This is a genomic window from Pseudoduganella sp. R-32 (assembly GCF_049913245.1).
Lineage (GTDB): Bacteria > Pseudomonadota > Gammaproteobacteria > Burkholderiales > Burkholderiaceae_D > Rugamonas.
The window spans coordinates 5434767-5490818 of the sequence record NZ_CP183987.1; the positions used below are offsets into that span (position 1 = coordinate 5434767).

The window sequence follows — 56052 nt, forward strand, 5'->3', positions numbered from 1 at the left end:
GCCTTGGCGGCGGCGCGTGCCTTGTCGATCACGTTCTTCATTTCGTGCGGCGACAGGAACTGGCCCTTCTTGATGTTCACCGGCAGGCCGGATTCGGCGCAGGCGGTGATGAAGTCGGTCTGGCGGCACAGGAAGGCCGGGGTCTGGATCACGTCGACCACGGACGACACGGCGGCGATTTCTTCCACGGTGTGCACGTCGGTCAACACCGGCACTTCCAGCTCGCGCTTCACGTCGCCCAGGATTTCCAGCCCCTTTTCCATGCCCGGACCGCGGTACGAGGTACCGGAGGTGCGGTTGGCCTTGTCGAAGGACGACTTGTAGATGAACGGGATGCCCAGTTCAGCAGTCATTTCCTTCAGCGCGCCGGCGGTGTCGAACGCCATCTGGCGCGACTCGATCACGCAGGTGCCGGCGATCAGGAAGAATGGTTTGTCCAGGCCTACATCGAATCCACACAGCTTCATGCGACGTTCTCCTTGGTTTCGACTGCCTTCAGGGCCGGCTTGCCTGCGGCGGCTTTATGCGCCAGGGCTGCCTTGATGAAGGAGGTGAACAGCGGGTGGCCGTCACGCGGGGTCGATTTGAATTCAGGGTGGTACTGCACGCCCATATACCATGGGTGGGCGTTGGCACCAGTGCGCGGCAGTTCCATGATCTCGCACAGGTTCTCGTTCGGGGTGCGCGCTGCCACCACCAGGCCGGCTTCTTCAACACGGGCCAGGTAATGGTTGTTCGCTTCGTAGCGGTGACGGTGACGCTCGGTCACCACGCTGCCGTAGATCTCGGAGGCCAGGGTGCCCGGCTTCACTTCGCAGGTCTGCGCGCCCAGGCGCATGGTGCCGCCCAGGTCGGAATTGGCGTCGCGCTTTTCGATCTTGCCGTCTTCGTTCTGCCATTCGTCGATCAGGGCCACCAGCGGCTGCTCGGTGTCCGGCTCGAACTCGGTGGAGTTGGCTTTGGTGAAGCCGGCCATATGGCGCGCGTATTCGATCAGCGCTACCTGCATGCCCAGGCAGATGCCCAGGTAAGGCACTTTGGATTCACGGGCGAACTGCGCCGCCTTGATCTTGCCTTCCACGCCGCGCTTGCCGAAGCCGCCCGGCACCAGGATCGCGTCGAACTTGGCCAGCTCGGCGACGCCCTTGGTCTCGATCTCTTCCGAGTCGATGTACTCGATGTTCACGCGAGACTCGGTGTGCAGGCCGGCGTGGCGCAGCGCTTCGGTCAGCGACTTGTAGGATTCGGTCAGTTCGACGTACTTGCCCACCATGCCGATCGACACTTCCGCCTTCGGATTTTCCAGGTTGTGGATCAGCTTTGCCCACATGGACAGGTCGGCCGGCGCCGGGTTCAGGTCCAGCGCCTCGCAGATGATCGCATCCAGGCCCTGGTCGTGCAGCATCTGCGGCACTTTGTAGATGGTGTCCACGTCCCATACCGAGATCACGGCGCGTTCTTCGATGTTCGAGAACAGCGAGATCTTCGCCACTTCGTCTTCCGGAATCTTGCGGTCGGCGCGGCACAGCAGCGCGTTCGGAGAGATACCGATTTCGCGCAGCTTCTGTACCGAGTGCTGGGTAGGCTTGGTTTTCAGTTCGCCTGCCGATGCGATGTACGGCACCAGGGTCAGGTGAACGAAAGCGGAATTCTTGCGGCCGGCGCGCAGCGACAGCTGGCGGGCGGCTTCCAGGAATGGCAGCGATTCGATATCGCCGACGGTGCCGCCGATTTCGCACAGGGCGACATCGTAGCCTTCCGCGCCACGGCGGATGTAATCCTGAATTTCATTGGTGATGTGCGGGATCACCTGCACGGTCTTGCCCAGGTACTCGCCGCGGCGTTCCTTGCGGATCACCGATTCGTAGATCTGGCCGGTGGTGAAGTTGTTCACCTTGCGCATGCGAGTCGAGATGAAACGCTCGTAGTGACCGAGGTCCAGGTCAGTCTCAGCACCATCATCGGTAACGAATACTTCACCGTGCTGCATTGGGCTCATGGTGCCTGGGTCCACGTTGATGTACGGGTCCAGCTTGAGCATGGTGACTTTGAGGCCACGCGATTCGAGGATCGCGGCGAGGGAGGCGGCGGCAATCCCTTTACCAAGGGACGACACAACGCCACCAGTGACGAAGACAAATTTGGTCATTGCGAGATCGGCGCCGGGGAGGCGCGCAGCGGGAAATTGAAATTATAGCCTATTTTGACCCCGAATGCGTGCGGCACCGAACAGACCCTGGCCCCACCGGGAAGCAACAATATCTTTATTTCAACAGGAGGCCACCATGAGTCTGGATCGCGACGAATATGGCAATTATGTCGACACTGGCCACCAGGGTCCGGGTCCCCGCCTGATGGGCGCGGACACCCTGATCGGCGACCATGTCCATAACCTGCAGAATGAACACCTGGGCACGGTCAAGGAGATCATGCTCGACATGCAAACCGGGCATATCGCCTATGTGGTGATGGCGTCCGGCGGCGTGCTGGGCATCGGGGAAAAGCTGTTTGCGGTGCCGTTCGAAGCGCTGTCGCTCGACACCTCCAACCACCGCATGACGCTGAATATCGAGAAGGAGCGCATCGAACAGGCGCCCGGCTTCGATAAGAACCATTGGCCGGACATGGCCAACCAGACCTGGGCGACTGAGCTGCACAACTTCTACGGCACCAGCAGCACGACCAGCGGCCCGAGTCATCTGGACCAGAGCTCCCGCTAAAGCTCCAGCCGCATCGGGACAAACCTGATGCCATGCATTTCCGCCACCGGGCCGGTAGCCGTGAAGCCCAGGTGGCGGTACATGGCTTCGGCAAAGGTCGAGGAATTGACGGTGAAGTTGCCAGGGTTGCCGCGCGCCAGCGCACCGTCGCGCGCTAGCTCCCACAGGCGCTTGCCCACGCCCCGCCCGTGCCACGGCGCCCCTACATAAAGGCTGAACAGGTGCGAGTTATCGCGCACAGCGACCACGCCGGCCAGCACGTCACCGTCGAAAGCCAGCTGGTAGCGGTAGTTCTCGTCTTGCAGGTTGCGGCGGATGATATCCGGCGACAGCGATACCAGGAATTCTTCCGCCCCGCTGCCATCGGCTTCAATGGTCAGGTAGGGCTGCAGCGACAGGATCAGCACACTGATCGCCGATGCATCATCGGCCAATGCTGGCCGAATCTCAAACTCCCGGGACAATGTTCTCTCCTTCCACCAGCACGTAGCGGCCGTCACCGAATTTGTAGCGCGCCATTCCGGTGACGTCCTTGCGCTTGCGCACCGCAGTTTCCGGTGCGTTTTCCGGCTTATCCTCCTCGTGTCCGCTAAAGCGCACGACCAGGTCGTCATAAGCCGAGCCTTCGCGCTTTTCGAACTGCCATTTTCCGACGACCGACCAGCAATGCGTCCGGTCCTCTCCGCAGTCGCCGTCATTGTTGGAGAACATTGATACGCCATTGTCGGTGAGGTCGTGCATGGAGCCGTCGCTCAAGTCGAAAATGGACAGGGAGCCGATCTCGTTGCCCATCCATACCCCGCCGTGCATCACGATAAATCCGGGTTTCCCCACGCCCAGGGTTACCCACTGGACTTCGTCAAAGCGCCCGCTTGAACCAAGCGCCGCAATGTTTTCATGCCGCGCGTCGACCTGCCACTTGTCGCCATCTTTGCGCAACACGTAGGCGCTGAGCAGACCGGGCGAGCTGTGACCAGTCATCACCTCGCCATCATCGCCCAGCAATTCCGCATTTGCCACGACAACTACCCGCCCCTCCGGCAATTCCTGCATGGCGACCGGTTGCAGCAGGTACTTGCCCGTTTCGTTGCGCTGCTCAGGATCGGGCATATCGACTTCCATATAAGCCACTTGCTCGTTCCGACCGCCGTATACGACGCGCAGCAATTCCATCATACGCAGGACTTTCGGGTCGACCGGCTTTTTCTCCTCCGCCACCACTTGAGAGGCCTGTGCAGGCGCGGGTTCGGGCGCCGCCTGGAGCGCCTCTTTTTTGGCGCAGGCAGCGAGAATCAGCGCTGCGCAGAACAATGCCAGCTTATTCAACATCAGATGCTTCCGCAGGATTTTCGCCGCTGGCGAGGAGCATGCCCTTCTCGCTCAGGGAATAGCGCGCAGTTGATTTGACCTTGCGCTGGTCGCGCGGCCCGAGGGCGGCGATGTATTCTTCATAAGACGGCTCGGCTCCGGCAGCGTTTGCCTGCGCGTCGGCCTTTTGCCTGGCCTCTTCCGAACGTAGTTCGTCTACGCCTGTGAAGGCAATTTCCAGATCCGCAAAGGCCTGCCCCTGCTTCTGCACCAGGCGCCATTCTCCGCTGATATTCCAGCAATGCGGGCGTTCGCCTTCGCAGTCGCCGTCATTGTCCGAGTGGACGAGGATTTGCTTGCTGGCCAGGGTGCGCATGTCTTTCGCTGTCAAGTCGAACAGCGCCAGCGAACTCACGGACTGGCCGCGATTGCCGCTTTGGCCGACGATTGCAAAACCAGGCTTGCCGGGCCCCAGCGTCACCCAAGTCAGTTCTCCGGCAAAACCATTGCTGCCCATGTCGGCGAGCGATTCGTGGCGCCGGGTGACACTCCATTTACCATCGAGCTTGTCCAGCAAGTAGGCGCTGATGGTCGCCTGCAGCGCCATATCGCGCATGCCCGGTTCAGGACTGTCGGGAGGAATTTCGCTGATGACCAAAGCCGCCTTGCCGCCCCCCAGGTCTTTAAAGCCCAGTATCTCGCGGCCGTTGACAAGCGCGGCATCGCCGAACACAGCACGCGACAAGGCTTTCTCAAGATCCTGTTCTTCGTTGGGAGCGGCCGCTGCCAGGTCTTTCGGGGCAGCCGGTTTGGTTTCCGGAATTCGCTGGCAAGCTGCCAGCAGGCATACAGCAAGAAGTGATATCAATTTTCCATTCATGCAAAAATTTTATCACCATCCGCCCACGCACATTGTCATCAAAACTCACTGGAAGTCGCGGCTGGCGGTTGGAAGGCGGCCTAGCAGGTGGGACAAGTCGACCAGGCGCCGCGCAACCAGGTGGCGCACGATGCCTTCCTGCTGCCACACGCCATATACGCCAAGCAGCGAAGAGCCCAGCACTTCGCGCCGGTATTTTTCCACCATATCGGGCCAGACGATCACGTTGACGTAGCCGGTTTCGTCCTCGATGGTGACGAACAGCACGCCCTTGGCAGTACCGGGCCGCTGGCGGCCAGTGACGATGCCGGCACCGCGCGCCAGCTGGTTGTTGCTGAAGGTGTTCAGCACCTCGGCCGGCAGGAAGCGCTTGGCCAGCAGCGCCGGGCGCAGCAGCGCCAGCGGATGGCGGCCCAGCGTCAAGCCTTGCGAACGGTAGTCGCCAAGGATTTCTTCGCCTTCGGTTGGCGGCACCAGTTGCGGAGTTTCCTCCTCCACTTCGGTCGGGCGCAGCAAATCCTTGTCCGGCACAGCGCCCGCCGCATCCCACAGCGCCTGGCGGCGATTGCCGGCCAGCGAGCGCAAGGCATTGCCGCCGGCCAGTACTTGCAGGTCGTGGCGATTGAGGTCGGCGCGCCGCGCCAGTTCAGTCACGCTGGCAAAAGGCTTGATCGCGCGCGTTTCTTCGATACGCAGCGCGGCTTCGACGCGCATGCCGCGCAGCAGTGCCATGCCGAGCCGCACCGCTGGCTGCGCCTCCCCTGCCTGCTCTTCCAGCGAAGATTCCCACCCGCTGCAAGTGATGTCGACCGGCCGCACCTCAATGCCATGGCGCTTTGCATCCTGCACCAGTTGCGAAGGCGAATAAAAGCCCATCGGCTGGCTGTTCAGCAGCGCACACAGGAAGGCGGCCGGTTCGTGGCACTTGATCCACGAGCTCACATACGTCAGCCATGCAAAGCTGGCTGCGTGCGATTCGGGGAAGCCGTATTCGCCGAAGCCTTGAATCTGCTGGCAGATCTGCAGGGCAAAGGCTTCGTCATAGCCACGATCCACCATGCCTGACACGATGCGCGTCTGGTATTTTTCCAGGCCGCCCTTGCGCTTCCACGCGGCCATCGAGCGCCGTAACTGATCCGCTTCGCCTGGCGTGAAACCGGCGGCATCGATCACCACCTGCATCACCTGCTCCTGGAAGATCGGAACGCCCAGCGTGCGGCCAAGCGCTTTCTCCAGTCCCGGCGGGTAATCAACCTTTGCCTTGCCCATGCGCCGCTGCAGATAAGGGTGCACCATGCCGCCCTGGATCGGGCCGGGTCGCACGATGGCTACTTCAATCACCAGGTCGTAGAACACTTGCGGTTTCAGGCGCGGCAGCATGCTCATCTGCGCCCGCGATTCGATCTGGAACACGCCAATGGTGTCGGCCTGGCAGATCATCTCGTAGGTCGCGCGGTCTTCGCGCGGCACATCCTGCATGGTGAAGATTTCACCTCGGCGCGCACTGACCAGGTCAAAGGCGCGGCGCAACGCGGACAGCATGCCCAGTGCCAGCACGTCCACTTTCAGCAGGCCCAGTTCTTCCAGGTCGTCCTTGTCCCACTGGATCACGCTACGCTCTTCCATGGCCGCGTTCTCGATCGGCACCAGCCGTGACAGCTTGTCCTGCGAGATGACGAAGCCGCCGACGTGCTGCGACAGGTGACGCGGGAAGCTGAGGAATTGCAGCGCCAGGTGGGCCCATTGGTGCGCCACCGGCGATTCCGGATCCAGCCCGCATTCGGCAAAGCGCTCCATCAGCTCGTGCTTGCGGTCAAACCAACGGTGCGACTTGGCGACCTTCTCGACAATTTCCAGGTCGACGCCGAGCGCCTTGCCGCTGTCGCGCAGCGCGCTCTTGGTGCGATAGCAAATGACTGTCGCGGCCAGCGCAGTGCGGTGACGGCCGTATTTGCGGTAGATGTACTGAATGACCTCTTCCCGCCGCTGGTGCTCGAAGTCGACGTCGATGTCGGGCGGCTCGTCGCGCTCGATCGACATGAAGCGCCCCACCACGCTGTTGCCCAGCGCAGGGTCGACTTCGGTAATTCCCAGGCAGTAGCAGACGGCCGAATTGGCAGCCGAGCCCCGTCCCTGGCACAGGATTTCCTGTGAGCGCGCATAGCGCACAATGTCGTACACCGTGAGGAAAAAGTACTCGTACTTCAGTTGCGCAGCCAGCGCCAGCTCTTCCTCGATCTGGTTTTGCACATTGGCCGGCACGCCGGCCGGATAGCGGCGGTGGGCACCGATATAGGTTTCCTGGCGCAGGAAGCTGGATGGCGTATGGCCAGGCGGAATCAGCTCATTCGGATATTCGTAGCGCAGCTCTTCCAGCGAGAACTTGCACATATCGGCAATGCGCATGGTCTCCTCCAGCGCCTCCGCCGGATAGACGTTGGCCAGCCGCAGCCGCGAGCGCAGATGCTGCTCGGCGTTCTGCCCCAGCTCATAACCGCACTCGCTGACCGGCTTGCCGAGCCGCACCGCCGTCAAGGTGTCGTGCAACGGCTTGCGCGAGCGCACATGCATGCACACGTGCCCGGCCGCGACCACCGGCAAGGCATGCTGCAGCGAGACTTCCTCGATCGCCGCGCCGTGCGCCTCGTCGAAGGCGCGGCCCAACATGGTCGTGGCGAGCCAGGTGCGCTCGCCAAAAGTGGCCGCCATCCAGGAAGCCTGCTGGTGCAGGCGCTCCACCTCGGCCGGGTATTCCGGCAGCAGGAGCAGCAGGCAATCCGGCAGGCCGCGCAAATGTTCGCGCTCCGGCGGCGGATTGGCGAAATCGTCCGGATGCAGTTCGTAGCTCCCCTTGTCGGCACGCATGCGGCCAAGGGTGATCATTTCCGAGAGATTGCCGTAGCCATTGCGGTTGGTGGCCAGCGCCAGCAGGGAGAGCGCGCGACTGCCATCGGCATGCGTCAGGTGGAAATGGGCGCCAATCAGCAGCTTCAGGCCGGCCTGCTTGGCCTCGCCATGCGCGCGTACCACGCCGGCCAGCGAACATTCGTCCGTGATGGCCAGCGCGCCATAGCCGAGTTTTACCGCGCGCTCCACCAGCTCTTCAGCATGGGAGGCGCCATGCAAGAATGAAAAATTTGTCAGGCAAAACAGCTCCGCATAGGCGGGCAGCCCGGCGCGTGATGACTGTATATCCATACAGTATTCTACACTGACTCCAGCCATCCGTGCCACCCGCCTCGCCGCCGTTTCCCTCACCGTCCCTCCCGGCGGCGCTATGGACTACGTAGGATCCGCAGCCGTGGCGTAGTTGCAACGTAAACTTGTCATTTGTGAACGCTGTACAAATGAAGTTCAGCTAGAATCAAAGGCAATTTTTCCCAGGAGCAAAAAATTGTCAAGTCCTTCGATTCTGCGTAAAGCCGTTCTGACCGCCCTGTATGGTGCGAGTGCCCTGTCTGCCCTGCCTGTGGCGGCACAAACCCGGGCCGATTCCGGCGACATGACCGTGGTCAATGTGGTCGGTTCGCGCCGCGCGACCAGTTCCCTGACCGATACCGTGGCGCCGGTCGATGTCATCTCCCTGACCAAGGCTTCCGAGCAAGGCGCGCAGTTCGACCTGGCACAGACCCTGACCTTCATTTCCCCATCGTTCAATTCGACCCGCCAGACCGGCGCGGACGGCGCCGACCTGGTGGACTCCGCAGCGCTGCGCGGCCTGAGCTCGGACCAGACCCTGGTGCTGGTGAACGGCAAGCGCCGCCACACCTCCTCCCTGGTCAACATCTTCGGCGCGCGCAACCGCGGCGCCACCGGTACCGACATGAACGCCATCCCCGTGATGGCGATCAAGGACGTGCAAGTGCTGCGCGACGGCGCCGCTGCCCAATACGGCTCCGACGCGATTGCCGGCGTGATGGACATCGGACTGAAAAAGAACGTGGGCTGCGAATCGGCGGTCGGCTACGGCCAGTACGGCGCCGGCGACGGCAAGAACTGGCTGGCATCGGCCTACTGCGGCTTCGCCGTGGCAGGCGGCACCGTCGGCATCACCGGCGAATACCTGGACCGCGGCCGCTCCAACCGCGCCGAGGACGGCAACCCGCGTACCATCGGCGATTCCAAGTCCAAGAACAAGACCGTCTACGTCAACGGCGAAATCCCGGCCGGCCCTGGCCGCGTCTACTTCACCGGCGGCGTACAGCAGCGCGACGCTTCCAGCGGCGCCTGGGCGCGCAACGGCACCGACGACATCCCGACCCGCAACTCCGCCGCCATGTACCCGAACGGCTTCGTCCCGTTCATCAACGGCGACCTGGACGACCGCTACGCCATCTTCGGCTACAAGCAGAAGGTCGGCGACTGGAATGCCGACCTGTCGCAAACCTACGGCTACAACCGCCTGAAGTACAACATCAGCAACACGCTGAACGCCTCCATCGCCAACCTGGACCTGCTGAACGGCGGCCAGGGCATCAGCCCAAGCTCCCTCAATGCCGGCGGCTTCTCCTTCCAGCAGTCGACTACCAATTTCGACATGAATCGCTACTTCGAAGGCCTGGTTGGCGAAGGCCTGAACGTGGCGTTCGGCGCCGAATACCGCGCCGAGAAATACAAGATCTTTGCCGGGGAACCTGGTTCCTACATCGATGCCGACGGCGTGGGCATCGGCGGCAATGCCGGCAGTCAGGGCTTCCCGGGCTTTCGTCCTGGCGACGCGACCGACGCCAAGCGCCATAGCAATGCCGCCTACATCGACCTGGAAGCGGACCTGACCCAGAAAGCCCGCCTGCAAGGCGCCCTGCGCTGGGAGAAGTACAGCGACTTCGGCTCCACCGTCACCGGCAAGATCGCCGGCAGCTACCGCGTCGCCGATCCGGTGCTGCTGCGTGCATCGGCATCGACCGGTTTCCGCGCACCATCGCTGCAACAGGCTTACTTCTCTTCGACCTACACCGACTTCGTGGGCGGCGTGCCAACCGATATCTCGATCACGCCGGCCGTGGGTCCGGTAGGCAAGGTGGCCGGCCTCGATCCCCTGAAGGAAGAGAAATCGCGCAGCTTCACCCTGGGCGCCACCTGGACGCCGAACTCGGACCTGTCGGTCACCGCCGACCTGTACCACATCAAGATCAAGGACCGCATCGTGCTGTCCGGCCAGTTCAACCAGGAGAACTACCCTGCCCTGGCGGACAGGCTGGCGACCATGGGCGTGGGCGCCGCGCAATTCTTCGTCAACTCGGTCGACACCAAGACCCAGGGCCTGGACCTGACCGCATCGCACAAGAGCACTGTGTTCGGCAACAAGCTGACCACCTTCCTGGCCGCCAACATCAGCAAGACCGAAGTGACCGACATCCATGCCCCGGCCGCGCTGCAAGGCTTTGAAGACGTGTTGCTGTCCGAACGCGAACGCCTGTTCCTGGAACAGGGCGGCCCGCGCCGCAAGGCCACCCTGGGCTTCGACTACGTGACCGGCGCGCTGGAGACCAACTTCAAGATCATCCACTTCGGCCCGCAGACCCTGGGTACCTGGAGCGGCACCGCAGCCGGCGTGCCGAACCAGAAATACGAAGCGAAGACTTCGGCCGACCTGGGCTTCACCTACGCCTTCAGCAAGAATGCCAAGCTCAGTTTCGGCGCCGCCAACATCTTCGACGTGCACCCGACGCCGCAAGATCCGAACGAAACCGACAACGGCTTCAAGTACGAGAGCGTGCAGTTCGGCCTGAACGGTGTCGCGTATTTCGCACGTCTGCACGTGAAGTTCTAAGCGTCACTACGGCCCAGCCCGTGTCACCTTGGGGGTGTGACCCCAAGGTGTGACACGGGCTCTTGCGTATGGTTTGATGTAGCGCAAAGACTGCCGCGGTCAGTTGATGCAATGTGGAATCACATTCCACTCGGAGGAGGTGCTATGGCTGCAATGACGATCCACCTGGCTGGCGACGTTATTTCTGCAATCGCCAAATGGGCGCCGATAGAGCATATGTCGGCGGAAGAATTCATCCTCAGCGCCGTTTCCGAAAAGTGCGCGAAAGCGACCGCACTGGAGGAAGTGGAGAGCTTCTGGCGCGACCTCGCCCTCCCCTTGCCCTCCCTACCTGTTCGAAATTAGGGCCAGCTCGGCGCCCATGTTCGCAATCGCCGCGCCAGTGTAGGTATCGGTAAAATAAGGATCGGCGAACAGCGTGCCTGCTTCTGCCTTGCCGCGCAAATGCGCGAGGATCTGCGCGCGCTGGCTGTTGTAGCGTTCTTCCGGCACATGGGCGTATTCGGCGCGGATGCCGCACGCATAGGCTTGGTACACCTCGGCTTCCTGGCCGAGGATGGCCAGGTCGACCGACAGCATGGTGTCTTTCAGCGGATGCGCAATCGCGCCGCCCTGGAAGTGGTCGGTGGCACGGACCAGCGTCGCCACTTCGTCGGCGCGCGCGGCGTCCGGCTCCAGGCCGCTGCCCAGCCACAGGCGTGCGCTGGCTTCTTCATTCGTGATGTCGCCGGCGCCGTGGGCATACACGGCGTCGTGGAACCAGAAGGCGGCTTTGACCAGTGCCACGTCGGCTGGCGCCGCGCCGGTATTGGCGGCCCAGGCGCGAATCTCCGCCAGGCCGTGCACCAGGTGGTCGAGGTTGTGGTAATGGCGGTCGGCGCCGCCGTAGGCCGACGCGCCGGTCACGCGGTCAAACCAGTCGGCAGAATGGGGGCGCTCGCGCCACAGGCTGTCCCACTCCTTGCGCAGCCAGGCCAGGATCCAGGCCTGGTACGCCGGCGCGGGGACGAATTTCTTCATGGTCCAGTTCCAGCCCACCGGGCCTTCCAGCGCCTTGACGAAGCTGGAGCTCACCGAACCCAGGTCGCGCGGCGGCATCACGAACAGCGTCTTGGCGCCGCCGATCACTTCCACATTGGTTTGCTGGATCAGGTTTTCGTAATCGAAATCGGCGGTGCTGCGAATGCCGCGGATCAGGTAGTCGACGCCGTTGCGCTTGGCCACGCGCGCCGTGTATTCGCTCTTGACGATCTGCACGCTGACATTGCCCCAGCCCCGCTCCGCGCAACTGGCCAGCACGATGGCCTTGCGTTCGTCGGCCGAGAATTTGGGCGCCTTGGTGGAGTTCTCGGACAGGAAGACGACCACTTCTTCCGCGAGTGAACGCGCTTCGCCAATGACCCACATATGGCCGTTGGTGATAGGGTCCAGAGTCCCCGAGAAACCGATCTTCTGCATGCCCTGCTCCGCTTGTCGAAAACGACATTCTAGCGCGGGGCAAACTCCACCGTCACTTTCAGGCCGCCAAGGCGCTCCGAGGCGTCCAGCGCCAGCTTCGCACCATGCCGTTCGGCGATGGCGCGGATGATGGCCAGGCCAAGTCCGCTGCCCTGCGCTTCGCTGCCCGGCACGCGGTAGAAGCGGTTGAACACGCGCTCGCGTTCTTCCGCTGCGATGCCGGGGCCGCTGTCTTCCACCACCAGCCGCGGCCCGGCGCCGCCATCCGCCCCCGCGCCCAGTACCGAGACGTCGACCGTGCCGCCGGCCGGCGTGTACTTGACCGCGTTGTCGACCAGGTTGCGCAGCAATATCACCAGCGCGTCGCCCTGCCCTTGCACCGTCGCCTCGTCGGCCTGCTCCAGCCCAAGGTCGATATTGCGCGCTTGCGCCGCGCCAGCCATGTCGCCCACCGCGCGCTTGGCCAGGTCGGTCAGGCTGACCGGCTCCAGCTTGGCGTCGGCCGCTTCGGTGCGCGCCAGCACCAGCAATTGCTCGACCAGGCGCGATGCCCGTTCCACGCCAGCGGACAGGCGGCCGATCGCCACGTCGCGCGCTTCGCTGCAGTCGGCGCGGGCCAGGCTGAGGATTTGCAGCTTGAGCGCGGCCAGCGGCGTGCGCAGCTCGTGCGCGGCGTCGGCCACGAAGTTCTGCTGCGCTTCGAAGGCTGTCTGTACGCGGGAGAACAACAGGTTCAGTTCCTGCACCAGCGGCCGCACCTCGTCGGGAAGGTCGGCATCGGACACTTCGGACAGGTCATCGGCCTTGCGCGAGGCCAGTTGCCGCTGCACGCGCGCCACCGGCGCCAGCGAACCGGAGACCACCCACCACACCACCAGCATCAGCACCGGCGCCATCAGCGCGATCGGCCCCACGGTGCGCAGCGCCAGCGTTCCCGCCATGCGCTTGCGCACCGCCAGGTCCTGGGCGATCTGGATGGTCTGGGTCGCGGTCTGCGCCGAGAACACGCGGTAAGTCGTGCCATTGGCGCGCACATTGGAGAAGCCCAGCACCGCGCGCTGCGGCAGTTCGGCGCGCGACAGCGAACGGAATACCTGGATGCCGTCCGGCGTCCACACCTGCACCACCATCTCGTCGTTGCCGGGATCGTTGGGGTCGCGGTTGCCGGTGGCCGCCATCGGCGCATTGGAGCGCAGCGACATGGCCATCTGCTGCATGTGGTAGTCGAAGATCTGGTCGGCGTCGTTCAGCGCGGAGCTGTAGGCGATCATCGCCTGCGCCACGGCCGCCATGGTGATCGCCGCCAGCAAGAACCATAGCAGGCGCCCACGCAGCGAGTGCGTGACGTTGACCTTCGGGACCGCCATCATCATGCTTTAGGCACCATGTAGCCGAGGCCGCGCACGTTCTGGATCAGTTCCGACCCGAGCTTCTTGCGCAAGCCGTGGATATACACTTCAACCGCATTGGAATTGACTTCGTCCTTCCAGCTGTACAGCTTTTCTTCCAGCTGGGCGCGCGACAGCACGATGCCGGGGCGCGCGATCAGCGCTTCCAGCACCGCCCATTCGCGGGCCGACAGGCTGACCGGCTGGCCGTTGGCAATCACTTCGCGCGTTTGCGGGTTGATCGACACGCCCTTGTGCTCGAACACCGGTTCGGCCCGGCCGGCCGCGCGGCGCAGCAAGGCGCGGATACGCGCCAGCAGCTCGTCCAGGTCGTAAGGCTTGAGCACATAGTCGTCGGCGCCGGCATCCAGGCCGGCAATGCGCTGCTCGACCGCGTCGCGCGCGGTAGCCACCAGCACCGGCGTCAGCTCCTTGCGCGCACGCATCGAGCGCAGGACTTCCAGCCCGTCCTTCTTCGGCAGGCCCAGGTCCAGCAGCACCAGGTCGTAGGTCTGGGTTTGCAGGGCCGTGTCGGCCATGGCGCCATCCTTGACCCAGTCGACGGCGTAGTGCTCTGCCCTGAGCAGGTCGAGCACTACCTCGCCGATCATCGTGTCATCTTCTACCAGAAGGAGGCGCATTGTCTTACCTTTCTTGTTTTGTTAGCCGAGGCGCACCGGGATAAAGATGCGGTCCTCGCCGCGCTGGATCAGCAGCGCTACGGATTTCGTCGATTTTGCCACGAGGTCGCGCACATCGTTGACAGAAGTGACAGGACGGCCATTCACCGACAGCAGCACGTCGCCCGGCTGCACGCCGGCGCTGGCAGCCGCGCCGCCGGCATCCTCGATCAGCAGGCCCGATGCCAGGCCCGATTCACGGCGTTCCAGCGGGTCGAGCTGGCGCAGCGACAGGCCGAGACGCAGCTTGGCGGCTGCTTCATCGTTCTGCACCGCCGCCACATTACGCTCGGAAGCATTGCCCAGCTTGCCTTCCAGCGTGATGGTCTTACCCTGGCGCCAGACCTCGAGCGCTACTTTATCACCTGGCATGGCCAGGCCCACCAACGCCGGCAGGTCGCCCGAGGCGATAATCTTCTGGCCATTCATCTTGCGGATCACGTCGCCCGCCTTCAGGCCGAGCTTGTCGGCCGGGCCGCCGCGCTCGACGTTCGACACCAGCGCGCCTTCCGGCGACTCCAGGTCGAAGGAATCGGCAAAGCCCTGGTTCACTTCCTGCACCATCACGCCCAGGCGCGCATGCACCACCTTGCCGGTCTTGACCACCTGGTCGCGCACGCGGGTCGCCACGTCGATCGGGATCGAGAAGGACAGGCCCTGGTAGCCGCCGCTCTGGCTGTAGATCTGCGAGTTAATGCCGATCACTTCGCCCTTGGTGTTGAACAGCGGGCCGCCCGAGTTGCCAGGGTTGATCGCTACGTCGGTCTGGATGAAGGGCACGTTGGAGTCGTCCGGCAGGGAGCGGCCCTTGGCGCTCACCACGCCGGCGGTCACCGTGTTTTCCAGGCCGAACGGGGAACCGATCGCCAGCACCCACTCGCCCACCTTCACGTCGGTGGAGCGGCCCAGCGGCACGACCGGCAGGTTCTTGGCCTCGATTTTCAGCACGGCCACGTCGGTTTTCGGGTCGGAACCCAGTACCTTGGCGCGGAATTCGCGGCGGTCGGTCAGCTTGACCGTCACCTCGCTGGCGTCGCGCACCACGTGGGCATTGGTCAGGATAATGCCGTCGGCGCTGACGATGAAACCGGAACCGACGCCGTGGGTCGGGCTGGGCGCGCCGCCACGGCCACGCTGGCCGGGAGACTGGAAGCGGCGGAAGAATTCGTAGAACGGATCGTTTTCAGCATCGTCGTCGCCACGGAACTGCGCCTTGGTGGTGCCGGTGGTGCTGATATTCACCACGGCCGGTCCATTGCGCGACGCGATCACGCTGAAGTCAGGCAGCGAGATCATCGGCGCGGGCACCGGTGCCGGCGCGCCCTGGGCAGCATTGGCCGGGACGGTGGCGGTGATGGCGGGTTGCGGCGAAGCGAAGGCCTGGCTCTGCTGGACAGCGATGGCTGCACCGGCACCGATAACACCGGCGGTGGCCAGGGCAAGGAACATGGTGGTGGCGTTGCGCATGATTAAACTCCTGAAGAAGATTGCTTTCTCAACGGCTCTAATATGCGGCATCAAACTTAGACGCGTCTTAATGCAAAAAAGGCCGGAAATCCGGCCTTTTCGGGGTGCTACGCGCGCTTAGGCGGCAGCTTTCTGCTCCAGGGCAGTGTGGTTGACGACGCCGTCGATCGCGATCTTGCGAGGCTTCAGTGCCTCGGGCACTTCACGCACCAGTTCGATGGTGAGCATGCCGTTGTCGAAGGAAGCGCCGGTCACCTTCACGTGGTTGGCGAGCTGGAAGCGCTGTTCGAAGTCGCGGAAGGCGATGCCACGGTGCAGGAAGGTCTTTTCCTGGCCGTCTTTCTGCTTGCGGCCAATCACCACAAGGGAATCGCGCTCGGAAGTAATGTCTATCTCGCTACGATCGAAGCCGGCCAGCGCCATCACGATTCGGTACTGGTCTTCCGACACCAGTTCGATATTGTACGGAGGGTAGCTGGGCTGGTCGCCGCGATGCGAGTCGTTCAGCATCTGGGCCAGGCGGTCAAAGCCGATAGCGGAACGATACAGTGGGGTCAGGTCAAAAGTACGCATTTTCATATCCTTTCAAGGTTAAGCGATATAAGGTCCGGCGGTCCCCGGCTGGGCAACCGCTGAATCCGATATAGGAGCCCCAAAAAGGATTTCAAGACCTTTTTTTCACGTTACGTTCCGAAACAATTTGACCACCCCTGCGTGCTAAACTCGCCCGTCACACTTTCCCCATTGAAATAAATGAAACTGTTTGCCAAGTCCGCTCTCGCCCTGCTGCTGGGCGCCGCCTTCAGCGCCCACGCCGGCCAGGCGATCCCTGCCCCGGCCGACCAGCCTTATCCAGGCACCATCGTAATGAAGGTCGATGCCTCGAATACCGCCCAGAATATCTACCGCATCCAGCAGACCATTCCCGCCAAGGCGGGCAAGATGACGCTGCTGTTCCCGCAGTGGGTGACGGCCCAGCATGGCCCGACCGGTGCGCTGAACCAGTTCGCCGGCTTCAAGGTAAGCGCCAACGGCAAGACCCTGGCCTGGCGCCGCGACAACGTGAACGTGTACGCTTTCCACATCGACGTGCCCGCAGGCGCCAAATCGATCGACGTGGAATACCAGCACCTGGCGCCGACCGAAAGCGCGCAGGGCCGCGCTTCGATCACGCCTGACATGCTGGGCATCCAGTGGCAGTCGCTGACCATGTACCCGGCCGGCTACGCCACCCGCCGCATCCCGATCCAGGCCACGCTGACGCTGCCGGCTGGTTGGCAATACGGCTCCGCGCTGGAAGAAGCGGAACGCAACGGCGATACCGTGACCTTCAAGGCCACCGACGTGGAAACGTTCGTCGACTCGCCGTTGTTCGCCGGCCGGCACTTCAAGCGCTTCGACCTGGACCCGGGCGCCAAGGTGCCGGTGCACCTGAACGTCGTCGCCGACAATGCGGATGCGCTGGATGCCAAGCCCGAGCAGATCGAACTGCACCGCAACCTGGTCAAGCAGGCCTACAAGGTATTTGGTTCCCAGCATTACAAGCACTACGACTTCCTGTTCGCGCTGAGCGACGAATTCGGCCGCGTCGGCCGCGAGCACCACCAGTCCAGCGAGAACGCGCTGAAGACCGACTACTTCACCGAATGGAACAAGAGCGAATCCGAACGCGGCCTGCTCCCGCATGAATTCACCCACTCCTGGAACGGCAAGTTCCGCCGTCCGAAAGGCCAGGACGTGCTGAACTTCAACCAGCCGCTGCAAAACGACCTGCTGTGGGTGTATGAGGGCCAGACCACCTACTACGGTGAAGTGCTGGCGGCACGTTCCGGCCTGATGAAGGCGGCCAGCATCAAGGACGTCATCGCTTCCACCGCCGCGCGCTACACCATCCAGAAGGGCCGGGAATGGCGTTCAGTGCAGGACACCACCTACGATCCGATCATCAACGCGCGCCGCCCCATCCCATGGTCGAACTACCAGCGCAGCGAGGACTACTACACCGAAGGCATGCTGATCTGGCTGGACGTGGATACCAAGATCCGCGAACTTTCTGGCGACAAGCGCTCGCTGGATGACTTCTCCACCAGGTTCTTCGGCGTGGAAGATGGCCGCGTGAACGCGCTGCACTACACTTTCGAAGACGTGGTCAAGGTGCTCAACAGCGTGCAGCCGCACGACTGGGCCACCTTCCTGCGCACCCGCATTGAAGACCTGGGCCCGGTGCCGATGGACGGCATCACCCGCGCCGGCTACAAGCTGGTATTCGCGGAAAAGCAGACCGAGTTCCTGAAGGCGGCGGAAGACCGCAGCAAGTCCGCCGATTTCACCTACTCGCTCGGCTTCAACGTCGGCAGCGAAGGCAAGATCGAAAGCATCCAGTGGGACGGCGTAGGCTTCAAGGCTGGCCTGTCCGGCAGCACCACCCTGCTGGCAGTCAATGGCCGGGCCTACAAGGCCGAGCTGCTGCGCAAGGCGATCACCGAGGCCAAGACCAGCAAGAAGCCGATCGAACTGCTGGTGAAACACGGCCAGCAATACAGCACCGTGGCGCTGGCCTACTACGAGGGCCTGAAGTATCCGCGCCTGGAACGCATTGAAGGCACGCCTGACCGACTGGAAGCCATCCTGGCGCCGCGACAGTAAGTCACCATGGTGCGGGCGCACTGCGGTGCGCCCGTTTTCCCTTGGCCGCGTTAGAGTGGTGGCCATCATGGTCACCGTCTACACATGGACTACGCCCAACGGGCGCAAGCCGCTGATACTGCTGGAAGAACTTGACCTGCCTTATGAGGTGGTGCCGGTCAACCTGCGCGAGCATGAACAGTTCGCCCCCGAATTCCTCGCCATTTCGCCCAACAACAAGATTCCCGCGTTGAAGGATGGCTCGCTCACGCTGTTCGAAAGCGGCGCGATCCTGACCTACCTCGCCGAAAAATACGATCGCTTTCTCGCTTCCGAGGGAACGCAACGCTACCGCACCTTGCAGTGGCTGCACTGGCAGGTTGGCGGCCTGGGCCCGATGCTGGGCCAACTGGGCTTCTTTGTGAAGGAAGGCATCGCGCTGCCGAAGGAACACTTCATCGCCGAGGCGGAGCGCTTGCTGAATGTGCTCGATCGCACCCTGGCCGGCAGCCCCTACGTGGCCGGCGATCACTACACGATTGCCGATATCGCCTGCTATCCCTGGACGGAAGCCGCCGCCTCCCACCTGGAACTGAACCTGTCCGGCAAGCCCGCCGTGCAGCGCTGGCTCGCCCAGGTCGGCGATCGCCCTGCCGTCAGGAAGGCGATGGCGTGGAAGCCTGGAAATCCTTGAGGTAGCGTGCGCTCCAGGCGGCAATCAGGCCCGCCACATACGCCGCATCCTCGCGAACGGTCAGCAGGTGGTCGGCCGTATCGAGCGAAATAAAGCTCTTGGGGTGTTTCGCTGCCGAGAAAATCTCCAGCGCATTGTTGATGCCGACCGTCGTATCGCCCGGCGCGTGCATGACGAGCAAAGCCTTGCGCATATTGGCGATCTTGTTGCGCAAGCTGTTCTCCGCCACGTCTTCCAGGAATTGCCGCTTGATGCGGAACGGCCGCCCGGCCAATTGCACCATGGCCTCGCCCTGCGCCGTGATCGCATCGACCTGGTCGCCGAACAAATGCGTGACGTGCACCGGGTCGCTCGGCGCGGCAATGGTGACCACGGCTTGCACCTCCGGCACGGTGCCGGCGAAAGCCAGCGTGGCAGCACCGCCCAGGCTATGCCCGATCAGGATGCGCGGCGCCTGGAATTCACGCCGGAGAAAGTCGGCAGCCGCCTGCAGGTCGGCCACATTGGAGGAGAAATTGGTGTTGGCAAAATCGCCTTCGCTGGCGCCCAGGCCGGTGAAGTCGAAGCGCAGCACGGCAATGCCATGTTCAGCCAGCGCCTGCGCAATGCGGCTGGCCGCGAAAACATCCTTGCCGCAGGTGAAGCAATGCGCAAACAGGGCGTAGGCACCTACGCCGTTTTCCGGAGCGTCAAGACGCGCCGCCAGCATTTGCCCCTCGGCGCCAGGGAATTCGAGTCGTTGTGCGTACATACGTCCCCCTTTCGCCAACCATGATACTTCAGGCGAACAGGCCATGCAGGTACCAGCACGTTTCCTCGGTGCCAGGCGTGCGTTCGCGGTAGACCCAGTAGTAGGCGTTGTCCTCGCCCTCGGCGATGAAATAGTCGCGAGTTTGCGTTTCGCTCCACCAGCCGGCCTCGATGCGTTCGGCGCTCGACACCATGCGCAGCGGCGAACAGTAGAACGGGCGATGGTCGCGCATCAGCAACTGGATCGGCTTGGGCAGCAGGAAGGCCGGGCGCGGCAAGGGGCGCGGCGGCATCTGGGCTGCCACGTCGGCCGGGCGTACCTTCTCGTGCAGCGGCACCCAGCGGTTGGCCACTTCGGGCCTGTAGTCGGCCTTGGGATATGGTTGCAGCACGTTTTCCGCACCGAGGCGAGCCACCAGCACTTCGAACAGGCGCTGACGCTCCTGCGGACTGCCGCCGGGATCGGGAAACAGCGAATCGCTGAGCGGCGCCATCGGCTCGACCTGGGCCGCTTCCAGCACCAGCCCGATCGCCGGTGCCGGCAGTTCCACCTTGGCCAGGCGTTCCTTCAGCAGGCGCACGATGTGTTCGTCGCGCCAGGTGGGTTCGGCCAGCACCACTTCCACCGGCGTCGGCGGGCAGGCTTCGCGGCCGCGTTCATGTTCCAGCAACAGGCGGATGCGCGAGACGGCGAACTGGTGGGCGCACAGCCAGCCGGTCAGCTGCTGCAGCAGGCGGCAGGCGCCGGCCAGCAGCAGGTCGGTGTTCTCGATGCGGCCGAACAGTTCCAGCTTGGCCTTGAAGCTGGGCGGCGCTGCCAGCCATTCGTGCATTTCAGGCGCCAGGCCCTGCGCGGCATCGAGCATGTCCAGCACTTCGATACCGCAGCGGCGCTGCAGGCCGGGGCGCGGCAGGCGCACCAGGTCGCCGATGCTGAGACAACCAATACCGTCCAGCCAGCGCTGGTGGCGCTGCAGCGGCGGCAGCAAGCCTACCGGCAGGCGATGCAGGCGGCGATGCAGGCTATCGAGCTTGAGCGCGCGGCCGCCGCCAGCACGTGCCAGCAGCCAGGCGCCGCGCGCGGTGGGCGCCACGCCCAGCACACCGCTGAAGCCGAGTTTTTGCAGGCTGCCGCGCACCAGGCGGCACAGGCGGCGGATGCCGCCGAACAGGCGCAGGCTGGCGCCCACGTCCAGCAGCAGGGTGGCGCCCTCGCCTTCCGCCACTTGCGGCGTGTATTGCAGCATGGCCATGGCGACTGCGTGCAGTGCTTCTTCTTCCTGCTGCGGGGCGCGTTCGTGCATCCGGACTTCCGGCGCCAGCATCAGGGCGCCGCTGCGGCGCATGCCGGGACGCACGCCCATCAGGTGGGCGCGGTAGGAAACCGCGAGCACGCTCTCCTGTTCCAGCACCACGCTGCACAGGTCATCCGACCAGTTCGGACAGAACACTTCGAGCGGTAGCCGGGGCAGGTAGAGGCCGATCCACAGGCGCATGACGTTGCAGCAGGGTTGGAGTTAAGGGCAGGAACAGTGGCGTGTCGCGCTGCGGTCCCCGGCGTTTGACGAATTCGATATTGATGCCTCCGGGAGCCGGCCGCAGCGCTAGCCGCAACGGCGCGGGGGAGGAGTCCTGGGCGGCGGCAATCGGCCGCAGCAGGAAGAACAGCGCTTCGCCGCACTGGGCAGCCAGGTGCAGGCGCCGCAGCGATTCGTTGCGGATGTGCTGTTGCCACAGCAGCACCGCGCCGCAACTGCCGCTGCGCAGGATCTGCTCGGCCGCCCACAGGCTGTCGGCGGCCTTGCCGGTGTTGCGGATCCACAGCAGTTGCTCTGGGGGCAACTCAAAACCCAGGGCTTGAGGTGCGTACGGGGGCTGCAGCAGGGCCGCCGGACGGTTCAGCCTGGCCAGGGTGGATTTCAATAGGCGCAATTCGCCAACACCAGGTTGTTGAAGCAACAACTCCGTCAGGACGCCCGTCGGCCAGCCGCCCCCGGGCAATTGGTGGGAGAGGACGGGAATGCCGGTATCCACACAGGACGTGGCTCCCTTGGTGAGCTGGGAGGCCAGCCAGAGGGCCGGGTGCAGGGGTTGGGGGTCAAAGAGCGCCATGCCGAACAATACTGTATATGCATACAGTATAATCCTACGAGCGCGAAGAGAAAACCTGTTTCAGCGTTTGGGCATCCAGCACGGCCTCGCTCCATTGGGCAAGCTGTTCCGGGCTGGCTTTGGCGAGGCGCTTCTGGACAGTTGGCGACAATGCCCCAAAGCGCCGATGCAACTGGCGCTCAAGCAAGTCAATCGCCCCCTCGCGCCGCCCTTCTTGCCGTCCTTTTTGCTGCCCCTCCCGTAGCCCTTCTTGCCTGCACAACTGAAACATGGGGCTAATCCATTCCACGTCACGCCTCCTTTCCAGCCGGACGATGTTGCGTCGCAGTCGCTCTTGCAGTTCAGGCGGCAATGCCATCAATCCGTCTACCACTTTAAACAAATTAATGATACGCCGCCTGCGCCACCCGCGTTCGTACAACAATCTGACGACACGCCATTTCTCCGCATAGCGCCGTTGCGGCATCCCGTGCGTCCGTTGAGCAAGAAGGTGAGCTGCAGCAACCCAGGCAAAGATGTTCCGCTCCAGCAGCAATTCATCGACCAACTCCGCGTAGCTCGACAACTTTGCCACCGCAAACCTGATGCCCATCTCAGTGCCAAGCACGCAATTATGGAATGCATCGGGGCGCCAACGCTTGCCAGCATCGGCCAGCAAAACCAGACTAGCGACAGGCAAGCCATACTCGTCAAACAAGCCGTAGTTGTAAGCCAGGATGCGCCGCGCAAGGTTCAAGTCGCGCTGCGCCTGCACTTCGACGTGGAGTAATACCTCACGCCCATTGTGCAGGAACACACTGACTAGCAAGTCAGCAATCAGGGTCCGTGACCGACCATCACGGCGGAACTGATTCAGTTCTTTATCGCGCAGGCGACGCGGCTGGCCCCAGTCAATTTCATCTGAAAGCTGTGGAAAAAAGAACGCCACGAAGTCCGCGAGGTCGCGCCTGAGTACGCTCTTCCATAGTGGGTCGAAAGTATCAGCCATCAAAACAGCCTATCCGCGCGCCGCTCCTTGGCATACCGGTTTGCGCAAGATATGGGCGGGTTAGCTAGCGGCTGATAGAATCGGCAATATTGCCAACTTAACTCACCGTCACCATGCAATTGATCGGCGCCCTCCTGTTTGCCTTTGCCTTGTTGCACACTTTCAGCGCGAAAGCGTTTGAACGTTTGTCGCACAAATTCCCGCGCCATGGCGGTTTGCTACACCTGCTGGGCGAAGTGGAAGTGGTGTTCGGCTTCTGGGCCATGGTGCTGCTGGTGGCGATGGCTTTCGTAGCCGGGCCGCAGAACGCCATCGCTTATGCAGAAACGCAGCAGTACACCGAGCCGCTGTTCGTGTTTGTGGTGATGGTGGTGGCGGCATCGCGGCCAGTGCTGGACTTCGTGCAGCGGCTGGTCAACACGCTGTCCGGCGGCCGTCCGCTGCTGCAGGCCTGGATGGGCCTTGCACTGGTACCTTTGGTTGGTTCGCTGATCACCGAACCGGCCGCAATGACACTCGCAGCCTTGATGCTGGCACCGCAAATCTTCCGCGATGGCGTACCGGAATGGCAGAAGTACGCCGCGCTCGGCGTGTTGTTCGTCAACGTCTCGATCGGTGGCACGCTGACCGCATATGCAGCGCCGCCTGTGCTGATGGTGGCGACAACGTGGCAATGGGATTCTGCCTTCATGGCCTCCCACTTCGGCTGGAAAGCCACGCTGGCAGTGCTGGTCAATGCCACTGCCGTCACCTGGCTGTTGCGCGAACACTTGCGCGTGCCGCGTGAAGCGCCTGCACCGAGTGCCCAGGCACACGCCCCGCTGTCGACCAGCATCATCCACCTGGCCTTCCTGGCTGCCGTGGTGCTGCTGGCGCATCATCCGGTCCTGTTCCTCGGCCTGTTCCTGTTCTTCCTCGGATTTACCGTGGCCTATCCGCAGCACCAGTCACCGCTGATCCTGAAAGAAGCCTTGCTGGTCGGCTTCTTCCTCGCCGGCCTGGTGGTGCTGGGCAGCATGCAGCAATGGTGGCTGCAACCAATTGTCGAAAGCCTGCAGCCACTGGCGCTCTTCTTCGGCGCGCTGGGCCTGACCGCCATCACCGACAATGCCGCCCTCACCTATCTCGGTTCGCTGATCGACGGCATCACGCCGCAAGCACAATACATGCTGATGGCTGGCGCCGTTGCCGGCGGCGGCCTGACCGTGATCGCCAACGCACCGAATCCGGCCGGCGTTGCATTGCTACGAAAAGGATTCCGTGATGAATCTATCGGTGCACTTGGCTTGCTGGCGGGAGCCCTTGCGCCGACTGCAATTGCTGCCATCGCGTTCTTCTTGTAGGACTACGCCGCGCTAGCGTAGCGCGCGCCTTGCACACGCGGCTTGGGCTATTCTGGCCTCACTCGATCACACTAATGAGGAGAGGCAGAATGAGCTATCTAGACCGCGACAAATTCGGCATCTATCGCGACCGTGACGATAACGATGGTCCAGGCCCACGCCTGATGGGCGCTGACACGCTGATGGGTGAAGACGTCTATAACCGCCAGGAAGAGGATCTTGGCGATATCAAGGAAATCATGCTCGACATGCAGACCGGCCAGATCGCTTATGCGGTGCTGTCCTTCGGCGGCGTGCTGGGCATGGGCGACAAGCTGTTTGCCGTGCCATGGCAGGCATTGCAGCTTGACACGGTGAACAAGCGCTTCGTGCTTGACTGCACCAAGGAAAAGCTGGAGAACGCGCCGGGCTTCGACAAGGACCGCTGGCCAGACATGGCAAGCCCCGAATTCGGCACGCAGATCCATAATTTCTACGGCACCACCGCCACCGGCATGCGCACCTCGACCGGCAGCGTGATGGGCGCTGGCACCAGCACCATGCAAAGCTCGACCGGCGGCAGCAGCTATAGCGGCGGTTCGACCGGCAGCGAAAGCGGCAGCAAAGGTAATTATTGATTGGCAGGATTTGACTGCTTTCTGTCAGTCAAATCCATCACCTTCCGCAGACAATCGGCTGCTGATCCAACAGCCGATTGCCTGCCATGCGTTTATTGCTTGCCCTTCTCCTGTTCGTACTGTCCTGCGCCCACGCCGGCGAGTTACCGGAATACCAGCCGCGCCCAGGCCACGAACGCCCCGTGATCGCCATCCTCGGCGACAGCGTATCGACTGAAATCACCGACTTCCTCCTGCCCTACGGCGTACTGCAACGCGCCGGTGTCGCGCAAGTACTCGCCGTCGCGGCCGAAGGGCCGTTGATCACCATGAATACCGGCCTGCGCGTGCAGGCCGACCTCGATACCAGCGCCTTCGATCAGCGCTATCCGGAAGGTGCCGACTACGTGATCGTACCTGCCATGCGGCGAGCACAGTTAGCGCCGATGCTGGCCTGGCTGCAGGCCCAGGCGGACAAGGGTGCCACCGTAGCCAGCATCTGCGATGGCGCGCTGGTGGTTGCCAACAGCGGCTTGCTGAACGGCCGGCGCGGCACCGCACATTGGGCCACCTACGAATATCGTCTCGAGAAATACCCTGGCACCGAATGGTTGCAGAACGTGCGCTACGTGGCCGATGGCAAGGTGATCTCCAGTGTCGGCATCAGCGCCGCCCAGCCGCTTTCGTTGGCCCTGGTGGAAGCCATTGCCGGCCGCGAAAAAGCCGCAGCCGTCGCCGCAGGCCTCGGCGTCGGCGACTGGAGCAGCCGCCATGACAGCGGCGTCTATGCCCCCAGGTTCGGCCACAACCTGTCCGTCTGGCTCACGCACTACACCGACCAGTGGCTGCATGGCGTGAACGACACCGGATTGCCACTGGCTGAAGGCTTCGACGAGATCGCCCTCGCCTATACCAGCGACGCCTACACCCGCACCCATCGCAGCCGCGTGCTGGCGGTCGGTGCCAGCGACGCGGCCGTGGCCAGCCGTCACGGCTTGAAAATATTGCCTGACCGCGTTGTTGGCGCCGCCGACGCGCCGGCTGTCATGCTGCCGGCTGCGGACAGCTCGCTCGACCGCGTACTGGCAAACATCGCTGACTCGTTTGGATCGCGCACCGCCCGGCGTGTTGCGCTGGAATTCGAATACCCCGGCTATCCGGTGAGGTAAACTGGCGGCATGCCGCCTCCTCGTTCCCGCCACGTCGTCCTGCTCGCATATGAAGGCATGAACCTGCTGGACCTTACCGGTCCGCTGCAGGCTTTCGCCAGCGCCGCCCGCCGCCACTCGGCCGGCGGACCGCCCTTGTATGAACTCATCGTCGCCTCCGCCGACGGCGGCCTGGTCACCAGCAGCGCCGGGCTGGCCTGCAGCACGGTCCCCATTTCCTCGCTTGAAACAACCGATATCGACACCTTGCTGGTGGCAGGCGGCTGCCCTGGGGACACCTACTTTGCCCCGCCGGTACTGGTGAACTGGATACGCCAGCGCGCTCCGTCCGTGCGGCGCCTGGCATCGGTCTGCACCGGCGCATTCATGCTGGCCGCTACCGGCTTGCTGGACGGGCGTCGCGTGGCAACGCATTGGGAGTGGGTCGGACGCCTGCGGCGCCAGCATCCCCTGGTACAGGTGGACGAGGACAAGATCTACATCCGCGACGGCCAGATATGGTCCTCGGCAGGCGTCAGCGCCGGCATCGACCTGGCGCTGGCATTGATCGAAGAAGACTACGGCCACCGCGTTGCCATCGAGACGGCCAGGCAAATGGTGGTGTTCATGAAGCGCGCCGGCGGCCAGTCTCAATTCAGCGCCCCCCTCTCAGCGCAAGCGCGGGAAGACGGCCGGTTTGCGGAACTGCATGCCTGGATGGGCGCCAACCTTCACGCAGACCTTTCGGTCGAACGCCTGGCGGAACAGGCAGCAATGAGCGCGCGCACCTTTGCGCGCGCTTATGTGGCGCAGACCGGCTCCACGCCGGCCGCCATGGTGGAATCCATGCGGCTGGAGGCGGCGCGGCGCGCGCTGGAAGACACAACGCAGCCGGTCAAGGCAATCGCCGCCGCTACCGGACACGGTAGCGAACAGAACCTGCGGCGCGTATTCCTGCGCCGCCTTGGCACCAGCCCGGGCGAGTATCGCAAGCGCTTCAGCGCTGCATCGACTCCCACACCTTCATCAGTCGCTTGACGGACACCGGCATGGGTGTCCGCAGCTCCTGAGCGAACAGCGATACGCGCAACTCTTCCAGCATCCAGCGGTACTCGACCAGTTTCGGGTCGGTGTTCTTGCCGGCCGACTTGTCGCGCATCAGGCGCTGGTAAGGCGCCGCGGCCTGGTTCCACTCGGCCATGGCCTTGGCGTCGCGCGCCGCATCGGCGCGCAGCTTTTCCAGGCGCACGTTCATCGCCTTCAGGTAGCGCGGGAAGTGCGACAGCTGCGAGAACTCGTTCTCGATCAGGAAGCGCTTGTGCACCAGGCCTTGCAGTTGCTGCTGCATGTCCTGCGCCACCTGCTGGTTGATGCCTTGCAGGCGCTTGGGCAGTCCGTGGTATTCGGTCAGCACTTGCGACACAAGACGGGCGATCTCGTTCACCAGCAATACGATGCGCGACTTGCCCTCGTCCTTGCGCTTGATGAAGCTCGCTTCGTCTACCGGCAGCGGGTCCTGCAGGCAGGCGATGTCGATGGCCTTGGCGATGATCTGGTCGCGCAGCTCTTCCTGCGTGCCCATGGACATGAACTGCATGCCCATCTGCTGCAGGTTGGGGATCGATTTCTCGACGAACTTGATCTGGTCGCGCATCTGCAGCATGAACAGGCGGCGCAGCCCGATGCGGTGAGTGCGCGCGGCGACGTTCGGGTCGTCGAACACTTCCAGGTCGCAGTGCGTGCCTTTGTCAACCAGCGCAGGGAAGCCGATCAGGCTTAGCTTTCCTTGCGTGATTTCCAGCAGCTCCGGCAACTCGCCAAAGCTCCAGGTGGTGATATTGGTGTGCTGCGAAGCCGGGCTTGGCGCGGCAGCAGATGGCACACTTGCAGGGGCCTTGGCCGGGCTTGCGCCGCGCGCAGCATCGGCTGCGATGCCGCCGTGCTTTGGCTTGGCGCTGCCGCCGCTGCCGATGCCGCCGCCCGCAAGTTGTGCGAGTTGCGCGGCGGAGGCAGGCGTGTTGCCGCCTTCCGCCATGCGCTGGAAGCTCTGGCGCGCCTGCAAGCCGTATTCCGCCTGCAGCGTGGCCAGGTTGCGTCCCATGTCGAGCTGGCGGCCATGCTCATCCACCACCTTGAAATTCATGAAGTGATGCGCCGGCAGTTGTTCCGGCTTGAAGTCGGAAGTCAGCACACTGATCGTGATCTGCTTGCGGATGTCGGCAATGATCGCGTCAATCAGGTCGCCGCGCGCGAACTCTGTGCGTTCGCAGAATTTCGCTGCGTAGTCCGGCAGCGGCACCATGTGGCGGCGCTGCTTTTGCGGCAGGGTCTTGAGCAGCAGGTGCACCTTCTCCTTCAGCATGCCCGGCACCAGCCATTCACAGCGCTCGCGCGAAAGCTGGTTCAGGGCATACAGCGGCACCGTGAGCGTGACGCCGTCGCGCGGCGTGCCCGGCTCGAAATGGTAGGAAAGCTGCATCTCCAGCCCGGCCGCCATCATCTTTTTCGGGAACAGGTCGGTCGTGATGCCGGCCGCTTCATGGCGCATCAAGTCGTCGCGGATCAGGTACAGCAGCTTCGGATTGTCGACGGAAGCATCCTTGTACCATTTCTCAAAACCGGCGCCGTTCACCACGTCGACGGGAATCTGCTCGTCGTAGAACGCCTCAATCAACTGGTCATCCACCAGCACGTCCTGGCGGCGCGACTTGTGTTCGAGGTTTTCGATTTCGCGCACCAGCTTGTGATTGTGTGCGAAGAACGGTGCACGGGTGTCGTAATCGCCACCGACCAGCGCATCACGGATGAAGATCTCGCGCGCTTCCACCGGATTCTTCTGCCCGTAGTTGATACGGCGCTGGCTGTAGACCACCAGGCCGTACAGGGTGGCCCGTTCAGATGCGGTGACCTGCGCGGGACGCTTCTCCCAGCGCGGCTCACCCCAGGACTTCTTCAGCAGGTGGCCGCCGATCTTCTCGATCCATTCCGGCTCGATGCGCGCCACGCAGCGCGCGTACAGGCGCGTGGTTTCCACCAGTTCGGCGGAGACAATCCACTTGCCCGGCTTCTTCGACAGGTGCGAACCCGGCCAGACGTGGAACCTGATGCCGCGCGCGCCAAGGTAGGCGCCGCCCTGTTCATCCTCGCCCTTGAAGCCGATATTGCCCAGCAGGCCGGTCAGCAGCGCCATATGCAGCTGGTCGTAGGTGGCCGGCAGCTCGTTGGTGCGCCAGCCCTGCTCTTTCACGATGGTGAGCAGTTGCGAGTGTACGTCGCGCCACTCGCGCAGGCGCAGCTGGTTCAGGAAGGTGGCGCGGCACGAATCCATCAACTGGCGATTGGACTTCTTGTGCTCGATGGCGTTCTCGAACCACTTCCAGATTTTCAGGTAGCTGAGGAACTCCGACTTTTCGTCGGCGAACTTCTTGTGCGCTTCGTCGGCAGCCTGCTGGTGCTCGACCGGACGGTCGCGCGGGTCCTGTACCGACAAGGCGGAAGCGACGATCAGCACTTCGGTCAGGCAGTGGTACTCCTGAGCGGCCAGGATCATGCGGCCCACGCGCGGGTCGAGCGGCAGCTTGGCCAGCTTGCGGCCCAGCGGGGTCAGGGCGTTGTCGTCGTCGACTGCGCCCAGTTCCTGCAGCAGTTGGTAGCCGTCTGCAATCGCGCGGCCCAGCGGCGGCTCGATGAAGGGGAAGCTCTCGACGTCCGTCAGGTGCAGGGACTTCATGCGCAGGATGACGGAGGCCAGCGAGGAGCGCAGGATTTCCGGGTCGGTGAACTTTGGGCGCTGCAGGAAGTCCTGCTCGTCGTACAGGCGGATACAGACGCCATCGGCCACGCGGCCGCAGCGGCCGGCCCGCTGGTTGGCCGCCGACTGCGCCACCGGCTCGATCTGCAGTTGCTCGACCTTGTTGCGGTAGCTGTAGCGCTTCACGCGCGCCAGGCCGGCGTCCACCACGTAGCGGATGCCCGGCACGGTCAGCGAGGTTTCAGCCACGTTGGTCGCCAGCACGATGCGGCGCGCGTTGGTGGTGCGGAACACGCGGTCCTGCTCTTCCACCGACAGGCGGGCAAACAGCGGCAGGATTTCCACGTGCGGCGGGTGGTGCTTGCGCAGTGCTTCGGCGGCGTCGCGGATTTCGCGTTCGCCGGGCAGGAACACCAGCACGTCGCCGCTGCCGATGCGGCAGACTTCATCGACGCCGTCGACAATGGCTTCCATCAGGTCGCGCTTGTCGCGCGCGGCGGCAGTGCGTGCGCCCTTGGCGTCGGCGCCTTGCTGCGCGCCGGGCGCCGCGACCTGGTCGCGCTCCACGGGGCGGTAGCGCACTTCCACGGCGTACAGGCGGCCGGAGACCTCGATCACCGGCACCGGCGGCTTGCCCTCCTGCGTGAAGTGGCGGGCGAAGCGTTCAGCGTCGATGGTTGCCGAGGTGATGATCACCTTCAGGTCCGGGCGGCGCGGCAGGATCTGCTTCAGGTAGCCAAGCAGGAAGTCGATGTTCAGGCTGCGTTCGTGGGCTTCGTCGATGATGATCGTGTCGTAAGCCTTCAGCAGCGGGTCGGTCTGGGTTTCGGCCAGCAGGATACCGTCGGTCATCAGCTTGACCGAGGCGCCCTTGCTCAGGGTATCGTTGAAGCGCACCTTGTAGCCGACGTGCTCGCCCAGCGGGGAGCCCAGTTCGACGGCAATGCGTTTCGCGGTGGACGAGGCGGCGATGCGGCGCGGCTGCGTGTGGCCGATCAGGCCTTTCTGGCCCCGCCCCAATTCCAGGCAGATCTTCGGCAGCTGGGTGGTTTTACCGGAGCCGGTTTCGCCGGAGACGATGACCACCTGATGCTTGGTCAGGGCTTCCGCGATTTCCGCGCGGCGGCCAGAAACCGGCAAGTCTTCGGGGAAGGTGATCGGCGGCAGCGGATTGCGGAACGCTGCCGCGGCCTCGCGGGCCGCGCGCTGTTCAGGAGTTTCGCGCTCGCGGCGTTCGCCACGGCGCTCCTCCGCGCCCTCTCCACGCTGCTGCGGACGTGGCGCCTCGCGGCGTCCTTCGGCCTGCGCCGGGCGTGCGCCTTCCTGGCGGCCTTCGCGACGCTGGGTAGCGCCAGCGGGCGGCTGCGCGGGCGCGCGGCGCGCCTGTTGGCCAGACTGGCTTGCCGGGCGGCGTTGTTCGCCTTGCGGCCGCTGGCCTGCTGGTTGCTGGAGAGGATTCTTCTTGCTTGCTTCAGACATCGTTTTTTACATAGATTGGGCGCGAAAACCGCGCAGCGCATTATAATGCGCGAATAATGGAAAACCCTATCCAATTCGTCTCCTGGCTGCGCTCCGTCGCCCCCTACGTCCATGCCTTCCGCGGCAAGACCTTCGTGGTCGCTTTCCCTGGTGAACTGGTTGCTGCTGGCGCCCTCCCGGTGCTGGCCCACGACCTGTCCCTGCTGCACGCGCTGGACATCAACGTCACCGTGGTTTACGGCTCGCGCCCCCAGGTCGCCGAGCAGCTCGCCCTGCGAAACGTGGAAGGCCGCTTCCACAACGGCGTGCGCATCACCGACACGGCCGCCATGGAATGCGCCAAGGAAGCAGCCGGCGAACTGCGCCTCGACATCGAGGCCGCCTTCAGCCAGGGCTTGCCGAATACGCCGATGTCGCATGCCGCGATCCGTATCATTTCCGGCAACTTCATCACCGCACGCCCGCTGGGCGTGATCGACGGCGTCGACTTCGAGCTGACCGGCCTGACCCGCAAGGTGGACGCGGAAACGATCCACTCCATCATGGGCTCGGACGGCGTGGTGCTGCTGTCCCCACTGGGCTTCTCCCCGACCGGCGAAACCTTCAACCTGACGATGGAAGACGTGGCCTGCACCGCCGCCATCGCCCTGCACGCCGACAAGCTGGTCTTCATCACCGAAACCGAGATGATGACCGACGCCGGCGGCACCGAAATCCGCGAGCTGTCCTCGCACCAGGCCGAAGCCGTGCTGCAGGCAGGCTTCCTGCCCGATGCCACCGCCTACTACCTGAAGCACTGCGTCAAGGCCTGCAACAACGGCGTCGAGCGTGCCCACATCGTGCCGTTCGCGATGGACGGCTCGGCCCTGCTCGAGCTGTTCACCCACGATGGCGTGGGCACCATGATCTCGCACGAGAACTTGGAGTCGCTGCGCCCGGCCACCATTGAAGACGTGGGCGGCATCATCAAGCTGATCGAACCGCTGGAAGCCGACGGCACCCTGGTCAAGCGCGGCCGCGAACTGATCGAACGCGAGATCGAGATGTTCTCGGTCATCGAGCACGACGGCGTGATCTTCGGCTGCGCAGCGCTGTACGTCTTCCCGGAAGAAAAAATGGCCGAAATGGCATGCCTGACTGTCAACCCTGACGTGCAAGCCCAGGGCGACGGCGAGCGTATTCTCAAACACATGGAAAACCGCGCCCGGGCGCAGGGCATCAGCAAGCTGTTCGTGCTGACCACCCGCACCGCGCACTGGTTCATCAAGCGCGGCTTTGCTCCCGCCACTGTCGACGCGCTGCCGAAAGACCGCCAGCGCCTCTACAACTGGCAGCGCAAGTCGCAAGTCTTGATCAAGACCTTATAATCGATTTTTTTAGGAGCACCGAAGATGGCACGTACCGTCCACTGCATCAAACTGAACAAGGAAGCCGAAGGCCTGGACTTCCCGCCTTATCCGGGCGAGCTGGGCAAGCGCATTTATGAATCCGTCTCCAAGGAAGCCTGGGCTGCCTGGATCAAGCACCAGACCATGCTGGTCAACGAAAACCGCCTGAACCTGGCGGACGTGCGCGCGCGCAAATACCTGGCAGCGCAAATGGAGAAACATTTCTTCGGCGAAGGCGCCGACCAGGCAGCCGGCTACGTGCCGCCTTCGGCCTGACATTAAATGGGGACATACCCCATTTATTCAGTTGCTAATTAAATGGGGTACGCCCCCATTTAATTTAGCGGCTTGCCACATCCCCATTCATCGGCTTGCACTGGCGCAGTTCGCAGCGCGCCATGAATACCTTGCCGTTGGCGCAAGACATCCGGTAAATCTCCACCGGGCCACGCTCAGTCACCAGCCCTGCCCCGCGACCGCCGCGGCATTCTTCCGCATTCGCCAGGCGCTCCACCGTTGCCGAGGAAATACCTGGGCGGAATTCCACCTTTTCCACCGGCACGCCATCGATCATCGATCGCTTGGCAATAGCTTCCGCCTCCAGCACAGATTTACGCTTCACAGGCGCCTGGGCCACCTGTTTTTTGGTTGCACAAGCACTCAGTACACCAGCAGCAAGCAATAGCAGGAACAGTCGTTTCATGGGTTCTTTCTAAGGGAAGAATCAGTATTTGACGGTGCGCACGCCGTCGGGAGTACCCAGCAGGCACACATTGGCGCCACGGGCAGCGAACAGGCCAACGGCGACCACGCCGACGATCTGGTTGATACGGGTTTCCAGCGCGACCGGATCGGTAATCGACATGCCTGCTACGTCGATGATATTGCCGCCATTGTCGGTCACGAAGATCTCGTCGGAACCGGCCTTGGTACGCACCTTCGGCTGGCCGCCCAGGGCCGCCAGCTGGCGCATCACCGCGTTACGGGCCATCGGCAGCACTTCCACCGGCAGCGGGAACTTGCCCAGCGTTTCTACCAGTTTGGAACCATCGGCGATGCAGACGAATTGCTTCGATACCGAGGCCACGATCTTTTCGCGGGTCAATGCCGCGCCGCCGCCTTTGATCATGTGGCCTGCCGCATTGATCTCGTCGGCGCCGTCAATGTACACCGCGATTTCCGAAACCTCGTTAAGATCGTAGACAGGAATGCCGTGACCGGCCAGGCGCGCTGCAGTCGCTTCCGACGAGGCAACAGCCCCCTTGATGCGGTGCTTGATCTTGCCCAGTTCATCAATGAAGAAATTCGCAGTGGAACCGGTGCCAACGCCGATGATTTCGCCGTCGATCACATACTCGATCGCCGAAATAGCAACAGCCTGTTTCAATTTGTCTTGCGTCATAGTTACAATGGATTCAATAAAGGTTGCCTATTTTATCCGAACTGCCAACTAAGCCGGGAAAAACGACATGAAGCCAAGTACCGTATTAATCGTGGATGACAGCCGCGTGTCGCGCATGCTGACGCGCCAGCACATCCAGGTGCGCCATGCCGACTGGGTGGTGGAAGAAGCCGCCAACGGCGACGAAGCGATCGCCAAGGCCCAGGGATTGCAGCCCGACCTGGTCTTGCTGGACGTGAACATGCCGGGCATGAATGGCGTTGATGCCGCCGCCGCGCTGCGTGCCATGCTGCCCAATGCCCACATTTCCTTGCTGACTGCCAATGTCCAGGCCGCAACCCGCCAGCGGGCGGAAGAAATCGGCGTGGGTTTCATGGAAAAACCGATTACCGCCGAGCGCATTGCGCAGCTGATTGCGCCGCTGGAAGCCTGACCATGGTCCGGCTCACCGAACTGGAGCACGACGCCCTCGTCGAGCTGTTCAATATTGGCGTCGGCCAGGCTGCTGCCGCCATGAGCGAGATCGTCAACGAAACGGTCACCATGTCGGTGCCTGCCATCAGCTTCCTCACCCGTGCCTCCGCCGCCAAATTGCTGGCCAGCCGCAGCACCGGCAACGGCCGCCTGTGCGGCATCAGCCAGCACTACAGCGGCGCCTTCGACACCGAAGCGATCCTGATGTTCCCGGAAGAGAAGAGCCAGGAAATCGTGCGCCTGATGGTGGGCGAAGCGATGCCGCTGGCTGAACTGTCGGCCATGGAACAGGAGGCGATGAGCGAGATCGGCAATATCCTGCTGAACAGCTGCGTCGGGTCGCTGGCCAACCTGCTCGGCCACGAGCTGCATGGCTCGCTGCCGGATTACCACCTCGGCTACGGCGAAGAGATCCTGGCGCTGGCCGGCAGCGGCGAAACCGCGGTGCTGATGCTGCATATCGAATTTGTCATCGAGCGCCAGCAGATTGCCGGGGACGTCGCCTTCATCATGGACATGACGGCGCTGCACGACCTGAAGCAGCATGTGGCAAACTTCCTCGACCGGTCCATCGGCGGAGCGCAGCCATGAAATCTTCGATCGAGTCCCTGCCGCTCCTGCAGGGCGTTATCGATTGCATCGACGTGGGTACCCTGGTCCTCGACGCCAGCGAACGCGTAGTGTTGTGGAACCGCTGGATGGACCAGCACTCCGGCGTATTGGGCCCCGAAACGCTGGAACGCAGCTTCTTCGACCTGTTCCCCGAGCAGCGCGGCAAGCGGCTGGAGGCGGCCATCGGCCAGGCGCTGCGCAACAACCTGCCTTCCCTGCTGTCGCAAACCCTGAATCGCTGGCCATTGCCGCTCTACGCCAACAAGTCCGCCGCCGAAAAAGGCGAGCGCATGCAGCAGCAGATCACGGTCACGCCGCTCAACCTGGGCAACAACGAACGCTATTGCCTGATCCAGGTCAGTGACGTGACAGCCGCGGTACAGCGCGAGAACCTGCTGCGCGAACAGGCCGTAGCCTTGCGCTCGCAAACCTTGCTGGACGACCTGACCGGCGTCGCCAACCGCCGCCACTTCGACATGGCGATCGACCGCGAAACCCGGCGCGCGCGGCGCATGGGCACGCCGCTGTCGCTGATGATGCTCGACATCGACTATTTCAAAGCCTATAACGACCATTACGGTCACCAGCAAGGCGATGCCTGCCTGGAAGCTGTGGCTTCCGCGCTATCGACCATGCAGCAGCGCCCGGCCGACCTGTTCGCGCGCTACGGCGGTGAAGAATTCGCGGTAATCCTGCCCGACACGCCCGCCGATGCAGCGGTGATGATGGCCAACGCCATGTGCCGCAAAGTGCGCGACTTGCGCATTCCGCACCAGGCCTCGCGCACGGATGAACGCATCGTCACCATCAGCATCGGCGTTGCCAGCAGCGACAGCAGCAATGCCGGCGAAGTGTATGACCTGATCAACGCAGCCGACCGCGCCCTCTACCAGGCCAAGGCATGCGGCCGCAACCGGGTGCACTCGTTATGAGCGCATCGGCCTGATCAGAGCAGTTCGATGCCGAAGCGCCGCACGCACGCGGCAAACAGGGCAAAGCAGGCAATCGTCAGCAGCACGCTCGCGCCCAGCGTCGGCCAGAACCCCAGTCGCGGCAGCAGCCACGGGAAGACCAGGAACATCGGCAGCGTTGGCACCACATACCAGAAGGTGTACCAGGCGTGGTTGGCGATCTTTTCCTGCGGTTGCCGTTCAACGTACAGCCAGACCAGCGCCAGCACGGTCACCATCGGCAGCGCAGCGATCAAGCCGCCCAGGCGGTCGCTGCGTTTTGCAAACTCCGACACCGCAACCACGACGCCTGCCGTGACCAGGTATTTGAAGATCAGCCAGGCCATGATGCCCTCCTACCGTGCAAAAACAAAACGAACCAGCGCCAGGGACAGCGCAAAGACATAGCCATATGCGAAGCGGTCGATGCGCAGCAGGGTGTCGCCGCGGCGCACGCGCCAGGCCCCCATCAGGCACATCAAGCCGCCGGCAGCCAGCGGGGTGACCAGCAAGTTAACCTTGCGCAGGACTTCGTTGCGTACCAGGTGATCCGGCAGCAGCCAAAGCGTTATTCCGCCGGCAATGGCGCCGAACAAGGCATAGCCAACGCCTGCCAGCCACGGGTTGGCCTTGTAGCTGCGCGCATCGGACAGCGAATGCATGCCTGCCTCCGCTGCCGCTTCGGCGATGAACTGGACGATGATCTCGCCAATCAGCTCAAACAGGAACTCGATCATGGTGTGAACAAGGCATGCTGGCTGGCGGTATGAAAATCGCGCCAGACGCGGTTGATGTCGGAGTCTTCTTGCGCGGCACGCAAGCCGCAATAAGGATAAGTATCGCCCACCGACCGGCGCGCAGAAAGCACCAGCGCCATCGATGCCTCGCGCAGCTGGGCGTCAAGCTCCCCGGCAATGCTGCCTATCTCGCCCTCTGCCTGCGCCCAGGCCTGGTCAAGCAGGGCGTACATGCGTTCACGGGCGCCTTCCAGCGCCACGGCAGCTTGCGCCACCGCGTCCTGCGCACTGGCCGACGGCTGGCGGCGCGCAGCAACGGTCTCCTGTGCCAGCTGCAGGAAGTGGCGCGCCAAGCCGGACAGGTTGGCCGCCAAAGTCACCCACGCCAGCAACATGAAGGGGAAGCGATACAGGGTACCTGGCGCCGTTGCATGAGCGGGATCAATCGTGAAGCCGGAGCTTGCCGGCACCCAGGCCCCTTCGACGCGGTAGCTGTGCGACGCAGTGCCCTTCATGCCAAAGCTGCGCCAGGTCGGCTCAACCACCACTTGCGCGGCAGGCACGATAAAAGCGCGTATCCGCGGCGCACCATCTTCCCCGGCCAGAGCCTGGCCGTTTTCGCGCAACACTGCATTGAGCGTGAAATGCGTCGCCATTGGTGCTCCGCTGGCGATGTCCCAGCGCCCGGCAATGCGATAACCTTCGCCTTCCTTGTCGGCGAAACCGGTCGGTGCGCCGCTGCCTGCGAGGCAAACATCCGGGGTCGAGATGATTTCGCGCGCCGTTTCGGGCGGCAGGAAGCCGGCAAACCAGCCGGCGCCGGCGCACAGGGTGACCACCCACCCCATGCTGCCATCCGCTTCCGCAATCGCCTCTTCCAGCCGGACCACTTGCGGCAAGGGCATCTCCGCCCCACCCGCGGCGCGCGGCGCTAGCATCTTCAGCCAGCCCTGCCGGTGGACCAGCGCCTGCTGGCCGGGCAGCAGGAACCCAGCTGCTTCAGCGCCGGCGGCATCGCCGGCAATCAAGTTCTTCTGCTGCTCATTCAACATTTCGCGATCAAATCCAGCTCGTAGTGCAAGACGTCCCTGCTTCCGTCAAACAGCCGTTCCAGCGCTTGCACCATTCCGGGGGCGAGCAGGCGATCTCGCTGCCGCTCGTCCGGGCGCTCGTAAGAATGGCCGGCATGCGCCAGCCAACGCACCATATCAATATGCAGCGCGTCCCACGCCATGCTTCCTCGCTCGGCTTGCGCCGCCTCAAGCGCAATCGTCTCCAGCCAATCCCACTTCCTCAGGCGCGCAAAAGCCAGCAAGATTGATAGATCCGCCTTGTCGCGCAAGACTTCCTTTACTCGTTCAAAGGGAACGTACGCGCCTTGCCGTGTCGCCATCTGCGCCGCCAGCCTGCGATTCGCGCGCCCCTCGTCAGAAAGCGCCGCAAGCGCGATTGCATCCTTGTCAGAGGGGGCCAATTTCAGCCACGCGAGAAATGCAGCGCCGCGTATCGATGGGAACGGCGACTCGCTCATCTCCCGCAACAAGGCGATATCCCCCGCCCCTCCCATGCTTCCCAGTGCGGCAAGGGCCATGCAGGCCTGATTGGTCCTGGCGTGCCTGTCCTGCAGGAGCTCACGATAATAAGGCGCGAGATCCACTCCATTGCTGCGCAAATAGTACTGGGCGAGAGACCTTACCGACCCTTGCGGGTCCAGCAAAGCGCCGCGGGCAATTTCCGCCGCGTCGGGAGCACACCCCAGCAGGCCGCGCAAGGCATGGGTGCGGACCACGCCGAAATGGGATTTCAGGCCGCCCCGCAAGACGGCAATCCGGTCTTCTTCTAGAAGCGACAGGGCCAACACGGCAGCCTGGCGCGACATGACGATGTCCTTGCCCGATTCGACAGCAAGGGTCAACAGTTCAACGCGCGGGATGAGTTCACGCTCCAGGAGCATGAAGAAACTGCCGCGAGCGACCATGGGATGGCGCGAGCATAAGGCTTCACGCAATTGATCGAACGTGAGCCGGCGGGCAAGTTCGGCCTGCGCGCTGGAAATCCAGGCAGAATGATTCAGCCTTGAGAAATGGCGTAACCGCCATGTGAATCCGACGACCGCCAGCAAGTCTTCGTGTCCGGCGGATGGCAGTAAGGCCTGTATAGCCCGGCGTGCAGCGGCGCGTACCTCCGGCACGAAATCGTTCAAACGGGGCATGATGGCCGGTATCGCACCGTCACCGCCTAAAGCCATCACCCTGTCAATCGCAGCTTCGCGCGCATACCCCGATCGCTGGGCCAGCAAAGCCTTCAATTCTTCAAGGCTGGTGCAAGCGCTGGCCTGAAGTACCGGATCGTCGCGCTGGAGTGTCGTAAACAGGCTCACGTTGCAGACAGCGCCAACACGACCAGGGCGTACATGGTCAGCACAATGACTGTCATGAACAGCAGGAAGCAGGTGCGCCACAAGGCGCCGTAGCGCGACAGGCCGTAGGCGCCACGCAATTGCAGGAACATGTGCACCGGCGGGATGAAGGCGAACAGGCAGCCTGCCAGGCCGCCGAATTCAAAGTAGCTCAGGGTCGCGACAAGGGTGAACAGCAGCGACATGAACGACAGCGAATACAGCGAGAACACGGCGTGGTCATACATCGTGACGCCACGGCGCCAGAAGAACATCAGCCAAAGGAATGGTAGCGAGATCGGCACCAGCAGGAAGGAGTATTTGTAGGCCGCGTTCTTCAGCTTGTACTGGGCCAGTTCAGGATTATCGACAGCGTGCCGGATGCCCTTGCCAATCCAGCCGGAGCTCGAATGCCCGGCGTCCCTGCCGCCAGCCGCATCCGCGTCGGTCATCCCTTTGGTAACGTCCTGAACTATTTCCTGAATGATGCCCGGCTCTTTCGTATCCGCGCTTTCCTTACCCTCGTCGCTCGCCCCCTCCTTGCCGGTATTCCTAGCAGCGGGCTTGATCGTTTCAGTAAACTTGGCGGTGCCGGTCATGGCAACTTTGCCGGCTGCCAGGGCGCTATTCAGGCCGTCGAGCGTTTTCTTCGCTTCATCAAGCCGGTGTTGGGCCTTCGGCACTTCCGCCGTGCCTGGCTCCGCTTCCTTGAGTTCTTCCTCTGCTTCGGCGATCAGCTGTTTCTGGTCGGAGATCTTTTCATTCATCTTCTGCTCGAATGCGGCCTTGCCATTCTTGCCTTCGACGACCTTGCCCGTACTCGGGCCGGAGCTGGTGCCCATCGTCAGCGAGAAGACGAAGAACATGAAGAACATCATGAACAGGAACAGCGCCAGCGGCGATACAAAGCGCGTCCGCTGGCCGTCGATGTAGCGGCGCGTCAGCTGGCCCGGGCGGGCAACCAGCAAGGGCAAGGTGCGCCAACCCTTGGTATCGAAGTGAAGCAGGCCATGGATCAACTCCTCGCCCAAATGCAGCACGGATTTGTGCAGGTGGCCCTTCTGGCCGCAGTTGCCGCAATAATTGGCGGTGACTGGCGTGCCGCAGTTGGCGCATGCTGCGCCGTGGGCGTGCTCGCCGGACTTGCCGGCATTGCCTTCAACTTCCCTGGCCGCCAGGCTGGCTGTCACCAGGTCGCCTGCTGCTTCGATCTCCATCCCCATCGTTTTCCCCGCTCGCTTATTTGAATAGTAATTGTGAAATGGCGTCCTGCGCCTGGATGACGGTGGCATATTCCCCGTGCAGGTTGGACAAGGCCATTGCATGAACTTCCTGCGGGCTGCGCCGCACGCCGTCGAAATCGGTCTGTGCATAGGCATAGCAGCCATCTGCCGCAACAAACGTCTTGAAGCCGAGGTTGCCCGCCGTACGCGCTGTCGCTTCTACCGAATTATTGGTGCTGACGCCAAGCACCAGCACGGACGAAATGCCGCGCGCATGCAGCCAGCGTTCCAGCCCGGTATTGATAAAGGCGTCCGGCACATTCTTTTCCACGATGTGTTCGCCCGCAACCGGGGCCAGCGCCGGCTGGAATTCAGCTCCTCGCTGGCCCGGCCAGAATGGCGATCCCGGAGTGCGCGACATATGGCGGATATGGACTACCGGGGCGCCGTGCTCGCGCCACCGCCCGAGCAGGCCGGCGATGACCTGCTCCGCCTGATGGTTGTTACGCTCGCCTGGCGCCGGCCAGCTCATGCCGACCTGCATGTCGACGATGATCAGCGCAGTGTTCTGCATTGAGAATGATGTGGAATCTACGGGGCAATAAAGATATCACATCATTGGCAAATGAACAGCCCCGGGGGCCGGCGGCGGCAATCCAATCGCTCATCAGCTCTTTCGCTCCAGTTTCACGACGACGGTGCCGGCCAGGAAGTCATGCACGGCGCGGCGGCGCGAATTCAGCAGCATGACGATTGCACCAAGCCAGGTCCATCCCTGCATGCTCCAATTGACCGCCGTCAGCCAGCCAGGGCCCGATGCCATCAAGGCTTCGCTGCGCGCCAGGAAGCCGTAGTTCAGGTAGGTGGCGTCATCCATCGACAGGGCCGAGAGGCCAAGGCCCAGATTGATCGCGGCACCCAGAAGCATCACCGGTGCTTCCCGAATCAACGCTGCCGTAAGCGAGACTGGCGCACCATCTTTCATCTGGACGCGCAACTTCATCACGAGCTTGCCTGGCGTGCCGCCATAGCGGCGTACCAGGTAGACCGAGTAGAGAAGGCCGGTAACGATGCCGGGAACGATCCAGGACAGGTAGAAACTGCGAGAAATGGTGCTGAGCCAATACGTCAGCCCAACGAGGGGCAGCATGATGACGAAGTCCAGAAGCTTGGCAGCAACGCGCAGCCAGAAGCCGCCAACCTGCGGGTCTGCATTGCTGCCATCTTGCACAGGGAGATCGAGGTTGGCAACTGGTGCCTGGTATGGATTGGTCATGGCTGGTAAACGTGTGCTTTAAAGCAACTACGATAGCACACTGTTAGCAAAAAATATACGCGGCAGGTTGTCGCGGGATGAGGGGTCGCGCAGGAAATCGCGCAGCATGTCGCGGTAAAGGCCGGCCTCCTGTTTGTGCAGGCAGGCCATGGCGAAGTAGTCGGCCAGAATTTCGGCCTGCGCCTCCATATTGAAGTCGCACAAACGCCGCTCGGGCGACACTTCGTAGTCATAGCTCAGGCCAAGCCGGATCGCGCCGCGCCACATCACGGGGTAGCCAAGCTGGTATTGCCATACGTGGGCCATCTCGTGCATGAACCAGTGCTGTTCTGCCTCAGTAGCGAGCGAGAAGTCCGGGCGATAGCGGGAGATATGGAAATACAGTTCGCCGTTGGGCGTGATGCAGACGTCTTTACGCTGCAGGAAAGGAATGAAGCGGGTGTTGTGGATGCGCACCCGCTGGTAGTCGATCGCGCCGCCGAACACCAGCCGGGCCAGCGCGATCTCACCCGACGTCAACGGCCGGGCGATGACTTCCATCAGTGGCGCAGTGCGCTGGCCGCCTTGGCGATGGCGGTGATGCGGTCCCAGTCGCCCGCCTGCATGGCGTCCTTCGGCGTCAGCCAGGAACCGCCCACGCAAGCCACGTTCTTCAGCGAGAGGAAGGCAGGCGCCGTATCTTGCGAAATGCCGCCGGTCGGGCAGAACACCACGTCCGACAACGGGCCGGCAATCGCATTCAGCATGCCGACGCCGCCGGCCGGAACCGCCGGGAACAGCTTCAGTTGCTTGAAGCCCTGCTCGCGCGCCTTCATCACTTCCGAGGGGGTCATCACGCCCGGCAGCAGGGGCAGACCGCTGGACTTGGCGGCGCCGATCAGCGCATCGGTCAGGCCCGGCGACACGCCGAACACCGCACCCGCATCGCGCGCAGCGGCAAATTCCTCAGGCTGGGTCAGCGTGCCGACGCCGACGATGGCGCCCTCCACCTGGCTCATGGCGCGGATGGCGCCCAGGCCGTGCTGGGTCCGCAGGGTCACTTCCAGCACGCGGATGCCGCCTGCCACCAGGGCTTTCGCCAGCGGCACGGCGTGGTCCGGGTCGTCAATCGCGATCACAGGGATCACGGCCGAAGTACGCATAATCTCGAGCAGGGTCATATCAGGCTTTCTTTGCGAGGAAATCTTCATCGGAACCGGGCATGGTGTTGCCCACATTGTCTTCGCCGTGCAACGGCACGGTCGTCTGGATCGGCGACGGCAGCGGGAAGCTGGTCGCGCCCTGCTCCGCTGCGCACACGGTATTGCGGAACATGGAGAACAGTTCGCGGCCCATGCCGATCTGGTTTGGCGACAGGTCGGCTTGCGCCATCGAACGGCCATGCCAGACATCGGAGGAAACCAGCGCTTCCAGCGTGCCCGAGGCAGCGTCGAGGCGGATGATGTCGCCGTCGCGCACCAGGCCCAGCGGACCGCCCGCCAGGATCTCGGGCGAAACGTGGATCGCGGCAGGCACCTTGCCCGACGCGCCGGACATGCGGCCATCGGTCACCAGCGCCACCTTGCGGCCGGCGTCCTGCAGGTTGGCCAGCGCCGGGGTCAGGGCGTGCAGTTCCGGCATGCCGTTGGCTTTCGGCCCCTGGAAGCGGATCACGGCCACAAAGTCGCGATCAAGCTTGCCGGCCTTGTAGGCTGCCATGAAGGCTTCCTGTGAATCGAACACCAGCGCCGGCGCTTCCACCGTGCGGTGCTCTTCCTTGACGGCGGACACCTTCATGATGGCCCGGCCCAGGTTGCCCTGCACCAGCACCATGCCGCCATCTTTCGAGAACGGGTCGGCGGCGCCGCGCAATACTTTCTCGTCGGCGCTCTTCAGCGGGGCTTCCTTGAAGATCACGCCGGATGCATCGTCGTTCAGGAACGGCTCGGCGCAGTGCGCGCGCAAGCCCTTGCCCAGGATGGTATTCACATCGTCGTGCAGCAGGCCGGCATCCAGCAGTTCGCGGATCACAAAACCGGTGCCGCCGGCAGCGTGGAAATGGTTCACGTCCGCATCGCCGTTAGGATAGATGCGGCACAGCAGCGGCACCACGGCCGACAGTTCGTTGAAATCGTCCCAGTCGATCACCACGCCGGCCGCCTTGGCAATCGCCACCAGGTGCAGGGTGTGGTTGGTCGAACCGCCGGTGGCCAGCAGGCCCACCACGGCGTTGATGATGGACTTCTCGTCCACGATTTGGCCGACCGGGATGTACTCGCTGCCCATCTCGGTGATCTGCGCTGCACGCTGTGCGGCGGCGGCCGTCAGCGCATCGCGCAGCGGGGTGCCCGGATTGATGAAGGCGGCGCCCGGCAAATGCAGGCCCATGATCTCCATCAGCAGCTGGTTGGAGTTGGCAGTACCGTAGAAGGTACAGGTGCCGGCGCCGTGATACGACTGGGCCTCCCCTTCCAGCAGTTCTTCGCGGGTCGCCTTGCCTTGCGCGTAGCGCTGGCGGATCGCCGCCTTCTCCTTGTTCGACAGGCCGGAAGTCATCGGGCCGGCCGGCACGAACACCGCAGGCAGGTGACCGAAGTGCAACGCGCCGATCAAGAGGCCCGGCACGATCTTGTCGCATACGCCCAGGTACAGCACCGAGTCGAACATATTATGGGACAGGCCGATCGCCGCCGACATCGCAATCGCATCGCGCGAGAACAGCGACAGTTCCATGCCCGGCTGGCCCTGGGTCACGCCATCGCACATGGCCGGCGTGCCGCCCGCGTACTGCGCCACCGCGCCAACCTTGCGCACCGCATCCTTGATGATGGCGGGGAAGGTTTCGAACGGCTGGTGCGCCGACAGCATGTCGTTATAGGCGGAGATGATCGCCACGGAAGGCTGCTTCACCTCTTTCAGGATCAGCTTATCGTTCGCCGGGAACGCGGCAAAACCGTGCGCCAGGTTGGTGCAGGACAGGGTTCCGCGCTGGGTGCGGCCTTTGACGCGGGCCGCCTGGAGGTGCGCCAGGTAGGCCCCGCGGGAAACGCGGCTGCGCTGGATGACGCGCGCGGTGACTTTTTCCAGGACTGGATGCAACGGCATGATCGTTCCTTTTCAATGAATTTACGGAAATTTTACTACAAAATTTCCGACTGCGAGCGCTCCCATCGCGCCCATTCACGCTCAAAAGCCCCGCAATTCACCAGCGCGACAAAAGATTTGTAGTGAATTTACCTGTTTTTGCTGTATAGTTAAACACAATTCATAAAACCATATGCCACCGGACATTATGCGCTTGCCCGCCCTGACTTCCACCGCGGCCTACCAGGCCCTTGAAATCCACGCCCACGACGCCCGCGACTGGCAGATGCGCCAGTTGTTCCAGAAAGACCCCGGCCGCTTCCCGCGCATGACGGTCGATGCGGCAGGCCTGTTCCTGGATTACTCCAAGAACCGCGCCGACGACGAGACCATCAGGCTGTTGGTGCACCTGGCCCGCACGCGCGGCGTGGTGGAACAGCGCGATGCCATGTTTGCCGGTGAAAAAATCAATATTACCGAACGCCGTAGCGTACTGCACACCGCCCTGCGTATGCCGCGCGGCAAGGCGCAGAAGGTCGACGGCCAGGACGTGAATGCCGACGTGCATGCAGTGCTGGACCGCATCAAGGCCTTCACCGACAAGGTGCGCAATGGCGGCTGGCTGGGCCACACGGGCAAGCCGATCACCGATGTGGTGAATATCGGCATTGGCGGCTCCGACCTGGGTCCGAAAATGGCCGTACTGGCCCTGCGCTCCTACTGCCACCCGCGCCTGAAGATGCACTTCGTCTCCAACGTGGACGGCCACGATATGGACGCCGTCCTGGCGCAAGTGAATCCCGAAACCACGCTGTTCATCGTCGCATCGAAAACCTTCACCACCGCAGAAACCATGCTGAACGCGCAGACTGCGCGCAACTGGTTCCTTGGCCGCGCGCGCGAGGCTGACTTGCCGCGCCACTTTGTCGCCGTATCCACCAATACCGATGCGGTGCGCGCCTTCGGCATCGATCCGGAAAACATGTTCCCGTTCTGGGACTGGGTCGGCGGCCGCTATTCGGTATGGTCGGCCATCGGCCTGTCTGTTGCGATCGCGATCGGCTTCGGCTACTTCCAGGCCTTCCTGGAAGGCGCGCACGCCATGGATGAACACTTCCGCGAAGCGCCGCTGGAAGCGAACATGCCGGTGCTGCTGGCCCTGATCGGTTTCTGGAACCGCCAGTTCCTCGGCGCCAGCTCGCTCTCCATCGCCCCTTACCACCAGGACCTGAACCGCTTCCCGGCCTACCTGCAGCAGCTCGACATGGAAAGCAACGGCAAGCGCGTGACCAGGAACGGGCAGCCGGTGGACACGCCGACCTGCCCCATCGTCTGGGGCGAGTGCGGCACCAACGCGCAGCACGCCTACTTCCAGCTGCTGCACCAGGGCACCGACGCGACGCCGATCGATTTCATCGCCGCCTTGCGCGCAACCCACGACCTGCCGGGCCACCACGACGCCCTGCTGGCCAACTGCTTCGCCCAGTCGGAAGCCTTCATGAAAGGCAAAACCGAAGACGAAGTGCGCGCCGAGCTGAAAGGCGCCGGCCTGCCGGCTGCGGAAATGGAGGAAATGGTTCCGCACAAGACCTTCCCCGGCAACCGCCCGTCCAACACCATCCTGATGGACCAGCTCACGCCATCCACCCTCGGCGCGCTGATCGCGCTGTACGAACACAAGACCTTCGTGCAGGGCGTGATCTGGAATGTCGCCAGCTTCGACCAGTGGGGCGTGGAACTGGGCAAGGTACTGGCCAGGAAGATCCAGGCAGAATTGACCGGCAAGGTCGATCCGGAAGCGCATGACAGCTCGACCAACGGCCTGATCGTGATGGCCAAGGCGGCGCAAATCCAATGAACAGCTACCAGATCGAAGTCGCCTGCGACGCCACCATGACCGTGGGCGAAAGTCCGTTGTGGGCGCCGGACGAGAAAGCCCTGTACTGGGTCGATATCGAAGGCTTTGCCATCCACCGCCTGTGCACGGCTACCGGCCAGCACGAACAGTGGAAGGTCGACAGCGAGGCGTCGTCGCTGGCGCGCGCCGCGAAAGGCGGCCTGATGGTCGCGCAACGCCGCGGCTTCTCCCATTTCAATCCCGATACCGACGAATGGAAGCTGGTGGCCGAAGCGCCGTTCGACCAGTCCACCACCCGCTTCAACGACGGCAAATGCGACGCGGCGGGCCGCTTCTGGTGCGGCACCATTTACGAGCCGCGCGACAAGCCGGCGGCGGAAATGTACGTGCTCGAACGCGGCCAGGTCCGCAAGGTCTGGTCCGGCGGCATGGTCAATTCGAACGGCCTGGGCTTCAGCCCGGACAACAAGACCATGTTCCACGCCGAAACAGCCAGCCACCGCGTGACGCGCTTTGCCTTCGACCTGTTGTCCGGCACTGTCAGCGACGAGCGCGATGTGCGCCGCTTCAGCACCGACAAGTCGGCAGCCGATTACGGCGGCCGTCCGGACGGCGCTGCAGTCGACAGCGAAGGCAATTACTGGATCGCCATGTTCGAAGGCGGCCGCATCCTCAAGCTGTCGCCGCAGGGCGAGCAGTTGGACGAGATCCGCCTGCCCGTGCGCTGCCCGACCATGGTGGCGTTCGGCGGCCCCGACCTGCGCACCCTGTACATCACCACGGCCGGCAAGCGCCCGGCCGAGGAGCTGGCGGCCCACCCGCTGAGCGGCAAAGTGCTGTCGGTGCGCATGCCGGTTGCCGGCCGCATCGAACCTGCTTATGTAGACTGAAGTAAAACCCTGTAACTCACCTGAAGACGATTATGGCTCTCTCTGATTTCGACCTGGTTCTGTTTGGCGGTAGCGGCGACCTCGCAATGCGCAAATTGCTGCCTGCTATGTTTAGCCGCGATATTTGCGGCGACCTGCCGCCGACCGCGCGCATCGTCTGCGTCGGCCGCCAGGAGAGCACCCAGGACGAGTTCATCAATATGGTGACGACCACCTCGCGTCCCCATATCAAATCAGCCAAGGCCACCGACGAAAACTGGGACCGCTTCATTGCGCGCATCGTCTACGTGTCGCTGGACGCCACCGATTCCGCCACCTACAAAGGCCTGGTCGAAGCCCTGCGCACCGATCCCGCCATCACCCGCGTCTACTATCTGGCCACACCGCCGGCCCTGTTCTCGCGCATCTGCGACAACCTGAAGGACAACGGCCTGGCCACCGCCAACTCGCGCGTGGTGCTGGAAAAGCCGCTGGGACGCGACCTGGCGTCGGCCAAGCAGATCAACAAGGAAGTGGGCAAGGTCTTCGAAGAACAGCAGATCTACCGTATCGACCACTACCTCGGCAAGGAAACCGTGCAGAACCTGCTGGCCCTGCGCTTCGGCAACATCCTGTTCGAACCGCTGTGGCGCCGCGAGTGGATCTCCGACGTGCAGATCACCATCGCCGAGAAGCTGGGCGTGGGCAACCGCATCGGCTACTACGATACCTCCGGCGCGCTGCGCGACATGCTGCAGAACCACCTGCTGCAGCTGCTGTGTATCGTCGCCATGGAACCGCCGACCTCGATCGCGCCGGACGCAGTGCGCGACTCCAAGCTGCAGGTGCTGCGTTCCCTGAAGCGCTTCACCCCGACCACGCTGGCGCAGAACATCGTGCGCGGCCAGTACCGCGCCGGCCACGTGGAAGGCAAGGCCGTGCCAAGCTACCGCGACGAACCGGAAGCGCCGCAGAACTCGAAGACCGAAACCTTCGTCGCCATGAAAGTGGAAATCGACACCTGGCGCTGGGCCGGCGTGCCGTTCTACCTGCGCACCGGCAAGCGCATGGCCGACTCGCTGGCCGAGATCGTGGTGCGCTTCAAGCAGATCCCGCACTCGATCTTCAACCAGCCGACCTCCAGCTTCCAGCCGAATTCCCTGGTGATTCGCCTGCAGCCGGACGAAGGCCTGCGCATGAACCTGATGGCCAAGACCCCGGGCGAAGGCATGCGCCTCAAGCCGGCGGAGCTGGAACTGGACTTCCGCGAAACCTTCAAGATGCCGCGCATGGACGCTTACGAGCGCCTGCTGCTGGACGTGCTGCGCGGCCAACTGACCCTGTTCATGCGCGGCGACGAACTGGAAGCGGCATGGGATTGGGTCGAACCTATCCTGAACAACTGGGAGCAGGACGATTCCGCGCCGCTGCCATACGCCTCCGGCACCTGGGGCCCGGCTGCCGCCAGTGCCCTGATCGGCCGCGACGGGCTACAATGGCGTGAAGAAGCCTTGCCTGAAGACTAATGCTGCTCGACTCCATCCGCACCCAGCTCGACTCGCTCTCCAAATCGGAGCGCAAGGTCGCGCTGGCCGTGCTCGACAACCCGGCCCGCACGGTGGGCGCCAATATCACGGCACTGGCCAAGAGTGCGCAAGTGTCGGAGCCGACCGTGGTGCGCTTCTGCCGCACGCTCGGCTACGACGGCTGGCATGAATTCAAGCTGAAGCTGGCGCAGGGCCTGGCCCTCGCCCTGCCCGGCCTGAACGACCAGCCGGCGCAGGACGACCTGGCGTCCGACCTGGTGAACAAGATCTGCAGCCGTTCCATCAACACGCTGCTGGACTTGCGCAACAACCTGAATGCGGAACCGGTGCAGAAAGCCCTCGACATCCTGTCGCGCGCGCGCAAGATCGAGTTCTACGGCCACGGCACCTCCGGCATCGTGGCGGCAGACGCGCAGCACAAGTTCTTCCGCTCCGGCGTGCCCACCGTGGCCTACGCCGACCCGGCGATCCACAGCATTTCAGCAGCCCTGCTGCACGAAGGCGATGCGGTCGTGGCGATTTCCCAGCGCGGCAACAGCCCGGCCCTGGTGCGCTCGGCCAAGCTGGCCAAGGAAGGCGGCGCCGACGTCATCGTGCTCGCCCCCTCAGGCACGCCGCTGGCGGAAACGGCCACGGTACTGATCCCGATCGACCTGATCTTCAACACCGACCCCTACACGCCGATCTCCGCCCGCCTGGCCTACCTGGTGGTAATCGACGTGCTGGCCGTTGGCCTGGCCCTGAAACGCGGCCCCGAATTCCGCAAGAAAATGCAAAACGCCCAGAAAGCGCTGCAGGAATTCGACATGCAGTTCGACTCCTTCATCGGCTGACGCTGCATTGCGGCCGAGGCAGAATGCCGCGCAAATGGGCGTCGGCGGCGCCGATGGGCTAGAATTGCATAATTGCAATTAATTTCCCAAAAATGAAGCTTTCCAAACCCCTGCTGGCCGGCGCTGGCCTCATCGCCTTGGCAGCGGCAGTCGGCGCTGTCTATTTCAAACCAGGCACGCAACCGCGCGGCACTCCTGCGGCAGCCAGCGCTGCCGCTCCCGTCGAGGCGCATGCGCCGCTGCAGGCCGAGATGAAAGAAATCCTGGCCAATTACCGCAAGATCATCATCCTGCTGGCCGACGAACAATCGATGTCGGCGCTTGACCGCAAGGCCGCTGGCCAGGTCGGCCAGTTGCTGTTCCACGAGAACGTCGAACGCCTTGGCAAGGCGCGGCAACTGCTGGCCCAGCTGCAGCAAGCGCCATCGGCCCAACGCGATGCGGCCTACGACACCCTGCTCACATATATCGAATCCGCCTCCGACCTGTTCGACGCCGACCGCCTCGCCTTTCGCGAATTGCTGGTCGAAATGAAGGCGCAGGCCGCCGCCAACCAGACCCTGCCCGGCATCAAGCTGCACAAGCGCGTGAGCGAAGACCTGACCGCGCTGGAGGACATTGAGCGCCAGTACGACAAGGAGTTGAGCGGCATCTTCGCCCGCTTCGACCAGCGCGCCATCCTGCCCAAGCGCGAGCGCTGGGAAGACTATGTCGCACACCTGAAGCAGCTGTTCAGCCGCGACCAGATCATGAAGGACTACGGCGTGATCGTGCCGTATCCCGAAAAGCCAGGCGCCGACGAAGCGGAGAAAGAGATCTTCGGCAAATCGCTGCCGCCAAAAACCGTGGTGCTGACCTTCGACGACGGCCCGCACGCCACCTATACCGATGAAGTGGCGGCCATCCTCAAGCAGTACGGCGTGCCGGGCGTGTTCTTCCAGGTCGGCAAAAACCTCGGTGAAGTCAGCGCCCAAGGCAAGGAGGCACTGAACAAGCAGTCTGCCGCCAGCCGCCGCCTGCTCGAAGGCGGCAACGTCCTGGCCAATCACAGCTACAGCCATGCCCTGCTCTCGAAGGAAAAAGGCGAGCAGTTGTACGGCGAGATCGCCCAGGCCGACCAGTTGCTGAAGGCGGTCGACGCGCGCCGCTCGGCATTGTTCCGCTTCCCCTATGGCGCGCACAATGCCGAAGGCCTGGAATTGCTGAAGAAACTGGGCCTGCGCTCGGTGATGTGGAATATCGATTCGCTGGACTGGGCCGACCCGGTGCCGACCTCGATCGCCAACCGCGTGCTGGGCTCCCTGGAAAAGGAAAAGCGCGGCATCATCCTATTCCACGACATCCACGAGCGCACCGTCAAGACCCTGCCGCTGGTGCTGGACAAGCTGGTCGCCGACGGCTACAGCTTCGCCACCTGGGATGGCAACGACTTCACCATCGCCAAGGCCGGCAAGCCGGAACCGGACAAGGTTGCCATCAGCACCGGCTATGCCAACAGCTACGCCGTGGTCATCGGCATCAACGACTACCAGAAATGGCCCAAGCTGCAGTATGCCGTGCAGGATGCGAAGGCGATCCGCGACACCCTGGTCAGCCGCTTCGGCTTCGATGGCGCGCGCGTGTTCACCCTGACCAATGGCGATGCAACCCGCAACAACATCCTCGCGCTGTTCCATGACAAGCTGGCGGAAGCCAAGCTGAGAAAGGACGACCGCATCTTCGTCTTCTTCGCAGGCCATGGCGCAACACGCCAGCTCAGCTCCGGCCGCAGCCTGGGCTACATCATCCCGGTCGACTCCGACCCGCAGCAAGTGAGCGTGGACGCGATTCCGATGACGGATTTGCAGAACATCGCCGAAAGCCTGGATGCCAAGCACCTGCTGTTCGTGATGGATGCCTGCTACAGCGGCCTGGGCCTGACACGCGGCGGCGGCACCACCGCCTTCCTGCGCGACAATGCACGCCGCATCGGCCGCCAGATGCTGACCGCCGGCGGCGCCGACCAGATGGTGGCCGACGGCGGCCCGAACGGCCACTCGGTCTTCACCTGGACCCTGCTGCAAGCGCTGGGCGGCAAGGCCGACCTGAACGGCGACGGCATGATCACCGCCACCGAGCTGGCCGCCTACGTGGCGCCCGCCGTGTCCAGCGTATCGCAGCAGACGCCGGCCTTCGGCAGCCTGCCCGGTTCCGAAGGCGGCGAATTCGTCTTCCAGCTGCCTGCCGAAGCGGAATTCCTGAGCGAGAACAGCACCCAGCTGTCGCAGGACGCGATCGCCCTCAACAAGAAGCTCGATTCCGGCCGCAATAGCCAGGCCGAAGGCAACGCCACGGTCGTGAAAGACCTGCAGGGCGAAGAGCAGAAGCTGGCCGCGCCAAAGCCGGTCGACGCTTCCAGCCGCCAACTGGCCCAGCGCGCCAACGACCGCGGCCTGCAGCTATATAAAGAAAAGCAGTACGCGCAGGCAGAAGCAGCCTTCACCGAAGCGTTGAAATACCGCCCCGACTTCGGCCTGGCCGCCAACAACCTCGGCTTCATCTACTTCAAGCAGGAGAAATACGCGGAAGCCGCGCGCTGGTTCGAAAACACCATCCAGATCGACGCCTCCCGCGCCATCGCCTACCTGAACCTGGCAGACGCGCGCCAGCGGCAGGGCGAGCAGGAAAAGGCCAGGAAAGCCTACACCAGCTTCCTCGAGCTGGCGCCGAACCACCCGAACGCCGCCTATGCGCGCGAACAGTTGAAAAAATTGGGGTAATACATACCCGCCCGACCACAACCGGTGCGTGCATTGGGCACACCGGAAGGCGGAGCGCTGACCGCCGTAAAGGCAGTCAGCGTGAACGCGACAGTCCTGTCAGAGGCCTTCGCGCAGCATCTTCTCCATTGCCGCGCGCGAAACGTGCGGCGTGTCCTTGCCGGCTTCCACCGACCACTGGCCGCCCTTCTGCAGCACCACATACTCGACTTGCGCGCTGCCGCCTTTCGGATGCGGCACGGCCTGCTCCATGTCGAGGCCCGTGGTCGGGGTATAGGTAAAGGTGACGGTTGCCTTGCAGCGCGCGCCGTCGCAGCTCACGGCGTCGGTCTTCCAGCCGTCGACCAGGTGAACCTGTTCGTAATAGCCTTCCGTATCGTTGTGGAGGCGTCCGCCATCCAGTTCGAACTTCAGGAATTGATCGAGCGCCGCTTGCGGCGTGGCTTCCGCGGCGTGCGCGGAGATGGCGGCGCACAGCGCGGCCAGAATAGTAAGTTTTTTCATACCGGTATTATATTTTTCTGTAGAGCAATCACTCAACACGAAAATCCGACGCAAGGCTCTAAAATCCATATAATGCCTTTCATGCAAGAATCGACACTACCCGGGCGCATTCTCGGCCTCGCCAACCTCGGCTTGATGGTACTGGATGCCGACCAGCGCATCATTTTCTGGAATCAATGGCTGGCCAGCCGCTCCGGCATGGCTGCCTCCCGCGTGCAAGGACTGACCCTGGTGGAAGCTTTTCCCGAGCTGTCCGGCAAGCGCATCGAGCAGTCGCTGCACACCGCATTGGCCAACAACCTGCCATCCGTGCTGCCGCAAAACCAGGACCGCACGCCTTTCCCGCTATTTGCCGCCGGCACCTGGGGCGGCGAACGGATCGAGCAGGCTGTCAGCCTGACGCCTTTCAACGAAGGCAAGGAACGCTTTTGCCTGGTCGAAGTGGCGGACGTCAGCAACACCGTGGGCCGTGAACGCCAGCTGCGCGGCCAGGCGGAAGCCCTGCGCGCGCAATCCTATGTGGACGGCCTGACCGGCATCGCCAACCGCCGCCATTTCGACGTAGCGCTGGACCGTGAACTGCGCCGCGCGCAGCGCCAGGGCGCCAGCCTTTCGCTGCTGCTGATGGATATCGACTCCTTCAAGGCCTATAACGACCATTTCGGCCACCTGCAGGGCGACGCCTGCCTGACCATGGTGGCGGAAGCCTTTGCCTCGCGCCTGCAACGCCCGGCCGACCTGGCCGCCCGCTACGGCGGCGAGGAGTTTGCCGCCATCCTGCCCGACACCACGCCGGAGCAGGCCGCCCGGCACGCCGAAGTGATCCGCGCTTACGTGGAATCGCTGAACATGGCGCACGCGCCCAAGGCCGTGCATTCGCACGTTACCCTGAGCATTGGCGTCGCCAGCTTCGACAAGGAGCGCCTGAACGACGCCAAGTCCTTGCTGGAAGCTGCCGACCGCGCGCTCTACACCGCCAAGCGCGAAGGCCGCAACCGCGTGGTCGTCGGGCAGCCCGCCTAACCCTGGTAGAAATAGGGGTCGAGCGCGGTTACCTGCGTGATCTTGTCCACCGGCAGGTGGTTCATTTCCGCCGTCTCGCGGATCGCTTCCGGCGATGGCGCCTCGTACAGGCAGTAAGTCTTGCGCAAGTCGTCGCTCACATAGGAGTGGATCCAGGTGACGCCGCTGCGGGCATTGGTGCCGATGACGAGATCGCAGGCCTTGGCGCCGTCTGCATTGACGGGAATGTGCAAGCCTTCCGGGAAAGTGCGCTCAACAATATAGCGTGGCATGGTGGTCTCCTTGAGGGTCCGTGGTTCGCGGCCGAGCCGCCAGTCTTCACCATAGACCATCCTGCCGCACTGTCCAGTCAAGCCGCCACGGGTGTACCCCTGCGCTGCACGCCCGGCACGAGCGCCGCCTCCACTGTCCCGGCGATGAGCTCAGCAGTAGCGGCCGACATGGTCCAGCCCAGGTGGCCATGGCCGGTGTTGTAGAACACGCCAGGGCGCCTGCCCGGCCCGACGCGCGGCATCAGGTCAGGCATCATCGGGCGCAAGCCGGCCCACGGCACCACCTGGCGCGTGCAGACGCCGGGGAAGCACTGCTGCACCCAGTTCACCAGCGGCGCAATGCGGTCGGCGCGGATATCGCGGTTAAAGCCGTTGAACTCCGCCGTGCCCGCCACGCGGAAGCGGTCGGCGCCCAGGCGGCTGCTGACCAGCTTGGTGGCGTCATCCACCAGGCTGACTTTCGGCGCCGCGGCCCGGCTTTGCGCATCCTCCAGCATCACCGTGATCGAATAGCCTTTCACTGGGTAGACATTGACCCGGTCGCCCAGCATGGCGGCAAACTCGCGGCTGGCCGTGCCGGCGCAAATGACGAGGGCGTCGAAACGCATCGACTCCTGCGTTTCGTCCAGCGCGAAGGTGACGCGGGCGCCCCCTTTCCCCGCGTCCAGGCCAAGCACATCGGCGCCGCACAGCATTTGCACGCCGCGCGCTTCAGCCGCCTGCGCCAGCCCAACCGTGAACTTGTGGATGTCGCCCGTGCTATCGCTCTCGGTAAAGAAACCGCCGTAGAACTGGCCTTCGAGCGTCGGTTCGATGGCATGCATTTCCTCGGCCGTCACGGCGCGCCGCTGCAAGCCGCCCTGCGCCAGCAGCCCGGTCACCTGCGCCGCATGGTCGAAACCCGCCTTGTCGCGGTAGACATGCAGGATGCCTTCATGCCGCGCGTCGAAATCGATGCCCTCTTCGCGCGCCCAGCCAAACAAATGCTCGCGCGCTGCAATTGCGAGGCGCGTGCTGGCGATGGTATTGCTTTCATAGCGGGAAATGGCGGCAAGGAATTCGGCGAACCAGGACAGCTTGTGCCAGCCCGGCCTGGGGTTGACCAGCAGCGGCGCATCGCTGCGCAGCATCCATTTCAAGCCTTTGCCGACGGTGCTCCAGCTGTTCCACGCCTCGGCATGCGAGGCCGATAGCTGCCCCCCATTGGCGAACGAGGTCTCCATTGCCGGGTAGCGGTGGCGTTCAAACAAGGTGACCCGCAGGCCGCGGCGCGCCAGCGCATAAGCTGTCGTGACGCCGGTGACGCCGCCGCCGATCACTGCGACTGATTTCATGAACAGGCCCGCTTCTTACTGCGCCGCCACCCTTCCGTGCGAAGCGGCGCCGGTAGCGCCCAGCACACCGGCAATCAGCAATACGTACCACAGCGCACCAGTACCGCCATGCAGCGCCATCAGGGCAGTGGCATCGGCCACCAGTGCAGCAGCGCAGCCCAGCGCCAGCAACAGCAAGGCGATCGACACGGCAAACGACAGCGCGCGGAAATTGGCCACGCGCGCGCCGGTGGCGAACAACAGGTAGCCCGCCACGCTAAACAGCGGGAACATCAGCCACAGCGAAACGCCAGCGGCCAGCCCGCCTACGCCCAGCTGGGCCAGTACCAGCGCGGCTCCGGAAAACAGGCCCAGCGCCAGCAGCAGCGCT

General features: G+C 63.4%; 52 protein-coding genes (2 of these 52 running past the window's edge). 20 read left to right on the plus strand and 32 right to left on the minus strand.

Annotation, left to right across the window (positions count from 1 at the left end; all coding sequences use genetic code 11):
• Both kdsA and ACN9MU_RS24800 read right to left on the minus strand, forming a co-directional pair.
• Positions 1-467 carry the 5' portion of a 3-deoxy-8-phosphooctulonate synthase gene (kdsA, locus tag ACN9MU_RS24795; RefSeq protein WP_426163554.1) on the minus strand. 388 nt of this gene lie to the left of the window's left edge, so only the first 467 of its 855 coding nucleotides appear in the window; the start codon lies at positions 465-467; its stop codon lies off the left edge, out of view.
• On the minus strand, positions 464-2149 hold the full coding sequence (locus ACN9MU_RS24800; protein ID WP_426318905.1) for a CTP synthase: 1686 nt from the start codon (positions 2147-2149) through the stop codon (positions 464-466). The genes kdsA and ACN9MU_RS24800 overlap by 4 nt, the downstream gene beginning before the upstream one ends.
• Positions 2150-2285: 136 nt before the next feature.
• Here ACN9MU_RS24800 and ACN9MU_RS24805 point away from each other — a divergent pair, with 136 nt between their 5' ends.
• Positions 2286-2720 (plus strand): PRC-barrel domain-containing protein, encoded by a 435-nt coding sequence (locus tag ACN9MU_RS24805; RefSeq protein WP_426163558.1) that lies wholly within the window; start codon positions 2286-2288, stop codon positions 2718-2720.
• On the opposite strand, the gene ACN9MU_RS24810 is transcribed toward ACN9MU_RS24805, so the two are convergent.
• Genes ACN9MU_RS24810 through ACN9MU_RS24825 form a run of 4 tightly spaced genes read right to left on the minus strand, consistent with a single transcriptional unit; the run spans position 2717 to position 8106 of the window.
• Positions 2717-3184, minus strand: coding sequence for a GNAT family N-acetyltransferase (locus ACN9MU_RS24810; protein ID WP_426163560.1), 468 nt, complete (start codon positions 3182-3184; stop codon positions 2717-2719). The two genes, ACN9MU_RS24805 and ACN9MU_RS24810, sit on opposite strands and share 4 nt — an antisense overlap.
• Positions 3168-4049, minus strand: coding sequence for a hypothetical protein (locus tag ACN9MU_RS24815; RefSeq protein ID WP_426163562.1), 882 nt, complete (start codon positions 4047-4049; stop codon positions 3168-3170). The genes ACN9MU_RS24810 and ACN9MU_RS24815 overlap by 17 nt, the downstream gene beginning before the upstream one ends.
• Positions 4039-4896, minus strand: a complete 858-nt coding sequence (locus ACN9MU_RS24820) for a hypothetical protein (protein ID WP_426163564.1) — start codon at positions 4894-4896, stop codon at positions 4039-4041. Before ACN9MU_RS24820 ends, ACN9MU_RS24815 begins: the two co-directional genes overlap by 11 nt.
• 57 nt (positions 4897-4953) lie before the next feature.
• Positions 4954-8106 (minus strand): error-prone DNA polymerase, encoded by a 3153-nt coding sequence (locus ACN9MU_RS24825; RefSeq protein ID WP_426336259.1) that lies wholly within the window; start codon positions 8104-8106, stop codon positions 4954-4956.
• A 196-nt stretch (positions 8107-8302) separates the two neighbouring features.
• Here ACN9MU_RS24825 and ACN9MU_RS24830 point away from each other — a divergent pair, with 196 nt between their 5' ends.
• Both ACN9MU_RS24830 and ACN9MU_RS24835 read left to right on the plus strand, forming a co-directional pair.
• Positions 8303-10681 (plus strand): TonB-dependent receptor plug domain-containing protein, encoded by a 2379-nt coding sequence (locus ACN9MU_RS24830; RefSeq protein WP_426343591.1) that lies wholly within the window; start codon positions 8303-8305, stop codon positions 10679-10681.
• Between the two features lie 144 nt (positions 10682-10825).
• Positions 10826-11026: a hypothetical protein gene (locus ACN9MU_RS24835; RefSeq protein WP_426163571.1), complete on the plus strand. Its 201-nt coding sequence runs from the start codon at positions 10826-10828 to the stop codon at positions 11024-11026.
• On the opposite strand, the gene coaD is transcribed toward ACN9MU_RS24835, so the two are convergent.
• The 5 genes from coaD to ACN9MU_RS24860 form a co-directional block, all read right to left on the minus strand.
• Positions 11009-12139, minus strand: coding sequence for a pantetheine-phosphate adenylyltransferase (gene coaD, locus ACN9MU_RS24840; protein ID WP_426336260.1), 1131 nt, complete (start codon positions 12137-12139; stop codon positions 11009-11011). The genes ACN9MU_RS24835 and coaD overlap by 18 nt on opposite strands.
• 29 nt (positions 12140-12168) lie before the next feature.
• Positions 12169-13509, minus strand: coding sequence for an ATP-binding protein (locus tag ACN9MU_RS24845; RefSeq protein WP_426344905.1), 1341 nt, complete (start codon positions 13507-13509; stop codon positions 12169-12171).
• Complete coding sequence (locus ACN9MU_RS24850) at positions 13509-14168, minus strand: response regulator (RefSeq protein WP_057261227.1); 660 nt, start codon at positions 14166-14168, stop codon at positions 13509-13511. The genes ACN9MU_RS24845 and ACN9MU_RS24850 overlap by 1 nt, the downstream gene beginning before the upstream one ends.
• A 21-nt stretch (positions 14169-14189) precedes the next feature.
• Positions 14190-15674: a DegQ family serine endoprotease gene (locus ACN9MU_RS24855; protein ID WP_426163577.1), complete on the minus strand. Its 1485-nt coding sequence runs from the start codon at positions 15672-15674 to the stop codon at positions 14190-14192.
• Positions 15675-15791: 117 nt separating this feature from the next.
• Positions 15792-16247, minus strand: coding sequence for an Hsp20 family protein (locus ACN9MU_RS24860; protein ID WP_426163579.1), 456 nt, complete (start codon positions 16245-16247; stop codon positions 15792-15794).
• A 180-nt stretch (positions 16248-16427) separates the two neighbouring features.
• On the opposite strand from ACN9MU_RS24860, the gene ACN9MU_RS24865 reads away from it, so the two are divergent.
• Both ACN9MU_RS24865 and ACN9MU_RS24870 read left to right on the plus strand, forming a co-directional pair.
• The gene (locus ACN9MU_RS24865) at positions 16428-18320 is read left to right on the plus strand and encodes a M61 family metallopeptidase (RefSeq protein ID WP_426318912.1); all 1893 of its coding nucleotides are present in this window, start codon (positions 16428-16430) and stop codon (positions 18318-18320) included.
• Positions 18271-18993, plus strand: coding sequence for a glutathione S-transferase family protein (locus ACN9MU_RS24870; RefSeq protein WP_426343592.1), 723 nt, complete (start codon positions 18271-18273; stop codon positions 18991-18993). Before ACN9MU_RS24865 ends, ACN9MU_RS24870 begins: the two co-directional genes overlap by 50 nt.
• Here ACN9MU_RS24870 and ACN9MU_RS24875 read toward each other — a convergent pair.
• The 4 genes from ACN9MU_RS24875 to ACN9MU_RS24890 are packed head-to-tail and all read right to left on the minus strand — an operon-like array spanning position 18956 to position 22843.
• Positions 18956-19744: an alpha/beta hydrolase family protein gene (locus tag ACN9MU_RS24875; protein WP_426318914.1), complete on the minus strand. Its 789-nt coding sequence runs from the start codon at positions 19742-19744 to the stop codon at positions 18956-18958. The genes ACN9MU_RS24870 and ACN9MU_RS24875 overlap by 38 nt on opposite strands.
• Before the next feature lie 28 nt (positions 19745-19772).
• On the minus strand, positions 19773-21239 hold the full coding sequence (locus ACN9MU_RS24880) for a Y-family DNA polymerase (protein WP_426336262.1): 1467 nt from the start codon (positions 21237-21239) through the stop codon (positions 19773-19775).
• Positions 21169-21855, minus strand: a complete 687-nt coding sequence (imuA, locus tag ACN9MU_RS24885; protein ID WP_426318918.1) for a translesion DNA synthesis-associated protein ImuA — start codon at positions 21853-21855, stop codon at positions 21169-21171. Before imuA ends, ACN9MU_RS24880 begins: the two co-directional genes overlap by 71 nt.
• A gap of 34 nt (positions 21856-21889) precedes the next feature.
• Entirely contained in the window at positions 21890-22843 is a 954-nt protein-coding gene (locus tag ACN9MU_RS24890) for a DUF4351 domain-containing protein (RefSeq protein ID WP_426343593.1), read from the minus strand.
• A 113-nt stretch (positions 22844-22956) separates the two neighbouring features.
• On the opposite strand from ACN9MU_RS24890, the gene ACN9MU_RS24895 reads away from it, so the two are divergent.
• The 4 genes from ACN9MU_RS24895 to ACN9MU_RS24910 all read left to right on the plus strand — a co-directional run bounded on the left by ACN9MU_RS24895 (position 22957) and on the right by ACN9MU_RS24910 (position 26968).
• The gene (locus ACN9MU_RS24895) at positions 22957-24186 is read left to right on the plus strand and encodes a putative Na+/H+ antiporter (RefSeq protein WP_426318922.1); all 1230 of its coding nucleotides are present in this window, start codon (positions 22957-22959) and stop codon (positions 24184-24186) included.
• Between the two features lie 89 nt (positions 24187-24275).
• Entirely contained in the window at positions 24276-24803 is a 528-nt protein-coding gene (locus ACN9MU_RS24900; RefSeq protein WP_426163596.1) for a PRC-barrel domain-containing protein, read from the plus strand.
• Between the two features lie 86 nt (positions 24804-24889).
• Positions 24890-25951, plus strand: coding sequence for a DJ-1/PfpI family protein (locus ACN9MU_RS24905; RefSeq protein ID WP_426318925.1), 1062 nt, complete (start codon positions 24890-24892; stop codon positions 25949-25951).
• Between the two features lie 9 nt (positions 25952-25960).
• Complete coding sequence (locus ACN9MU_RS24910) at positions 25961-26968, plus strand: GlxA family transcriptional regulator (RefSeq protein WP_426318927.1); 1008 nt, start codon at positions 25961-25963, stop codon at positions 26966-26968.
• Here ACN9MU_RS24910 and hrpA read toward each other — a convergent pair.
• The gene (gene hrpA / locus ACN9MU_RS24915) at positions 26928-31160 is read right to left on the minus strand and encodes an ATP-dependent RNA helicase HrpA (RefSeq protein WP_426343594.1); all 4233 of its coding nucleotides are present in this window, start codon (positions 31158-31160) and stop codon (positions 26928-26930) included. The genes ACN9MU_RS24910 and hrpA overlap by 41 nt on opposite strands.
• A gap of 56 nt (positions 31161-31216) precedes the next feature.
• Here hrpA and argA point away from each other — a divergent pair, with 56 nt between their 5' ends.
• Together argA and ACN9MU_RS24925 are read left to right on the plus strand one after the other, a co-directional pair.
• Entirely contained in the window at positions 31217-32527 is a 1311-nt protein-coding gene (argA, locus tag ACN9MU_RS24920; RefSeq protein ID WP_426163605.1) for an amino-acid N-acetyltransferase, read from the plus strand.
• A 24-nt stretch (positions 32528-32551) separates the two neighbouring features.
• Positions 32552-32824, plus strand: a complete 273-nt coding sequence (locus ACN9MU_RS24925; RefSeq protein WP_057261247.1) for an oxidative damage protection protein — start codon at positions 32552-32554, stop codon at positions 32822-32824.
• Between the two features lie 64 nt (positions 32825-32888).
• On the opposite strand, the gene ACN9MU_RS24930 is transcribed toward ACN9MU_RS24925, so the two are convergent.
• Entirely contained in the window at positions 32889-33251 is a 363-nt protein-coding gene (locus ACN9MU_RS24930; RefSeq protein WP_426318931.1) for a hypothetical protein, read from the minus strand.
• 21 nt (positions 33252-33272) lie between these two features.
• Positions 33273-33950, minus strand: a complete 678-nt coding sequence (rpiA, locus tag ACN9MU_RS24935) for a ribose-5-phosphate isomerase RpiA (protein WP_426163610.1) — start codon at positions 33948-33950, stop codon at positions 33273-33275.
• A gap of 67 nt (positions 33951-34017) precedes the next feature.
• Between rpiA and ACN9MU_RS24940 the strand changes: the two genes are divergently transcribed.
• The 3 genes from ACN9MU_RS24940 to ACN9MU_RS24950 are packed head-to-tail and all read left to right on the plus strand — an operon-like array spanning position 34018 to position 35968.
• Positions 34018-34383: a response regulator gene (locus ACN9MU_RS24940; protein WP_426163613.1), complete on the plus strand. Its 366-nt coding sequence runs from the start codon at positions 34018-34020 to the stop codon at positions 34381-34383.
• Positions 34384-34385: 2 nt separating this feature from the next.
• Positions 34386-35015, plus strand: a complete 630-nt coding sequence (locus ACN9MU_RS24945) for a chemotaxis protein CheC (protein WP_426163617.1) — start codon at positions 34386-34388, stop codon at positions 35013-35015.
• A complete protein-coding gene (locus ACN9MU_RS24950) occupies positions 35012-35968 on the plus strand; it encodes a diguanylate cyclase domain-containing protein (protein WP_426163620.1) in 957 nt (318 codons plus the stop codon). Before ACN9MU_RS24945 ends, ACN9MU_RS24950 begins: the two co-directional genes overlap by 4 nt.
• A gap of 14 nt (positions 35969-35982) precedes the next feature.
• Here the strand turns inward: ACN9MU_RS24950 and ACN9MU_RS24955 are convergent, their stop codons facing one another.
• The 10 genes from ACN9MU_RS24955 to edd all read right to left on the minus strand — a co-directional run bounded on the left by ACN9MU_RS24955 (position 35983) and on the right by edd (position 44704).
• Positions 35983-36333, minus strand: a complete 351-nt coding sequence (locus ACN9MU_RS24955) for a DUF3147 family protein (RefSeq protein WP_426336265.1) — start codon at positions 36331-36333, stop codon at positions 35983-35985.
• 9 nt (positions 36334-36342) lie between these two features.
• Positions 36343-36723 (minus strand): hypothetical protein, encoded by a 381-nt coding sequence (locus tag ACN9MU_RS24960; RefSeq protein WP_426336266.1) that lies wholly within the window; start codon positions 36721-36723, stop codon positions 36343-36345.
• The gene (locus tag ACN9MU_RS24965) at positions 36720-37775 is read right to left on the minus strand and encodes an acyl-CoA dehydrogenase (RefSeq protein WP_426336267.1); all 1056 of its coding nucleotides are present in this window, start codon (positions 37773-37775) and stop codon (positions 36720-36722) included. The genes ACN9MU_RS24960 and ACN9MU_RS24965 overlap by 4 nt, the downstream gene beginning before the upstream one ends.
• Positions 37769-39103: a HEAT repeat domain-containing protein gene (locus ACN9MU_RS24970; protein WP_426343595.1), complete on the minus strand. Its 1335-nt coding sequence runs from the start codon at positions 39101-39103 to the stop codon at positions 37769-37771. Before ACN9MU_RS24970 ends, ACN9MU_RS24965 begins: the two co-directional genes overlap by 7 nt.
• On the minus strand, positions 39100-40338 hold the full coding sequence (locus ACN9MU_RS24975) for a DUF3667 domain-containing protein (protein WP_426343596.1): 1239 nt from the start codon (positions 40336-40338) through the stop codon (positions 39100-39102). Before ACN9MU_RS24975 ends, ACN9MU_RS24970 begins: the two co-directional genes overlap by 4 nt.
• Positions 40339-40360: 22 nt before the next feature.
• Entirely contained in the window at positions 40361-40918 is a 558-nt protein-coding gene (locus tag ACN9MU_RS24980) for a cysteine hydrolase family protein (RefSeq protein WP_426163633.1), read from the minus strand.
• Between the two features lie 93 nt (positions 40919-41011).
• Positions 41012-41620, minus strand: coding sequence for an RDD family protein (locus ACN9MU_RS24985; protein ID WP_426343597.1), 609 nt, complete (start codon positions 41618-41620; stop codon positions 41012-41014).
• A 27-nt stretch (positions 41621-41647) separates the two neighbouring features.
• A complete protein-coding gene (locus ACN9MU_RS24990; RefSeq protein ID WP_426163637.1) occupies positions 41648-42160 on the minus strand; it encodes a Rhs element Vgr protein in 513 nt (170 codons plus the stop codon).
• A complete protein-coding gene (gene eda / locus ACN9MU_RS24995; protein ID WP_057261271.1) occupies positions 42160-42780 on the minus strand; it encodes a bifunctional 4-hydroxy-2-oxoglutarate aldolase/2-dehydro-3-deoxy-phosphogluconate aldolase in 621 nt (206 codons plus the stop codon). The genes ACN9MU_RS24990 and eda overlap by 1 nt, the downstream gene beginning before the upstream one ends.
• Position 42781: 1 nt before the next feature.
• Positions 42782-44704, minus strand: coding sequence for a phosphogluconate dehydratase (gene edd / locus ACN9MU_RS25000; protein WP_426163642.1), 1923 nt, complete (start codon positions 44702-44704; stop codon positions 42782-42784).
• Between the two features lie 187 nt (positions 44705-44891).
• Between edd and pgi the strand changes: the two genes are divergently transcribed.
• The 5 genes from pgi (at position 44892) to ACN9MU_RS25025 (ending at position 52549) form a co-directional block, all read left to right on the plus strand.
• A complete protein-coding gene (pgi, locus tag ACN9MU_RS25005; protein WP_426172290.1) occupies positions 44892-46541 on the plus strand; it encodes a glucose-6-phosphate isomerase in 1650 nt (549 codons plus the stop codon).
• Positions 46538-47431 carry an SMP-30/gluconolactonase/LRE family protein gene (locus tag ACN9MU_RS25010; protein ID WP_426163644.1) on the plus strand — a complete coding sequence of 298 codons (894 nt, stop codon included), beginning with the start codon at positions 46538-46540 and terminating at the stop codon, positions 47429-47431. Before pgi ends, ACN9MU_RS25010 begins: the two co-directional genes overlap by 4 nt.
• A 32-nt stretch (positions 47432-47463) precedes the next feature.
• Positions 47464-48936, plus strand: a complete 1473-nt coding sequence (gene zwf, locus ACN9MU_RS25015; protein WP_426163646.1) for a glucose-6-phosphate dehydrogenase — start codon at positions 47464-47466, stop codon at positions 48934-48936.
• Positions 48936-49790 (plus strand): SIS domain-containing protein, encoded by an 855-nt coding sequence (locus ACN9MU_RS25020; protein WP_130310897.1) that lies wholly within the window; start codon positions 48936-48938, stop codon positions 49788-49790. Before zwf ends, ACN9MU_RS25020 begins: the two co-directional genes overlap by 1 nt.
• Before the next feature lie 92 nt (positions 49791-49882).
• Positions 49883-52549, plus strand: a complete 2667-nt coding sequence (locus ACN9MU_RS25025; RefSeq protein ID WP_426336272.1) for a polysaccharide deacetylase family protein — start codon at positions 49883-49885, stop codon at positions 52547-52549.
• A 99-nt stretch (positions 52550-52648) separates the two neighbouring features.
• Here ACN9MU_RS25025 and ACN9MU_RS25030 read toward each other — a convergent pair whose 3' ends face one another.
• Entirely contained in the window at positions 52649-53053 is a 405-nt protein-coding gene (locus ACN9MU_RS25030) for a hypothetical protein (RefSeq protein ID WP_426343598.1), read from the minus strand.
• Positions 53054-53134: 81 nt separating this feature from the next.
• Between ACN9MU_RS25030 and ACN9MU_RS25035 the strand changes: the two genes are divergently transcribed.
• Positions 53135-54076, plus strand: coding sequence for a diguanylate cyclase domain-containing protein (locus ACN9MU_RS25035; protein WP_426163653.1), 942 nt, complete (start codon positions 53135-53137; stop codon positions 54074-54076).
• On the opposite strand, the gene ACN9MU_RS25040 is transcribed toward ACN9MU_RS25035, so the two are convergent.
• The 3 genes from ACN9MU_RS25040 to ACN9MU_RS25050 all read right to left on the minus strand — a co-directional run.
• A complete protein-coding gene (locus ACN9MU_RS25040) occupies positions 54073-54348 on the minus strand; it encodes a DUF4242 domain-containing protein (protein WP_426163655.1) in 276 nt (91 codons plus the stop codon). The genes ACN9MU_RS25035 and ACN9MU_RS25040 overlap by 4 nt on opposite strands.
• 77 nt (positions 54349-54425) lie before the next feature.
• Positions 54426-55682, minus strand: coding sequence for a D-amino acid dehydrogenase (locus ACN9MU_RS25045; protein WP_426163657.1), 1257 nt, complete (start codon positions 55680-55682; stop codon positions 54426-54428).
• Between the two features lie 15 nt (positions 55683-55697).
• Positions 55698-56052: the 3' portion of a hypothetical protein gene (locus ACN9MU_RS25050; protein ID WP_426163659.1), read on the minus strand. Its footprint extends 20 nt past the window's final position; 355 of the gene's 375 nt are visible here — the last part of the coding sequence; its start codon lies beyond the right edge, outside the window; its stop codon occupies positions 55698-55700.

Bases quoted from the DNA above. Each gene is read 5' to 3' on its own strand.
- ACN9MU_RS24800 (WP_426318905.1), bottom strand. From the start codon at position 2,149: ATGACCAAATTTGTCTTCGTCACTGGTGGCGTTGTGTCGTCCCTTGGT.
- ACN9MU_RS24805 (WP_426163558.1), top strand. From the start codon at position 2,286: ATGAGTCTGGATCGCGACGAATATGGCAATTATGTCGACACTGGCCAC.
- ACN9MU_RS24815 (WP_426163562.1), bottom strand. From the start codon at position 4,049: ATGTTGAATAAGCTGGCATTGTTCTGCGCAGCGCTGATTCTCGCTGCC.
- ACN9MU_RS24825 (WP_426336259.1), bottom strand. From the start codon at position 8,106: ATGGATATACAGTCATCACGCGCCGGGCTGCCCGCCTATGCGGAGCTG.
- ACN9MU_RS24835 (WP_426163571.1), top strand. From the start codon at position 10,826: ATGGCTGCAATGACGATCCACCTGGCTGGCGACGTTATTTCTGCAATC.
- coaD (WP_426336260.1), bottom strand. From the start codon at position 12,139: ATGCAGAAGATCGGTTTCTCGGGGACTCTGGACCCTATCACCAACGGC.
- ACN9MU_RS24845 (WP_426344905.1), bottom strand. From the start codon at position 13,509: ATGATGGCGGTCCCGAAGGTCAACGTCACGCACTCGCTGCGTGGGCGC.
- ACN9MU_RS24850 (WP_057261227.1), bottom strand. From the start codon at position 14,168: ATGCGCCTCCTTCTGGTAGAAGATGACACGATGATCGGCGAGGTAGTG.
- ACN9MU_RS24855 (WP_426163577.1), bottom strand. From the start codon at position 15,674: ATGCGCAACGCCACCACCATGTTCCTTGCCCTGGCCACCGCCGGTGTT.
- ACN9MU_RS24860 (WP_426163579.1), bottom strand. From the start codon at position 16,247: ATGCGTACTTTTGACCTGACCCCACTGTATCGTTCCGCTATCGGCTTT.
- ACN9MU_RS24865 (WP_426318912.1), top strand. From the start codon at position 16,428: ATGAAACTGTTTGCCAAGTCCGCTCTCGCCCTGCTGCTGGGCGCCGCC.
- ACN9MU_RS24875 (WP_426318914.1), bottom strand. From the start codon at position 19,744: ATGTACGCACAACGACTCGAATTCCCTGGCGCCGAGGGGCAAATGCTG.
- ACN9MU_RS24880 (WP_426336262.1), bottom strand. From the start codon at position 21,239: ATGCGCCTGTGGATCGGCCTCTACCTGCCCCGGCTACCGCTCGAAGTG.
- imuA (WP_426318918.1), bottom strand. From the start codon at position 21,855: ATGGCGCTCTTTGACCCCCAACCCCTGCACCCGGCCCTCTGGCTGGCC.
- ACN9MU_RS24890 (WP_426343593.1), bottom strand. From the start codon at position 22,843: ATGGCTGATACTTTCGACCCACTATGGAAGAGCGTACTCAGGCGCGAC.
- ACN9MU_RS24895 (WP_426318922.1), top strand. From the start codon at position 22,957: ATGCAATTGATCGGCGCCCTCCTGTTTGCCTTTGCCTTGTTGCACACT.
- ACN9MU_RS24900 (WP_426163596.1), top strand. From the start codon at position 24,276: ATGAGCTATCTAGACCGCGACAAATTCGGCATCTATCGCGACCGTGAC.
- ACN9MU_RS24905 (WP_426318925.1), top strand. From the start codon at position 24,890: ATGCGTTTATTGCTTGCCCTTCTCCTGTTCGTACTGTCCTGCGCCCAC.
- ACN9MU_RS24910 (WP_426318927.1), top strand. From the start codon at position 25,961: ATGCCGCCTCCTCGTTCCCGCCACGTCGTCCTGCTCGCATATGAAGGC.
- hrpA (WP_426343594.1), bottom strand. From the start codon at position 31,160: ATGTCTGAAGCAAGCAAGAAGAATCCTCTCCAGCAACCAGCAGGCCAG.
- argA (WP_426163605.1), top strand. From the start codon at position 31,217: ATGGAAAACCCTATCCAATTCGTCTCCTGGCTGCGCTCCGTCGCCCCC.
- ACN9MU_RS24925 (WP_057261247.1), top strand. From the start codon at position 32,552: ATGGCACGTACCGTCCACTGCATCAAACTGAACAAGGAAGCCGAAGGC.
- ACN9MU_RS24930 (WP_426318931.1), bottom strand. From the start codon at position 33,251: ATGAAACGACTGTTCCTGCTATTGCTTGCTGCTGGTGTACTGAGTGCT.
- rpiA (WP_426163610.1), bottom strand. From the start codon at position 33,950: ATGACGCAAGACAAATTGAAACAGGCTGTTGCTATTTCGGCGATCGAG.
- ACN9MU_RS24940 (WP_426163613.1), top strand. From the start codon at position 34,018: ATGAAGCCAAGTACCGTATTAATCGTGGATGACAGCCGCGTGTCGCGC.
- ACN9MU_RS24945 (WP_426163617.1), top strand. From the start codon at position 34,386: ATGGTCCGGCTCACCGAACTGGAGCACGACGCCCTCGTCGAGCTGTTC.
- ACN9MU_RS24950 (WP_426163620.1), top strand. From the start codon at position 35,012: ATGAAATCTTCGATCGAGTCCCTGCCGCTCCTGCAGGGCGTTATCGAT.
- ACN9MU_RS24955 (WP_426336265.1), bottom strand. From the start codon at position 36,333: ATGGCCTGGCTGATCTTCAAATACCTGGTCACGGCAGGCGTCGTGGTT.
- ACN9MU_RS24960 (WP_426336266.1), bottom strand. From the start codon at position 36,723: ATGATCGAGTTCCTGTTTGAGCTGATTGGCGAGATCATCGTCCAGTTC.
- ACN9MU_RS24965 (WP_426336267.1), bottom strand. From the start codon at position 37,775: ATGTTGAATGAGCAGCAGAAGAACTTGATTGCCGGCGATGCCGCCGGC.
- ACN9MU_RS24975 (WP_426343596.1), bottom strand. From the start codon at position 40,338: ATGGAGATCGAAGCAGCAGGCGACCTGGTGACAGCCAGCCTGGCGGCC.
- ACN9MU_RS24980 (WP_426163633.1), bottom strand. From the start codon at position 40,918: ATGCAGAACACTGCGCTGATCATCGTCGACATGCAGGTCGGCATGAGC.
- ACN9MU_RS24985 (WP_426343597.1), bottom strand. From the start codon at position 41,620: ATGACCAATCCATACCAGGCACCAGTTGCCAACCTCGATCTCCCTGTG.
- ACN9MU_RS24990 (WP_426163637.1), bottom strand. From the start codon at position 42,160: ATGGAAGTCATCGCCCGGCCGTTGACGTCGGGTGAGATCGCGCTGGCC.
- eda (WP_057261271.1), bottom strand. From the start codon at position 42,780: ATGACCCTGCTCGAGATTATGCGTACTTCGGCCGTGATCCCTGTGATC.
- edd (WP_426163642.1), bottom strand. From the start codon at position 44,704: ATGCCGTTGCATCCAGTCCTGGAAAAAGTCACCGCGCGCGTCATCCAG.
- pgi (WP_426172290.1), top strand. From the start codon at position 44,892: ATGCGCTTGCCCGCCCTGACTTCCACCGCGGCCTACCAGGCCCTTGAA.
- ACN9MU_RS25010 (WP_426163644.1), top strand. From the start codon at position 46,538: ATGAACAGCTACCAGATCGAAGTCGCCTGCGACGCCACCATGACCGTG.
- zwf (WP_426163646.1), top strand. From the start codon at position 47,464: ATGGCTCTCTCTGATTTCGACCTGGTTCTGTTTGGCGGTAGCGGCGAC.
- ACN9MU_RS25020 (WP_130310897.1), top strand. From the start codon at position 48,936: ATGCTGCTCGACTCCATCCGCACCCAGCTCGACTCGCTCTCCAAATCG.
- ACN9MU_RS25025 (WP_426336272.1), top strand. From the start codon at position 49,883: ATGAAGCTTTCCAAACCCCTGCTGGCCGGCGCTGGCCTCATCGCCTTG.
- ACN9MU_RS25030 (WP_426343598.1), bottom strand. From the start codon at position 53,053: ATGAAAAAACTTACTATTCTGGCCGCGCTGTGCGCCGCCATCTCCGCG.
- ACN9MU_RS25035 (WP_426163653.1), top strand. From the start codon at position 53,135: ATGCAAGAATCGACACTACCCGGGCGCATTCTCGGCCTCGCCAACCTC.
- ACN9MU_RS25040 (WP_426163655.1), bottom strand. From the start codon at position 54,348: ATGCCACGCTATATTGTTGAGCGCACTTTCCCGGAAGGCTTGCACATT.
- ACN9MU_RS25045 (WP_426163657.1), bottom strand. From the start codon at position 55,682: ATGAAATCAGTCGCAGTGATCGGCGGCGGCGTCACCGGCGTCACGACA.